Source organism: Rhodanobacter ginsengiterrae (assembly GCF_050026815.1).
Taxonomy (GTDB): Bacteria; Pseudomonadota; Gammaproteobacteria; order Xanthomonadales; family Rhodanobacteraceae; genus Rhodanobacter; species Rhodanobacter ginsengiterrae.
Window position 1 is genome coordinate 389458 of the sequence record NZ_JALBWO010000056.1, and the last position, 56155, is coordinate 445612.

Sequence of the window (56155 nt, forward strand, 5' to 3'; positions counted from 1 at the left end):
GCGCTACGCCGTTCCGGTTGGTGACGCACATTGGCGACGTGGGCCATACGTTGGTGGTCGGACCCACCGGCATGGGCAAGTCGGTGTTGCTGGCCGTGTTGGCGATGCAGTTCCGGCGCTATCGCGGCTCGCGCATCTTCGCGTTCGACATGGGCCGCTCGATGCGCGCCACCATTCTGGGTCTCGGTGGGGAGCACTACGACCTCGGCACGGATGGCACGATCGCGTTCCAGCCGCTCGCACGCATCGACCAAGAGAGCTATAGCACCTGGGCGAGCGAGTGGATCGAAGGCCGCCTGTCGCACGAAGGCGTGGCCATCGGTCCCGACGAGAAGGCGGCCATCTGGTCGGCGCTGGGGAGTCTCGCTGGCGCGCCGATGGAACAACGCACGATGACCGGCTTGTCGGTGCTGTTGCAATCGAACGCGCTGCGCCAGGCACTCGCACCCTATGTGCTCGGCGGCGCCCACGGCAAGTTGCTTGATGCCGATCACGACCGTTTGGGCCGCGCCGACGTGCAAGGCTTCGAGATGGAGGAGCTGATGCACAGCAAGGCCGCGGTGCTGGCCGTGCTGCATTACCTCTTTGCGCGCTTCGAGGAGCGGTTCGACGGTGCGCCGACGCTGCTGATCCTCGACGAGTCCTGGCTGTTCCTGGATGACCCGGTGTTCGCCGCGCGCATCCGCCAGTGGCTCAAGACGTTGCGCAAGAAGAACGTCAGCGTTGTCTTCGCCACGCAGTCGCTGGCCGACATCAAGGATTCGAGCATCGCGCCCGCGATCATCGAGAGCTGCGCGAGCCGCATCTTCCTGCCCAACCCACAGGCAACCGAGCCGCAGATCCGCACGATCTACGAAGGTTTCGGACTGAACAGCCGGCAGATCGAGATCGTCGCCACCGCCGAGCCCAAGCGCGACTACTACTACCAGTCGCGGCTTGGCAATCGCCTGTTCGACCTCGACCTCGGGCCTATCGCACTGGCCTTCGCCGGCGCCTCGATGCCCCAGGACCAGCACGCCATCGACCGCGTACTACTCGACGCCGGTGCGCCGGAGTTCACTGGCGCTTGGCTACGCCACGCCGGCCTCGATTGGGCTGCCGACCTCATTCCCTCGTTCCCCACGTCATCGGAGATTTGGCCATGAAGAAGACCTGGCTGGCCGCCGCTGCGGCCTTGTTGTTCACGTGTTCATCCGCGAGCTTCGCACAGTGGGCGGTGTTCGACGTCGCGAACTACTCGCAGAACCTGCTCACCGCCGCGCGTGAGCTGCAACAGATCGACAACCAGATCCAGCAGTTGCAGAACGAGGCAACGATGCTGCTCAACCAGGGCCGCAATCTCACCAGCCTCAACTACAACTCGCTGTCGCAGTTGCTCACCACGCTGGTGAGCACCAACCAGTTGATCACGCAGGCGCAGGGACTGACCTTCAACGTCGCGCAGTCGCAGACGACGTTCAACCGGCTGTATCCGTCATCCTACGGCGCCGGTACCGGCCATACCCAGATGGTGCAGGACGCGCAAGCGCGCTGGCAGGCCTCGGTGCAGGCGTTGCAGACCGCGACGCAGATGCAGTCGCAAGCCGCTCAGAACCTGCTGTCGGACCAAAACGTCTTGAGCGGGCTGGTCACGCAGAGTCAGGGTGCGGTCGGTGCCTTGCAGGCCAGCCAGGCCACCAACCAGTTGCTCGCGCTGATCGCACGCCAAGCGATCCAGGCCCAGCAGCTCACCGTGTCGCAGGATCGCGCAACCGCGCTGGACCAGGCACGCGCGGTGGCCGACGAAGCGCAGGCCGAGCAGGTGCGTTCGCGTTTCATCGGCAATGGCCCTCAATACACCCCGCAGCCCGTGAACTTCTACGGCAACTGAGGCCATGACGCGCGCACTCGTCCTGTCCGTCGTCGTGGTGCTAGCCGCCTGCGGCCGGTACACCCCAGTGTTGACGGTGGAGGCGTTGGCCCACGATCCGCAGCGATTGAGGCCGTTGCACCACCGATGCGCGGTGGCTCGCGCGCAGGTCGGCGAAGCGACTTGCCGGATCGTGGAGGCGGCGTATGCGCGGCGCTTCTTCCTCGGTCTCGGCGGCCCCGATGAATACCAAACGCTGGCCTCGCTGCCGCCGATTCCGGCGAGTTTCGACCAGCCCGACGACGGAACACAGCCATGAACGATCTCTCCGTCATCGACCATTTCTTGGCAGTCTTCTCGCAGTACATCGACTCGGGCTTCGGGTTGCTGCACGGCGAGGTGGCGTATCTCTCCGCCACGCTGATCGTCATCGACATGACGCTGGCGGGTCTGTTCTGGGCGATGGGCGGCGAGGAAGTGCTGGCCAAGCTCATCCGCAAGACGCTCTATATCGGCGCCTTCGCCTATATCATCGGCAACTTCAACACGCTGGCCGGCATCGTGTTCCGTTCGTTTGCGGGTCTCGGGCTGCTCGCCGCCGGCTCGACCGTCAGCATCAACAACTTCCTGCAGCCCGGACGTCTCGCCCAGATCGGCGTCCAGGCCGGCCAGCCGATCCTGCAACAGCTCGGCACGATGTCCCACGGGTTTACGGCTGTCTTCAGCAACCTCGACATGATCGTGGTGCTGCTGCTCGCGTGGATCGTCGTGGTCATCAGCTTCTTCATTCTGGCGGTGCAGCTTTTCGTGACGCTGATCGAGTTCAAGCTGACCACGCTGGCCGGCTTCGTGCTGGTGCCGTTCGCGCTCTGGAACAAGACCGCGTTCCTCGCCGAGAAGGTGCTCGGCAACGTGGTGTCCTCGGGCGTCAAGGTGTTGGTGCTGGCCGTGATCGTCGGCATCGGCTCGACGATCTTCGGACAGTTCCAGACGCCGACCGGCGCCGATCCGTCGTTGAACCACGTACTCGCCATCATGCTGGCTTCGCTCACGATGCTGGGCTTAGGTATCTTCGGGCCAGGTATTGCTACGGGACTGGTGTCCGGTGCACCGCAGCTCGGTGCCGGGGCGGCGGCCGGCACAGCACTCGGTGCTGCGGGCTTGGCCGTCGCCAGCGGCGCAGCCGTTGCGACGGGCGGTGCCGCCGTCGCTGCCGGCACACGCCTGGCCGCGCGCGGGGCAGTGGGCACTGTGCGCGCGGCCAGCGGCGGTGCCACGGCGTATCGCGCCGGCACGGCGGCGTCGGGCACGACCGGGGCGCGAGCCTTCGGCGCCGGCATGGCCAACGTCGCGCGCAGCGGCGCACAAGCCGCTGGGCAGCGCATGGCGGCTGGCGCTCGTGCCGTGCGGAATCGTGTCGCCTCGGCGGTCGGTGCTACGCCTGCTTCAAGTTCACCCGCTGGCGGAGCATCCGGTACACCGGCGGCTGCCGCCACATCACCCACATCTAACGACAGGGCGCCTGACTGGGCGCAGCGGCTGCAACGCCGTCAGCGCGCCGCGCACGGTGCCTCGACCGCCGCGCACGTGGTGCGCTCGGCCGACCACGGCGGCGGTGGCGCAGCCCCCGAGCTGCACGATTCCTCGAACGAGTAAGGGAGGCGAACGATGCGTTTCAAACAATCTGGCGTGCGCTACAGCGATACCCCCGCGCCTGCGACGCCTTACCAGGCCGCCGCGCAGGTCTGGGATGAACGGCTCGGCAGCGCCCGCGTGCAGGCGAAGAACTGGCGGCTGATGGCCTTCGGCTGCTTGGGGCTCGCCTTGCTGATGGCGGCTGGACTGATTTGGCAGTCCGGCCAGTCGCGCGTCACGCCCTACGTAGTCGAGGTCGATCATGCAGGACAGGTGCGTGCGGTCGGTGCGGCCGTGACACCGTACAAGCCGACCGACGCGCAGATCGCCTTTCACCTGGCGCACTTCATCACCGACGTGCGCTCGCTGTCGACCGACCCGGTGGTAGTGCGGAAGAACTGGCTCGAAGCCTACGGCTACACCACCGACCGCGGTGCGGCGACTTTGAACGACTACGCGCGTGCTCACGATCCGTTCGCCCACGTCGGCCAGGATTCCGTATCTGTGGACGTGACCAGCGTGGTGCGGGTCAGCGATGCCTCGTTCCAGGTGCGCTGGACCGAGCAGCACTACCACCAGGGCACGCCCACGGGCATCGAGTACTGGACCGCGATGCTCACCCTCGTCATGCAGAGGCCGCGCACCGAGCAGCAGGTGCGCCGTAACCCCCTCGGTATCTACATCAACGGGCTGTCCTGGAGCCGCGATCTGGACACGCCGGAAGGAGCGAAGAAGCCATGAAACACGCCATCACCACTTTTGCTTTCCTCGGCCTACTGGGCGGACTCGCCGGCTGCGCCACGCAGGGCAAACCGCCGCCGGCTATTTCACTGGATGAGTCCGTGAAGGCCGAGCCGTTACCCGAGCCGGCAAAGCCGGTCGCGGTGGTGGAAGTGCCCAAGCCCCTGCCGTTGCTGGACCAGATGAAACCGTTGCCGACAGCCGCCGATGCCAAGCCGGCACCCGAATCGACCGATGCGAAGGCGCGCGTTGAGCAGGCCAATGCCGAGGCGAGCGTGGTGCCCACGCGCGAGGGTTACATCAACGCGATCCAGGTTTGGCCGTTCTCCGATGGTGCGCTGTATCAGGTCTATGCGAGCCCTGGCCGAGTGACGGTCATCAGCTTGCAGCCGGGCGAGGAGCTGGTGACGGTCGCGGCCGGCGACACGGTGCAGTGGATCGTGGGCGATACGGCCAGCGGCAGCGGGACGGATCGGCGAGTGGCCGTCATGGTCAAACCGGTACGAGTGGGGATCACGACCAACCTCGTCATCACGACGAGCCGGCGCACCTATCTGCTCGAACTCACATCTACCGCGAAGGCGTGGATGGCGTCCGTGTCGTGGCAGTACCCGAAGGATCAGATGTTGGCGTTGCAGGCCCAGGCGCAGGCGGCCGATACGCAAGCGCCCGCCGCTTCGGGCTTGTCGCTCGACCAGTTGCACTTCCGCTACGCGATCACGGGCGACAGCCCACCGTGGAAGCCGGTACGTGCCTTCGATGATGGACAGCACGTGTATATCCAGTTTCCCGCCGGCATCGCGCAGGGAGAATTGCCGCCGCTATTCGTGGTGGGCCCGGACGGCAAGGGCGAGTTGGTGAACTACCGATTCCACGCGCCTTACGACATCGTGGATCGACTGTTCGGCGCGGCCGAGCTGCGGCTCGGTGGCAAAGATGGGAGTAGGGCGGCCGTAGTGCGCATCGAGCGCACTGACGGCATCGCCGCGGGAGCGGGTCATGGGCACGACTGAGCACGAAGCCCCGCCCGCGCCGAAGGTTGCTCTCGAGGGCATTGCGTTGCGCGCTTCGCCGCGTCCAGTAACGCGGCTCAATCGTCGCACACTGGCCGTTGCGGCGGCATTGCTCGCGGTGGCCGTCTCCGGCGCATCCATGTGGGCGCTCCAATCGAAGGGCCGGCGCGCTTCGGGCGACCAGACGGAGCTATACAACGTCGATCGGATCGCCAAGTCCGACGACCTGGACCAGTTGCCGGCCAACTACTCGAAGCTGCTGGCGAAGCCGGCGCCGGCGGCCAGCGTACCGCAGCTCGGACCTCCGCTGCCCGGCGACTGGGGTGCGGCATCCGTCGCGCCACTGCCGGCTGGCAACGCCAATCCGGGACCATCGGCCGAGAACATCGACCGGCAGCGCCAGGCCGAGGAAGTCGCCCGTTCGTCGGTGTTCTTCCGCACCAGCAACGTCGCGGAAAAAACGGACGCGGCGGCGACGACAGCGCCATTGCCGACCATGCCGAACACTTCGGCCGGACCGTTCAATCCAATGGGTGCCGGGCCGGCGTCCACGGCGGCGCAACCCAATGATCCGACGGCTATCCAAAACCGTCAGGGTCAGAAAGAAGCGTTCCTGACTAAAGGGGGCGATGCCGCCACCAGCAACTCAGGCACCTTGCAGGCGCCAGTCTCGCCGTACACGGTGATGGCGGGCACCATCATTCCAGCAGCGCTGGTGACGGGCATCAATTCCGACCTGCCGGGGCAGATCATTGCCGAGGTGACACAGCCGGTGTACGACACCGCGACCGGTCACTATCTGCTGATTCCGCAGGGCTCGCGCCTGATCGGCCGCTACGACAGCCAGGTGGCCTTCGGGCAGCGGCGCGTGCTGCTGGTCTGGCTGCGGCTGGTGTTGCCGGATACCTCGTCGATCGCGCTGGACAAACTGCCCGGCGTCGACCCGGCCGGCTACGCCGGTCTGGAAGATGGCGTGGACTGGCACTGGGGCCGCATCCTGTCAGGCGCAGCGCTGTCCACGTTGCTCGGCGTCAGCTCCGAGCTGGCCGTCTCGAATGAGGGCAACGTCAACGGCGACACGGTCGTCGCCTTGCGCAACAGTGCGCAGGACACGACCAACCAAGTCGGTCAGGAGATCACGCGCCGTAACCTGAGCATCCAGCCGACGCTGACGGTGCGGCCGGGGTTCCAGGTCAACGTAATGGTGAACAAGGATCTGGTGCTGCGGCCATACCAGCCGCTCTTTATTCAGCGAGGGCCGATGCCATGAGTGCATTCCCAAAGAAGCTGCGGCTGGGGCCGCTGCCCAAGACCGAGAGCGTGAAGCTGACGTTCGCGTGCCCGGTCACGCTCAAGACCGACCTCGACCGCTACGCGGCGGTGCACGCGCAGACCTACGGTGAAGCGGTCGATGCGACAACGCTGATCCCGCACATGCTGGAGGCGTTCATCGCGGGGGATCGGGGATTCAGGCGAGGCAGGGAAGACGACAACCGACCGTCTTCCCGCGCGACTGTGCCGAGGGGGTGATGATTTGGGTATGTTGTCATTATCGTATCCAGACTACGATTGATAACACCATATCAAATTGACTTGCTCTTGGAAAAGTTGTAAAAATCGTAGTATGGCTACGACTACTTCAAGTAAGCTAAATGCGCTCTACACCCGGCTGGCACCGGGAACGCCGCTGACTTCGAAGGACTTGGCGGCGCTGGGCATCTCCGCCGACCTGGCCGTCCACTACGTCCGGACAGGTTGGCTCACCCGCTTGGCTCGCGGGGTATACGTCCGCCCGAACGACACCTTGGGACTCCATCCCAGCCTGTTGCTGTTGCAGCGCAGGTTCGAGGGGTTGCACGTGGGCGGCAAGTCGGCGTTGGACTGGTACGGCGTGCGCCAGTACGTGTCGCAACAGCCGGTGCTGCACCTGTATGGATGGATGGCAGCGCGTCTGCCGGAATGGTTCACCGAACGCTTCCCGGCCGAGTACCACCGCAAGCGCCTGTTCGACGAGCAGCCGGACGCCTTGCTGTACGTCGGCCCGTTCGAGCAGCGCAGCGGGGGGCCACAGGTGTCGGTGCCGGAGCGTGCATTGCTGGAATTGTTGAGCGAAGTCGGCTTGCGCCAGTCCTTGCAGGAAGCCCGCGAACTCGTCGAAAGCGCCTACAACCTGCGCGCCGATGTGTTGCGCGAACTGCTGCAACGCTGCACGAGCGTCAAGACCGTGCGGTTGTGCTTGCAACTCAGCCGCGAGGCGTCGCTGCCTTGGGCAGCCAAGCTCGACTCGGCCACGTTGCCGACGGGTAGCGACCGGCCTTGGGTGTCCCGATCGGCCGATGGCCTGCTGGTGCTCAAGCCATGAACCAGACTTATCTCGATACCGCGCGCCTGCTGGTGCAGGTGGCGCCGCTGGTGTTCGTGGACGACACCTTCGCGCTGAAGGGCGGTACGGCAATCAATCTGTTTGTGCGCGACATGCCACGTTTGTCGGTCGATCTCGATCTGGTCTTCCCCGATCACACGCTGCCGCGCGACGAGGCGCTGGCGCGCATCAACGAGGCCGTCCGGCAGGCTGCCGAGCGGTTGAAGAAGCGAGGGTTCCAGACACACGCGCCGGCGGCAGTAGCGGGGGAGACCAAGTTGCTAGTGCGCCGCGATGCCATTCAGGTCAAAGTCGAAGTCAACTTCGTCATGCGCGGCACCGTGCAGCCAGTGCGCCACGCTTCGCTCACACCGACTGCGCGCGATGTGTTGATGGCCGATCTGGACATCCCCGTGGTATCGCTGGGGGACGTGTACGGCGGCAAGCTGGTGGCGGCACTGGATCGGCAGCATCCGCGCGACTTGTTCGACGTAATGCAGCTCTTTGCGCATGAGGGCATCACGCCTGGCATCCGGCGCGCTTTCGTGGTCTACCTGTCCAGCAGCAACCGACCGATCCATGAAGTGCTGTTCCCGCCGCTGCGGGACATCCGGCACGACTACGCGCATAACTTCCAAGGCATGACGACCGAGCCGGTGCCGCTCGACGCACTGCTTGCTGTGCGAGAACGGATGGTGCACGAAATCCAGCAGGGCTTGGATGACGACGAGCGGCGCTTCCTGCTGTCGCTGGTTGCCGGCACGCCGGAGTGGTCGCTGCTGGGCATCGCGCATCTCGAACATCTGCCGGGCATCCGCTGGAAGCTGCACAACTTGGCGCAGTTGCAGAAGGCCGATGCGAAGAAGTTTGCCGAGCAGGCGGATGTGCTGGCCGGCAAGCTTGCATAATACATTTACAACTGCGGCGGGGGAGCGAGCCATGCGCATTGAGTTCGTCGAGATCGGTAACTTTAGAAAACTACTATCGACACGAGTGGGTTTATCTTCCGAAAAGACCGTTTTCGTAGGAGCCAACAACAGCGGAAAGACGTCGGCCATCACGGTGCTACGCTATTTCCTCGTGGATCGAGAGCGATCCAGCTTTTGCTTCAACGATTTCACGCTCGCCCATTGGCCGGCGATCAACGCGATGGGCACCGCCTGGGAAGCGGCGCATGTAGCGAAGCAGCCGCTGCCCGAATCCGAATGGGACTCGGCACTGCCGTTCCTTGATGTCTGGCTTCAAGTCGCCGAGAACGAAGTTCACTACGTCCAGAAGATCGTGCCAACCCTCGATTGGGATGGCGGACGGCTAGGCGTGCGGATGCGCTTGGAGCCGAAGGATGCTGCGCAACTACAGCAGGAATATGTGACGGCACGGACACAGGCGTTGACGCTGCAGACGGCTGGCGCCGCCCTGGCTGAGGAGCAAGGCAAGCCTGCAGCCGATTTTCAGGTTGCAATCTGGCCACAGAATCTTGTCGAGTTCCTGCAGCGCAGGTTGACAGCGTTCTTCACGGTCAGGGCCTACGTACTCGATCCGGCTGCCTGTGTCGATCCGGAGTATGGACTAGCCAAGCCGCAGGCGCTCAATGGCAGCGAGCCGATCGACGGTGACCCGTTCCGTGGCCTCATTCGCATCGACGAAATCAGCGCCCAGCGAGGTTTTGGTATGGCGGGCGAGGACAACGGCGAGGAGACCTCCGCCACCGTCAGCGGATCGCGAAAGCTGTCAGTCCAGCTCCGCCAATACTATAGTCGCCATCTCGATCCTTACGAGAACCCAGATGCGCAAGATCTTCTTGCGCTCAAGGCGATCGAGGAAGCCCAGCAAGCCTTCAACCTGCGGCTTAACGATGGCTTCAAGAATCCGCTCAAGGAAATGCACAAGCTAGGCTATCCAGGTGTCACGGACCCAAAGCTGAGCATTTCGACACGATTGCGTCCCGTTGAAGGACTGAATCACGACGCTGCCGTGCAGTTTGTCGTACCGATCCATGACGGCGAGGAAGCCATCGACCTGTACTTGCCGGAGGATTCCAACGGGCTTGGCTACCAGAATCTCATCTCTATGGTCTTCCGCCTCATGGCCTTCCGCGATAGTTGGATGCGTGTTGGCAAGGCCAGGCACAAGGCTTCCGACGACACGATCATCCCGCCCTTGCATTTGGTACTGATCGAAGAGCCTGAAGTGCATCTTCACACCCAGGTCCAGCAGGTTTTCATCCGCCAGGCGCACAAGATTCTGCGTAATCATGGTGACCTCGGCACGAGCAATAATTTCGTGACGCAAATGGTGGTCAGCACTCATTCGAGCCACATCGCTCACGAGTGCGAGTTTGATTCTCTGCGCTATTTCCGCCGCCTCCCAGGCGGTCAAAAGGCGATTCCGACCTCGTGCGTCGTCAACCTGGAAAATGCGTTTGGTGCCGATCCGGACACCAAGCGATTCGTAACCCGCTACCTGCGCGTTACCCACTGCGACCTGTTCTTTGCCGATGCCGCAGTCTTGATCGAGGGGCCAGCCGAACGCATCCTCGTGCCCAATTTTGTGAACTGCCATCTGGAGTTCGAGAAGCTCTCGGAGAGCTACATCACCTGGCTTGAAATCGGTGGCAGTCATGCCCACAAGCTGCGCAGCCTGATCGAGAAGATCGGGCTCACCACGCTGGTCATCACCGACATCGACTCCTGCAACGCGGCAGGTGCCAGCGCACCTCCGGTGCGAGGTGCAGGCTGCACGACACGCAATGCAACTCTGCGGACGTGGTGGCCCGTCATCAATGACCTCGATCCACTGCTCGACAAGCCCGAGAACGAAAAGGTAAAAACCTACTCAGACGAGAATTTTTCGGTGCGCGTTGCCTACCAGTCGCCCATCCAGGCAACGTTCAAAGGCGCTACCGCCGAGGCGCTTTCCTACACCTTGGAAGACGCGATAGTGATGGCAAATCTCGACCTGTTTGAGGCATTGCCTGGAACTGGACTCATCGCCAAGTTTCGCGCCGCCATCACCAATAGCGCCGATCTGACGGCCCTGAGCGGGGCACTGAAGACCGCGCTCGAAGGCGGGGGCAAAGCTGAATTCGCACTCGATCTGCTTGAGATTGAAGACCCGCTTTCGCTGAATTCCCCGGCCTACATCCGCGATGGCTTGCTGTGGCTAGCAGATCAGCTTGAGCACAAGCAAGTCGAACTCGGGCTCGCTCAGATGGCGGGCGAAGGTCCGGTCGAAGCGGCCGCCGCAGCCGAGGAGATAGCGGCGTGAACAACGTTGTCGGAGCGCTGTCAAACGTTACGCTCGACGATCATGTAGAAGAAGAGCTGACTGGGTTCCTGAGCTTGGAGAAGCCCACGAGCTTCTTTCTGTTTGCCGGTGCAGGCTCGGGTAAGACGCGCTCACTTGTAAACGCTCTGAACTATTTGGCGAAGACCTACCGCGATACGCTTCGTATGCGCGGGCGGCAGGTTGCCGTAATCACCTACACTAATGCGGCATGTGACGAGATTGTGCGGCGCACGGAATACGATCCGCTATTCGTGGTGTGCACTATCCATAGTTTCGCCTGGTCGCAGATACAAGGGTTCAACGCGGATATTCGTGCTTGGTTGAAAGACAACCTGCAACGTGAGGTTGCCGACCTTCAAGCCGAAGAAGGGAAGGGCAGGCCCGGCACCAAGGCGTCGGTCGCCCGTCAAGCTCAAATCGATTCTAAGCAGCGTCGGTTGGAGCGGCTCGCCGATATCAAGACCTTTACCTACAATCCCAACGGCGACAATAGAGAACGTAACTCGCTGAACCACAGCGAAGTCATCAAGATATTTTCGACGTTCCTGCTCACGAAGCCGCTCATGCGGCGCATGTTCGTCGAGAAGTTCCCATTCCTGCTGATCGATGAGAGCCAAGACACCAGCCGGGCACTAATTGACGCCCTGTTCGTCTTGCAGAACGCGCATGCTGATCGCTTTTGCCTGGGCTTGATTGGCGACACGATGCAGCGCATCTACCCGGATGGCAAAGAGCGGATCGAAAGCGAGATACCGAAGAGCTGGGCGACTCCGGAAAAGAAGCTAAACCACCGCTGCCCCCGCCGCATTGTCCGGCTCATCAATCAGATTCGCGGTGGCGCTGACAATCACAAGCAGGAGCCGCGCGACGACCGGCCGGAAGGCTGGGCGAGACTCTTTGTGTTCTCAGTCGATGTGCCGGATAAGCCTGTCTTGGAGCAAAGAGTCCGGAACTACATGGCGGGGCTAACTGGAGATCAGAATTGGGCCAGCGCCAGCGAATGCAAAATCCTGACGCTAGAACATCATATGGCCGCCAAGCGGATGGGCTTCCTGAAAATGTTCGAAGCGCTGGCTTCCATTGATGACTACCGGACGAGCTTTCTCGAAGGCAGCTTTGCGCCGACCCGATTCTTTACCCATTACGTTCTGCCGCTCGTCACGGCGCAGCAGAAGGGCGATAAATTCGTTACGGCAAAGCTGGTACGGGAAAACTCCCCGCTACTCAGCAAGGAAACCTTGAAGGGCAATGACGAGCCGCTGGCACAACTTCGTGCCGCACAGGCTGCCATCGATAGCCTGATGGTTCTATGGGCTAACGGCGAGCCCACCTGCGCTGCGATCGCAGCGAACATCGCCGAAACCAACCTCTTCGTGATCCCCGACCGTCTCAAAGCCGCATTGGCCGCCAAGCACGCCGAGCCGGGAGGGGCACCAGACGACGAAAAGGCTGATCCTGTCAGTGATCAGATCGCGGCACTCGTCGCGTTCCTTGACTGTGCATTCTCGGAAATAGCGCCGTATGCCGCATACGTCGCGCACGAGGCTCCGTTCGATACCCATCAAGGGGTGAAGGGGTTGGAATTCGAGCGCGTCATGGTTCTCATGGATGATGGGGAGGCCCGAGGCTTCTTGTTCGGCTACGACAAGCTGCTAGGTGCAAAAGCGCCTACGGCCGCCGACATCAAGAATGCACAGGAGGGCAGAGAAACCTCCGTGGATCGTACGCGGCGCTTGTTCTATGTGACTTGCAGTCGCGCTCTATCTAGCTTGGCTCTCGTGGTCTATTCTCCAGACCCTGCTGCAGTTCGGGCACATGTCATCGCAGATGAGTGGTTCACGGCAGATGAGGTTCTATCCGAATTACCTTAGACGGGCGGGCTGTCTCCAATGCTTGAAGGAGTGCGTCAACGCTGATTCCGCATATGCTGGAGGCGTCTATGGGTGCGCCTGTGAATTCATCCAATGTGATGGGCCGAAGTTCGGCTACTTGTTCGGTATGATCGACCACGATTGATGATGGTGTCGCCAGAGTCGCCCCCCAGATCGCTCCATTTTCCGCGCCAGCAAAGGGCGTGTGTTTCTGACGGTAAAAGCGACGGTAAAGGCCTTATGTCGATCACAGCCAAATCCTTTAACCATGCGGGTTTGGGCGGCTTGTTGATGATCGAGTGGAGGAAAGCACAGCGCTCCTTTATTTGAGGAGAAGCGAGCGCTGATCTAAGGTGAGATCCGTTGGGGTCGCACCTTCATGAATACACTACAAGTTTGACTTGAGTTATATCGGATCGAGGCCAAGCTCCGCAGCTCAGCCGCGCAAGCGCGAGATCAAGCGTTTCACTCGTACCCGATCCTCCGGCAGCAGATGAAAGTAAGGTACCGTGAATAGCGTTCCGAACTCACGGCTGACACGACCATCCGGAACCTCAGAAGCCACACGTTCGAACGCCGGATTGAATCGGCGCACTTCCCAGCCGGTTTGCTCAAGGATAGTCTCGGCATTCACGCTGTCCGGACCTGACAACGCCAGCTCGCCGACACGAGCCACATCTGCGAGCGGATCGCGATCGAACGCGGGCCCATCGAACGTCAAGTAGAGGTCAAGTGTTGGGTGGAAATGCGGCAAGCCGCCACCGAGCATGCGGCTCGCTTCTACGAAACCGTCCATCTCAAGTTCGGCGATCGCTTCCTCGAGCTCTCCTTCGGTGTTTTCGCTGAAGGCGGATTGAAGCTTTTCGACATCGACGAAGTCATGCTGACCGTCGGAACAGTTCTCAGCGACCCAGACGCCGATCTTGCGTGCGAGCAATGAGATCTGGAGATCGAGTGCCATGAGGTTTTTCGGATCATCCGGATTCATAGTCGGCTCCTTGATAGTGAGGAGCAACGACGACTGATCGATCGTCGGCGATGGCGAGCCGCCCAGCCAGCCGTCGAGCCTGTCGGTGACTTTCTGGCTGATCGCGGCAAAATGCCTGATGTCCTCGCCGACGAGCTGCACGGTCTCACCGACCTTGGCGTCACTCGCGTGCATCGCGAACTTGTCGTCCACGACGCCCAGGTTGTGACCGATGATATGGCGCTTCTGGATGTTGAGCTTCAATGCGGCGAGCTCGGGCTCCGCGAGATCTTTGAACGGGTCGATTCCGAGCTCCCCGAACCGCTTTAGTGTCTTATCGACGTTCTGGAAATCGTTGCCGACTTTCGGGGCTGGACCGGTATCGACTTTCGCCTTTCCATGGAGATAGACTGTTTTCAGCGTCGCCTCGAACGCGGTGAGGACGTCTTCATGGGCATTGCCCAAGAGACGATAGGCGAGCTCCTCGTTTTCGGTGCCGACGCTTTCGGCGAGCGACACCTGACCGTCGACTAGTTCGACTTCGCGCAGGAAATGAAGTCTCAAATTCGGGGCGCCACAGTCCGGGCAGAAAAGACCTATCGCGAAGACGCCATAGTCGCGACCGCAATGGTCACAAACCAGTTCGCGCATGAGGTCCTGGCGAGTAAAGCGCGGTTTCGGTTGAGGAGTGCTCTGTTTGACGCTTGCGGTGATCCGGATCGGACCTCTGCTTGATCTTCCGCTGAAGACGTTCTTGAGCATTTCAGCGAGAGCATCCTGGACGTCTTGGGCCGCTTCGTGCTTGACCAATTCCACGGCGGCTTTGACGTCGTCGGGATGCCTGAAGGCGTCGTCGTCGGCAACGGTGCCGCTGTAAGGGCACACCGTCTGCTTCGTTCGCGGCTCCAGCTTCATCCTTGCACGCAGCGCATCCGTCAAAGGTATGTCGGCAACGACTTGGCCGAGCACAAAGTGGCGGGGATGTGCAGTTTCATTCGGTGAGAAGCGATAGGTGCGACCATCGGGAGTACGTGGCACAGGCAGGCTGAGTCGCATATGACTGCCGGTGCCGCCGGTTCGATAGCGGTTGAGTCGTGAAAATTTCATGGCGCTCTTTCCTCCGTCCCACACCCACTCCATAGATAGTAAGCGTACGCTCGCTCCGTATTGGACGATATCGTCACGACGCTGCGCCGACGCGCGCCGCGATCTTCCCGTCCTCAGCGGCGCATGATTTCTTGCATTCGCGTCCTTTGGGAATCTGAAGACCAGCGTTGATTCGTTCACTCGATATTACCTTGGCGGCTTCCTTCGCGCGCTGGATAGTGATTCCAATTGTCTGACGGATCGCGCGATCAAGATATGTGCGGCCGAGGTGGGTATCTGGGGGAGTCATGAAGCGTAGTGATCTGTACCAGAAGGTGTGGTCGGTGCCGATGACCCGGCTGGCGGCCGAGCTCGGGATATCAGATGTCGGCCTGGCAAAGGCCTGTCGCCGGCACGCCGTCCCGGTCCCTCCACGCGGCTACTGGGCCAAGCTCAAGGCAGGACAGCATCCGCCGAGGCTTCCCCTGCCGGCCCCGGAACTGGATGTGGCGGTGCAGCTCGCGACCCGCGATCTGGAAGAGGTTGCCCGGCAGCAGGTAGCAGAAGAACGTCGTAGTGCAGCACTGCAGGAGCAGGCTCCGTTCGCTCGGGACCTGCCACCGCTTACGTTTGCCGCGGACCTCGAGCAAACACATCCGTTGGTGAGGGTCACGCAGCGATATTGCGACCGCCTTCCCAGGTTGATCGAGAAGTGGAAGCAAGGGCGGTCCGGCGCATGGCGGTCCGACAATCCTGGCGACTGGCTTCCAGGGGAGCAGCACGGACGATACAGCCTGATTCGAAAGGGGTGCCTTGATATCACTGCGTCCCTGGAACCCATGGACTGGACCCTGCGGTTCCATGCCACAGTGCTGGGCGGGCTGGCTGCCGGAGCCATGAAGATCGTGCGACGTGAGGGCGAGGCTGCCGCACACGCTGGCCAATCCGCCACTGCTCCTGCTGTCGAGATGCACTTCAAGGGAGAGGTACTCGCCATCAGGTTTTCCGAGGGCTATAGGCGCATCCGGCTTTCCCCGAAGGAGTTTGCTGCACGGAAGAAGGAGACGTCCTGGGCGAGCGAATACGAAATGCGACCCTCGGGGAATTTCACCTTCAGTATCTCCGGTACGGAGTACCAGGCACGCAGGGAGTGGAAAGGATCCAGAGAAAAACTGCAGGGCCAGGTCGACGAGATCGTACGTACGGCTTTCCAGCTGGCATGCCTGCAGCCGCAACTGCGCCGGGACCGGAAGGCGAGGGAAATCGAAGCAGAGAAGGCAGCTGCATTAGAGGCACGCAAGCAATGCCAGAGGGAGGCCACGGCCGAGCAGTTGAAGCAGGCCTTCCTGATGATGGATGCGGATGCCCGCGTCAGCCGGTTGCAGGCTTTCCTGGCTCGATTGGAGAAGCGGGCGCCGGATCTTCGTGAGCCCTTGGGCGAGCGGGCGGCTGTTTGGGTGCGTGTCGTGCGCGAGGAATTGTCCCGCCGCAGTCCTGTAGATGAGATCTTGGAGCGCTGCCTGACGGTCCCGTCATGGAAGGCCTGGCCTCCTGCATGGTGGCCAGATGATGGACAGCAGGGCAAAGACGGGGGAGAGGACCTCGAAAGCTGAGCGCGGTGGTCCACAGATGAAGTCGAGAGGTGTAAATGGAATCCCATTCCGAAGCGGTGCGACCAGTGCAGATGCCATATCTTCGCAGACGAAAAAGCCGCCCTGGTGAGGAGCGGCGCTGAATGGTGCCCGAGGCCGGAATCGAACCGGCATGACCGCAAGGTCGAGGGATTTTCTTACCACTTCGGCTTTCGCCGCCAGCGCAAGCGCTGTTCGTGGTCTGGAGCACGCCTTCACCGTAGCTTTGCAAGCCGTAGGTGCCCGCCGTCTGCTCTCTACACCTTCCTCCAACTTTGGTTCGGAGGCTTGGCTCGGCATTGGCTCGAATGCTTGTGGCATCCAGGGCGTTCACCGAATTTGACGGATTTCACCTCGAGGGTTTCCCCTGGAGGGCTCAAATTGCTTTAAGTCCCTTGTGTCTACCAGTTTCACCACTCGGGCTGGTTTGACTCGTTGCTGAGCTGATGTTCGCCCGGGTAAGCCGGGATTGCTTCAACTTTACCGCTCGCATGACTCCTAGGTGACACCTAGAGCTTAGGCGGTTCATTTGGAACGCCTACTCGAAGACCGAAAAAGCGCGCTGCATCTAGCTTTGTGACCTACATATTCATTGGAAAAAGAATTGACAAGAGAGATTTTAAGTCGCAGGGGGTGATTGTTGCCGACAGTTGAAGGCGTTTAGCTTCAATGGGTTATCTGTTGGCTGGAGCTGCTGATTACTAGCAATTCTCGGCTTCCGTGTCCCGCCAGTGTCCCAAGGGCGCGACGTGGAGAGGTTGGCGGCATGGGGATGACGGCTGGAATTCATGGCGGACTTTTCCCACAGCTTTTCATCGCCACCGCTGCCAATATCCAGACACCGCCACCAACAAAGGACAACAACATCATGCTTCCTTTCGTTTCACTCGATCACTTCGAGACAACTACGGTAGATCAGATCCAGCCCGGCAAACTGTTCTACTTGATCTCGGAAAACTCGGTGCTCTCTGGACTGTATCTGCGAACCAACGGCTTTGATGGGTCGCGTTCGTGCGGTTATCTATGCCTCGACAATGGGGCGGATTTACTACGATTGAGAATTGCCCAGCACGCGAACAACCTCACTGCACTAGCGATACAAGCCCATGAGTTAGGCTTCAAGTCGGCTGGGCCGCGAGCGACCCTTGAGGGCGATTCGCAAGTCGGCGCACTGATTGTCAACCGGGACGGCTTTCAGCTCGGAGTGCGCGATTTGGAGGCTCGGAATTCCACGTATCTTTCGGTGAGTGCTTGGCAACCATATGAACACGATGGTTCCGGGACCGCGCATTTCTCGAATTGGACGCTGGTCGATCGCAAGGCCGACGGGAGCGAGGTCGTCTTGGTGAGTTGGCCGCCTGCCATTTGATGCGTCCAGGTCGTCGGTTCCACCTGACGTGCTGCGTCGGCTGTTGCCTGACGCTGGTCGGCTCGGGCCAGACTCGCGGGACGGGGAAAGATTCGCACGGCATGATAGCCAGCGACGTAGGCGCTCGGCGCGGCAACGTGTAGTCGCATCGCGGAAGCTCTACATCGAGGGAATCGGCAGTTAGACTAATCGTGGGCGGGACAATTTTGCCCCTCCCTCTCCAAAAGGAAAAAAATCATGGCACATCGTAAATAGAAATCCCGCCGGCGGAAGCGGGCAAAGGCTCCCACAAAGCGTTTTGAGATTATGCGATTCGCAGCGTGGCTAAGCGTGTTCGTGAATGTCTTGCAAGTCGTCTAGATTTTGGTCGACCTCTGTATGTGATCGAGTATCCGGCCCCTCGCAGCAATGCGGGGGGCTTTCTTTCGAACTCAGTCGTCGAAGTCGTTGCGCTGGGGCTTCGGTGCTGCCGTCACACGCGATGCTGCCGCGGGCGTCATGCCCAGATCAGCCAGCAAGGATTGCAGGCGTGCAAGTTTGACCGCGGGGAACTCTGCTGGCGCGGCGCGGAACTGCTGGAACAGGGATGCAGCGATCTCGACGGCCAGGCGGTCACGATCGGCGAGCACGCCCTCAGGACACGCCTTCACGATCAAATCCCACGCCTTGCGGAAGGTAATCGGCGCCTGCTTGGGGGCTGAACCGATCGGGCCGCGGGGTGTTGGGTCGGTACGGGTGCGCTGCGGATTCTTCGCGAAGGCGCCCGACAGCTGCAATACGTTGCTCGGTTTGCGATGGGCCACCATGGCGAATACCTCAAGTGTGGACGCGTGAATTTAGGGGCCTGCGCGGTCTTCGTGATCGCGCTCGGGAGCTTTGATTCCGCCCTCGGGGGGCCTCAAGCTGCAGCGCGTTGCGTCGGGCTGGAGTGGTTGCCCCGACGGCCGATCGCGCGACCGTCGGGGCTGGTTGCTGACTCACCGGCGAGGATCGCCACAAGGGCTACACCGGCGCCAACTGCTGGCGTTGTTTTCATCCCATGACTGCCCAGCTACACGGGGCGGGCCGGCTCAAAAACTTGGCGCACCGGCACCGCGCACTGCGCCTTGTCTTACGTGGTCGGGGTCAGATCCACCTTGAGCACCGCACCGGGCGAGAACACCGCCAAGCCCAGGCGACCCTCGCCAAGCAAGATCGTCTGGTTCGACGTGAAGCGTGCCTCGCGGCTGGCCTGCACCGTGACCTGTTCGCGATCAAGCAACGCCATCTGGCTCAGGTCGGCCACGATCGCAGTTCCTGCCGGCACCGATGCCGACTGGATCACGGGCGTATTCCAGAGCACCGGCGGTGCTGGGGCGACGGGCGAGCCCAGCAGATACGTTCCTTCGGTGGTGCTGCGCGTGCGGGTGATTTTGCCCCAGTCCGTCGGGTTCATGATGATGGCCGGCTGACCTGCCCAGCCTGCTGCAGCCAGCGCGGTCACGGCCTCGCCGATACGATCCTGCGCATCATCGGCAGTCGCAGCAAATACCGTCGCCTGCGGAATGATGCCCTTGATCTTGCCAGTGCCACCGACCCCGTTCAGTACCTGATTTTCGGCACGCATGAACACGCCGATGCGCAGCAGGTTGTCGATTTGCGCTTCCAGGCTCGGCGCATCCGCCAGCACCTGATTGGATACCGGGATCCAGTGCGCGATGGTGGCGATCGTTGCCACGGCATCCACGGTCGGGAAGCCGCCCTCGGCTTTCTCCGCGCCCTCGGTGGCCTGATAGTCCGCGGCGTTCGAGTAGGACGGATCCAGCTGCGTGAACTCATAGCTGCCGGTCGTGACGGGGATGGCGCGCAATGCTTCCATCAGGGTCAGCGGACGCACCGCGAAGCCCCACAGGTTGTTGCTGTCCCGATCGTTCTGGACCGTGTAGCCCTGATCGCCGACGCCACCGCGGCCGGTATTCACGACAGCTTTGCAAAGCATCTTCACCGAACTGTTTTTCAGCTCGATTCGACCGGTGCTGTTCTGGCCGCCCAGAAACGCCTTGAGGCCGTCGGACTCGACGAAAGAGCGGACCGGGTTCGGCGCTGCGTTGAAGTTGCCGCCACCGTGCAGGCCGCGGCCCTTCATCTCGGCGACTTCCTGCTCGATACCGGCAAGGCGCTCCCGCTGTTCGTCGCGCTCAGTCTTCAGTGCTTTGATTTCCAGACGATCGGCCGCGGCCTTCGCCTCGATCTTTTCCGCGTGCTCGCGCACGGCTTCGATGATTTCGTTTTCCATGGTTTTTTGCCTCGATAGGGTTAGGAAAGGCGCAGCGCACGCCGCACCTGTTCAGCAGTCACGCCGGGCGGCGCATCGTCTCGACGCTGTGCCGTACCGTCTCGGTACAACACCGGCCAGCCCACGGCCGCTAGTTGTTTCGCTCCGCGAGCGGATAGGCCCAGCGCTTCCCGCGCCAAGTGCTCGAACTCGCGGATGGTTTTGCAATCCTTCGCAGACTTGACCGACGACACGACGGCCGCCGGGTTGTCTGCGATGGGTACAAGGGAAATTTCGTAAAGGTCGATTGCGTGGATGTGCCGGACGTTGCCGACCACCGTCGCGCCGCCTGCAGGGATCACAAAGCCGATCGAAAGCGACAACCCGCCAACCTTCGCCAGCTCGTAGGCAATGGCACCGGTCGGCGTTGCAATGGCGATTTGCCCGGCGACTTCCAGCCCGCGGCCGGTGGCGGTGGCGGTGGTGATCGCGCCGATCGGTTCATCGTGTCGATACAACAGCGGCACACGGCCCCCGCGTTGCTTCCAGACTGCCAAGGTCTGCGCCCATGCGCCCGGCTCGACCACATCTGAGGATCGGTCAAGGTCGGTTGTGGAAGCGAAGCCGGTGAAGCTGCCGGCGGCTGCCGGATCAGCGGCGAGTTTCAGTTCAAGCATTTGCATGGCGATCGTCCCGATCAGCTGGGGCGTGCGGGGCGCACGCTGACGTTGCCAGCGTGACGATTCGGCGCGCGGTCGCCTATGTCGTGGAGTGCGCTTCTATGCGGTTCCGTGCGGTTCCGTGCAACGACTTCACGCGTCGGCGCGCTGGCGCTCGATGAACTCGGCCAGGTCGGCCAGTCGATAGGTCACGCGGCCGGCAACTTTGTAGAACGGCAGCGGGCAGGTGCCAGCGCGCAGATTGCGGAGCGTGCCGGCTGCCAGCCCCACCAGTCCGGCCGCGTCGGCTTCACTCACTCGGCCATCGCCAGTGACAGGGATGGACGATGCGCGCGCCGTGGCTTCCAGCGTCGCCAGACAGTCGGCGATGCGATCCGCTAAATCCGGGACGGGAATGCGCTGGTTATTTGCGGCTCTCATTCCCCTTGTACCCCTGCACCCGGAACTGGCGCACTGGCGCGCGTTCCATGCGCCGATACGCTGGTTTGCGCTGGTTCTACAACTGGCGCTAACTGGCGCACTGGCGCAACGCTAAATTTCTCCCGTCGATGGCGCGAGTCGTTTAGATATTCCTCGACCACGATCCGGCCGCTTCGCTGTAGGTCGGTAACGGCCGCCCAAAAGTCCTCGCGTCCTCGCGTACCGCGCAACGTCGCCGGAAGATCCGGCAGGTTTTCCAGTACGCGCTGCGTCGTCGCTGGACCGCTTCGCGCGGCCGGCACGTTGACGCCATCCGCCACTGCGGCAGTGATTGCCGCCAGCACCGCGTCCGCATCCGATCCGGTTGCACCGTCGACGTACTCGGCGCGGTCGGGGATCAGCACGCCGGAAGGTGTCCAAGCGAGCCGGATCGGTGCGGCCTTTGCGCCCAGGTTCAATTTTTCCTGCACCAGCTCTTTGCCGGTGCGCGTGTCGACCAGTGCGAGGCGTGAGCGTGCCGAGTTATGCCATGCGCTGCTGCCGCTGTAGCTGTTGCCTTGCGAGCCGAACCGCGCCGCGGCCTTGTCGATGTGAGCTAGCAGCATCACGCCGGCATTGTTGCCGCGGCCCAGTCCGGCCAGCTCACGGATAAACGTCCGCACTTGCCGCCGATCATTCTCGGGGCCGTCGTAGGCGTCGCTGGCGTTGTCGATGATCAGCAGGCCGGCGCTGCCCACCGCGGCGCGCAGTTCGCCAAGCGTCGCCGTCGGCACCAGTGAGCGCATGCCGAACGCAGCATGTTCTGTCATCAGCGCGGACAGCCCGGCGCTACCGTCCAGAATCGTCAGCCCGGCCAGCACCGCGGCGGGGTCCAACTGGTAGCCCTCGATAATTTTGCGCAGCCGATAACGCACGATCTCCGCGGCATCTTCCAGCGACACAAAGAGCACCGGGCGATGTTGTACCGGAAGCCCTGCCCATGACTGGCCGGCCGCGACGTGCGCGCCGATGGCCAGCGCAAGGATTGATTTGCCCGATCCGCCATGCGATCCGAACAGCGTCAGATGGCCGGCAGGGATCAGCGGGTTAACGATGAACTGCGGCGGTGCGACCGTTGCCCCCATGACGTCGGCAATCGGCACCGGGCGCAACGTCGGCCCGGCAGGTGCATCGACTGGTTGCGGCTGGCGGCCGAACAGTTCCGATGCGCGTCGCATAGCCGCGGGATTCTGCCAGCCTTCACGCGCAGCAGCGGCAAAGATAGCGGCCGGTCCCGTGGAATCATGGCCGATCGTCTCGAACGTATCGGGGTCGGTGTCGGCGTTGTGCTTCGGGCTGGTCTCACTCCACGAGACCCACAACTCGCGCCCAGCATCGCCAAGCGCCCGCAGCGCCGCGCCGGCCTTAATCCACTGGTCACGGTCGTCGGCGTCCAGCACGGTCAGCGCGTCGCGCAGGTCCTCCAGTAGCTCGGCGGTGACCTCGACCGGCTCACCTGCTGGCGCAGTGGATACCGGCGCAGCAGCCAGCGCCGCGGCAACAAGCCAGGCCGGTGCCGTTGCAATCGGGGACAGATCCGCCCACTGATAAGCGCAGCCGTCCACCACGGTCGGCGGTGCAACGACGTAGCCGCCAGCACCCCGCACGTCCAGCGCCTTGCCCACCTTGCCGGCGCTGTTACGGATCGGCTCCGAACTGGCGAAGTAGTAGTGAAGCCCAGAGGAGGCGGTGCGCGCCGTGAGTGTCTGCGGCAATGGGCCGTGCGCGGCGATCAGCGCGGCAAGTGATTTCGCGCCGGGCTTGCCGTTGGTGTCGACGTCCAGGACGATCACCGGCGCACCGGTGGCAATGCCAATCCCTGCGGCTGGGGTTTCTGCCCACCACGCGGCGACGGTTGCGGCGTCATTGGTCGCGGCGTTCTGCCAGCCCGGCAACATCGGCAGCTTGCTACCGGGTCGCAAGGGATGGACGCGCCACCCAGCCGCGGCCAGCTGCGCGGCGTACTCAAGATTATTCATCGGGGGTTTCCTCGGTGTCGTGCTGGCGCTCGATGGCTTCCAGCGCGGCGATTGATCGGCATAGGGCGGTGGACAGGCGACGCGCGCCGGATAACGTGGACAGGTCAGGCACGCATGAGCGCCAGCCCGACGTGATCGCGGCCATCGCCCGGCCATGCGAAGCGACGTCTGCGGCAATTGCGGCCTCAGTTCTCGGCGGCGGTGCTGCTTCGCCTTCAACGAGGGTCAGCACTTCAATTGCACGGACCAGAGAATCGGCGCGGTCCAGTAAGTCGAAAGCCTGCGCCACCGTCGGGCGTCTCGTCGTTAACGTCGCCGTCGCTTTCGTGAGTCCGGCAAGCGCGTACACAACGCGTTTCGCGGCGTGGTATGCCGGCGATTGCCGGGGCCACGTTTCGGGATCGGGCCGGCGGCTCACGGCTTCACCGTCCGGGCGATAGATGCGCGCGCCTCTGCCACCTTTTCCAATGAATCGAGCGGCGCGTTACAGCGCATGGGATACAGGCGCACCAGCGACGCCACCGCGCGGGCGAATGAACGCATGGATGCCGTCGGGTTTCGCACCCAGTCGAACGTGGATAGGGTCGGCTGCATCCGCTCTGCCTTCAGCTCGGCCAGCTCGGCGCGGACTTCCTCCAGCTCGGCGCGCAGGTCGTCGGCATCCGGCCGGCCGTCGGCATCGTGCTCCACGTCGTCGGCAAGGTCGCCGAGCACCTCCAGCACGGTCTGCCGGTTATCGCGCGTCGCTACACTCCAAGCCATGCTGCGGGCGATCAGTTGCGCGGTGGTCTGGCCGCGATAGCCGGGCGTGAGCCACAACCGCAGAAGGTTGAGCGAGTCCCTGTCGGCGGCGGTGCGCGTCAAGCCCATGATGATGTGGACGGCCATCCAGACGTCGGCGGCGTCCGGGGCGTCCGGGGCGTAGCAATCGACAAGGAGGGTCCAGCCTTGGACCTCGGCCCGGTGGTTCGCGTAGATACCGCCGTCTGAATCCATGTGCGGCGCGCACAGGTCCAGGGCTTCGGTGATCGCTTCCCAGTTACGAGTGATCATGGGCCGGTCTCCACGATCATCGCGTTACCCACGATCGCCCACGCGCGCCGGTGCATCCAGTCGCGCAGGGCAGGCGGTAGCGGCTGGCCGGAAGCGAGCCAAGCGTCACAATGACGCAATGCGCGCGCGTCGGCGCCCGGCTCGCCACGTTCGGCGGCCTCGATCAGGCCGGGAGTAACCACGGCATCCGGCGGGGTGAGGTCGGCGGCGTTCACGCTGCCACCTGCTGCTGGTCGACCCACGCGCTGAAGGCGTCGACGTCGATATACACGCGGCGGCCGATGCGCACCACAGCGGACTGCAGGCCGTTCGTGCTGGCGTTGAAGATCCACCAGCGCAGCTGCGCTTCGGTGAAGGGTGACTCTGCGGCGAACTGGGTCACCGACTTTAGGTTGCGATTCATTGCCATCTCCCGTTGTTAGCCATTGCTGGCTGGTGTGGAGATGGTCGGATTTTGGCCGGTAGCGGCTCTAGGGGAATAGTCGGCCCTATTTATCCCAACGCGCGCCGAAGTCGCACAGGAACGCTTTGAAGTGGCGTCGCGCTCTATCGCCGCACGCTACGTTGGCTGCCGTGATGGTGCTTTCATCGACGCCGTACTTTTCTGCCAGCTCGCCGGTCAACTGGAAAGTTGACACGTCTGGGCGCTGCAGGCGTTGTGCCTCAAATTCCAGTGCGATCGCTGCGTGGTCTACCTTCGTCGGACGCCCTTGCGTCGGCCGCGGGGTGCTAGGAAGCGCGCGAGCCAATCGGCGCAGCGCATTTGCAACTAGCTGCGCATCGAACGGTTCGCCGGCCTCGATCTTGTCAGCCTCGGAACGGATGGCGCTGCGCTCTGGTTCACGCGATGCGGGTGCGCCGTCCGGTCGCCGCCCGCGCCATTTCTGGTCGGCGCGTGCGCGCAACATGGCCACCACGTCCACGACGCTAAACGTTTCGCCGCGCTCGATACAGTCCGCGAACTCGCGCGCGGTCTTGCGCTGTATTAGAACTACCTCCCCGTGACTCAGGGGGCCGGGATTCTTCAAACGTCCGTGCTTCTCGATGTCCTCGCGCTTGCGTGTCATTCGTCGTCTCCCAAGAAATTACCGGCCATGCGTTCCAGCACGCCGCGCGTGTGGTCGCCGGTCATGTGGATATACCTGCGAGCCATCACCAGCGTTCGGTGGCCTAGCGCCTCGGCGACCTCGGCCAAGCTCGCACCGTTCATCGTGAGATAGCTTGCGGTCGTGTGGCGCAGGTCGTGGAAACGGAAGTCCACCAGCCCGGCCGCGTCGCGCACCTTCGCCCACGGCTTATCAAGGTTGGCGGGCGCGTCGTCGCTGCGGCCCTTGAAGACCCAGCCCTTTTGCGTCGGGTCGCGCTCCCACTGCTGCCGGATAGCGGCGACCGCGGGGCCGACGATAGGCACGCGCCGCGGCTGGCCGTTCTTCGTGTCGGCGAAAAGTAGCGTCATGCGCTCAAGGTCGACGTCTTCCCAGCGCAGCGGAAAGATATTTCCTCGACGCGCGCCGGTGGCCAGCGCCAGCATCACGGCGCAATAAATGTTCGGGTCGTCACTCGCGCGGCACTCGGTCAACAAGGATTTGCGCTCGTCGTCAGACAGGAAGCGCACCACGCCAGCGCCTTCGCTGCGCTTCGTGATCGCCAGCACGGGGTTTGAAGGCAGCCAGCCTAGTTCCTTCCATGCCCACTTGCAGACAGCGGACAGGGCGGCCAGATAGCGATTCACCGTTGCGCCGGACAGCACGCCACCACCGCGCGCCGACGGCTTGGCGGAGAGTTCCGCACGGTAGCCGGCGACCGTCTGCGGCGTGAGCTTGTCCAGCGTCACAAAGCCCGCTTGATCCTTCCACCACTGCAGCATGGCGGCGACCTTCGCGCCGTCTTTGCTGTTGGGCTTCACGGGGAGATATTCGGCGGTGAACTTGTCGATCAGTTCGCCAAGGGTGCGGCGACGATCGGCCGTGGTCGGCACATAGGAGCCGTGGCCTAGATCGCTCTCGGCTTTGGTCGCCCAGGCTACCGCGTCGGTCTTGCGCTTGAACGTGCGGCTGCGGGGACGTTCACCACGCACGCGCACGCGAGCCTGATAGCTCGTTGTCCCATCGTGTCCCACGCGTCGAACAATAGTGGCCATGATTGACCCTTGTTGGCTGTTGTGTCCCGTGAGTGTCCCACGGCAAGCCACGCTCAACAAGCGATGCAGGCTAAATCATTGATTTTATTGGTGCCCGGAGCGGGGATCGAACCCGCATCGCCTTGCGGCGGAGGGATTTTAAGTCCCTTGCGTCTACCAGTTTCGCCATCCGGGCCGGATGTCGGAGCGCACTGCAGCGAGGCTGCAGGCGGCGCGAATCGTAGCACGCAGCGTGCCTTTGCCGGTTACGTGGAAGGGCTCAGAACAGGCTCTTGAAGATGTGGATGCCGGCGCTGTACTCGCCGATGATCGTGCCGATGCTGACCAGGAAGAAGTTCAGCAGGGTGCGCGCGACGCGATTCTTCCACCAGCCACTCCAGTGCACGATGTCGTCGCGCAAGCTGTCGAAGTCGACCACCCGCGGGCGACGCACCCACGCCTCGGCCGTGGCACTGATGCCACCGGCCGGAATGCCGGGACGGAACGGCTTGATCGGTGCAGCAATGAAGGCGGCCAGGATGCTGACCGGATGTGCGCCGGCAATCAGCGCGCCGAGCGCAGCGAACCCGCCGGTGAACAATACCCAGTCACGCAACGCCTGGGTGCCCAGTGCGGTGTTCTGGTGGAAAGCCCAGGCAATCGCGGCGAACACCAGCAACACCAGTCCCGCGGCGACCCATTTCGGCCAGCGTGCCTTGGGCGGCAATAGCGCCAGTTCGGCGACCTTGCTCGCCGGATCGTCCTGCTGCTCGCGCAGCAAGGTGCACATGCCCTTCAGATGGCCGGCGCCGATCACCACCAGCACGCGGCGATGTTCTTCGCCAGGTGCTGCGCTTGTCGAACGTCGCGCTTCCTGGCGCAGGCGCGCGGCCATGAACGCATCGCGTTCGCCGATCAGGCTGTCGTAAAGCGGCTTGGAGCCATTGGCGAATTCACTGAATGCGCTTTCCAGCAGATCGCCCTGTTTCAACTTCTCGATCTCGCCCTGTTCGATGTCTTCGCGATCGAACACGCTGGCCAGCAGGCCGCCGAGCAGGCCGAAGCGCTGCCAGAAGCCCACGCTGCGCCAGGCGCGCTTCAGGGTGGTGCCGACTTCGCGATCAATCAGCCACAGCGGCAGGTTGCGTCGGTCGGCACCGTCCATCGCGGCCTTCATTTCCGCGCCGGGCTGGATGCCGGACTGGTCGGCCAGACGCTTCTGGAACGTCGACAGCACCAGGCTGGCCGCGACCATCCCGGCCTTGCCCTGGCGGATCACCTTGAACAGGTCGAGCTGCCTGAAGGCTTCCGGATCGCGCATGCTCTGCGCGCGGCTGTCGCACAGTTCCACCGCCACGGCGTCGAAGTGCTCGTGCTCCAGCAGCGCCTCGACCGCTTGCATGCTGCTGCGCGAGACGTGGGCGGTACCCAGCACCACGTACTCCACGCCATCGCGCTGCACCCGTTCGATCGGTTGCCCGTCGAGCGCGGCGGGCAAGGCGGTGATTTCGGTTTCGGGGACGCTCATGCGATCAGCAGGCCGGTTTCAAGGGGAAATCCATGCATGGGGACGACCGCGACGCGTAACAAGCAACGGCCGTGGTGTCGGCTGGCTCTCAGTCACGGTAGCGCTTGAGCAGGTCCGCATAGGCGTCGATGCGCCGGTCGCGCAGGAACGGCCAGATCCGGCGCACCTGCTCGCTGCGGGCCAGGTCGACCTCGGCCAGCAGCAGTTCGCGCTGATCGGTGCCGGCCTGGGCCAGATACTCGCCCTGCGGGCCGGCGACGAAGCTCGATCCCCAGAACTGGATGCCGGCACCCACTGCCGTCGGGTCGGCCTCGTAGCCGGTGCGATTGCACGACAGCAGGGGCAGGCCGTTGGCCACGGCGTGGCCGCGCTGGACGGTGATCCAGGCGTCGCGCTGGCGATCCTTCTCGGCCTGTTCGTCGTTCGGATCCCAGCCGATCGCGGTGGGGTAAAGCAGCAGTTCGGCGCCGGCCAGCGCCATCAGGCGCGCTGCTTCCGGATACCACTGGTCCCAGCACACCAGCACGCCGAGGCGGCCGACCGAGGTGTCGACCGGTTCGAAGCCAAGATCGCCCGGCGTGAAGTAGAACTTTTCGTAGAACGCCGGATCGTCGGGGATGTGCATCTTGCGATACTTGCCGGCGATCGCCGCCGACCGATCGAACACCACGGCGGTGTTGTGATACAGCCCGGTGGCGCGTTTCTCGAACAGCGAGGCGACCACCACCAGCTGCAGTTCCTCGGCGAGCTTGCCGATGCGTTCGGTGCCGGGGCCGGGGATCGTCTCGGCCTGGTCGAAAATATCGACCGACTCGTGCTGGCAGAAATACGGCCCGTTGTGCAGTTCCTGCAGCAATACCAGCTCGGCGCCGGCCCTGGCTGCCTCGCGCAGTCCAGCCTCGATCGCATCCAGGTTGGCGTCGCGGCTGCCGCGGTCGGTTTCCTGCAGCAGGGCGACCTTGAGGGTGTTGCGGGTCATCGGGTCAATCCTTGGCGTGGCGCCAGACGGAACAGACCGTACAGTTTAGCCGATGCCGCTCAGGCCAGCCCGGCAGGCAGCTGCATGGTGATGCAGTGCAGGCTGCCGTTCTGCCAGATCAGCGCGCGGCACGGCACCTGCACCACCTCGCGGCCGGGATGGGCCGAGCCGATGATGCGCGCGGCCTCGGCATCGGCCGGATCGCCATAGGCCGGCACCAGCACGGCGCCGTTGACGATCAGGTAATTCGCGTAGGACGCGGCGAGCCGACGGCCTTCGTCGATCACGGGCTGCGGCCATGGCAGCGGATACAGCTGATACGGGCGACCATCGGTGGTGCGCATGGCCGCCAGTTCGTCGGCCATGCGCTGCAGTTCGGCGTGGTGCGGGTCGCTGGCATCGTCGCAGGCCTGGAACACGATGCGGTCGCCCGGCGCGAAGCGGGCGAGCGTGTCGATGTGCGCGTCGGTGTCGTCGCCTTCGAGATAGCCGTAGTCCAGCCACAGCACACGGTCGGCGTGGAGGCCCTCGCGCAGGATCGCGCTCATTTCCTCACGCGACTGCTCCGGGTGTCGCTGCACCAGGCAGCGCCAGGTGGTGAGAATGCTGCCGGCGCCATCGCTTTCGATGCCGCCACCTTCGAGTGCCCAGTCGATGCGCTTGTGCGCGGCGTGACCAAATACGCCAGCCTCGACCAGGCCGGTGACCAGCGCATCGTCCTGCTCGGCGCCGAACTTGCCGCCCCAGCCGGTGAAACGGAAATCGGTGAGCTGGAAACCCCGGGCGCCACCCTTCAGCGTGATCGGGCCGGAGTCGCGCAGCCAGGTGTCGTCATAGGGCAGGGCGATGAAGCGAATCTGTCGGAGATCGACGCCCGCCATGTGCAACGACGATTCGACATGCTTCTGCAGCGCCGCGTCGGCGACCACGATGATCAGCTTCTGGAAGCGGGTGACCGCGCCGGCCAGCGCCACATAGGTGGTTTCCACCGCGGCCAGTCGCTCGGCCCAGTCGGTACCGGCGTGCGGCCAGGCGATCAGCACGGCGGATTGCGGTTCCCATTCGGCAGGCAGGCGCAAGGTGTGGTCGGTCATGCGGGGATCTCGTGGTCGGGCGGTGGACGCCAGGCTATGGGCGTGCGACCGCAAAGTGTACGACGCGCCGGCGCGGCGCAAACAAAAACGCGGCCCGCATCGCTGCGGGCCGCGCCTGATGAAACCCGATCAGTTGATCGCCGAAGGGTCGGTATTGTTGCCCGCTGGCGTGTTCAGCACTGCGTGGATCACGTGGTTGTGCTCGAAGTAGACGATGAAGTTCGAATACTCCCAGCGATTGATCTGCGGGTGCTTGCTGGTGTCGCCGCCGCGTGGCGACAACTTGCGCTGCGGTGCACCCCAGGTCTTTTCGACCTGGCTCATGCTCAGGCCGCGGCGAGGCAGGTTCATGCCCTTTTCCTGCTGCACGCGATGCACCAGCAGGCTGTCGCCGTGCCGGTGCTGTGCGGCGGCAGCCGTCTGCGGCGCGGCGAAGGCGGCAGCCGCCGCCAAGACGACGATCGGCAAAATATTGGTGAACTTGACCATTGGCTCCCCCTCTCCCTGCAAGGCTGTATGCGGCGTCGTTGTAGCAGAAGTACCCATGCTACGCCATGCCGGGCGATGGCGATTGCGATGGGTTCGGCATTCGGCCAGGCCCGACAACTGGTCGAGAATAGCCTGATCACCGCTATCATGGGCGGCTGCGGGCAACGACCCGCCCGTTTCAGCCCGGGTTTTTCATGATTTCCTTCCGACATTTCGCCCTGCGCCGCGGCAGCCGTCTGCTGTTGTCCGACATCGACCTGGTGATCCAGAGTGGTTGGCGCCTCGGCGTGATCGGGCGCAATGGCTGCGGCAAGTCCAGCCTGTTCGCCACCTTGCAGGGCAAGCTGGAGGGCGATGCCGGCGAACTGGAGATGTCCGGCAAGCTGCGCCTGGCCTCGGTGGCGCAGGAAACCCCGGCGCTGCCGGATGCGGCGATCGACTATGTGCTGGGTGGCGACGAGGAACTGGCGGAGGCGATGAACGCGGAAGCCGAGGCCGGCGAGCGCGGCGACATGGAAGCGATGGCCAAGGCGCATCAGCGCATCGAGGAGCTCAACGGCTACGACGGTCGCGCCCGTGCCGGGCGCCTGCTGCACGGACTGGGTTTCCCGCCGGAAACCCACGAGCGGGCGGTACAGGAATTCTCCGGCGGCTGGCGCGGACGGCTGAATCTGGCGCGCGCCCTGATGTGCCCGTCCGACCTGTTGCTGCTCGACGAGCCGACCAACCATCTCGACCTGGACGCCGTGCTGTGGCTGGAGGAATGGCTGCGCCGTTACCAGGGCACCTTGCTGATCATCTCGCACGATCGCGAATTCCTCGATGGCGTGATCACCCACACGCTGCACCTCAACGACGGCAAGGCGACTCTGTACACCGGCAACTACAGCGCGTTCGAACGCCTGCGCGCCGAGCAGTTGCGCCAGCAGCAGATCTCGCACGAGCGCGCGCAGGCCGAGCGCGCGCACCTGCAGTCCTTCGTCGATCGCTTCAAGGCCAAGGCCAGCAAGGCCAAGCAGGCGCAGTCGCGCATGAAACGGTTGGAGAAGATGGCTGGCACCGAAGCCGTGCGGGCCGAGCGGCCTTTCAGCTTCACCTTCCCGGTGCCGGGTCGTTTGCCCGATTCGATGCTGCAACTGGAAGACATCACCGCAGGCTATGCGGCCGATCCGTCCAGTCGCGAGGGCAACGAGGAAGTGGCCAATATCGTGCTGGCCGATGTGCGTTTCAGCATCGAGGCGGGCGAGCGGATCGGCCTGCTCGGGCCCAACGGCGCCGGCAAGTCCACCCTGGTGAAGACCCTGGTCGGCGAGCTGGAACCGTTCGGCGGCGAGCGCAAGGTGCACAAGGACCTCAACATCGGCTACTTCGCCCAGCACACGGTGGAAAGCCTGCGCGCCGGTGCCAGCGCGCTGGATCACCTGATGGACAAGGCGCCGGGCGTGGCGACGCAAGTCATGCGCGACTTCCTGGGCAACTGGAATTTCGCCGGTGAACGCGCATTCGAATCGGTCGACGGCTTCTCCGGTGGCGAACGGGCGCGCCTGGCGCTGGCCCTGATCGCGTGGGACAAGCCGAACCTGCTGCTGCTGGACGAACCGACCAACCATCTCGACCTGGACATGCGCGAGGCGCTGGCTGACGCGCTGGCCGATTTCGACGGTGCACTGGTGCTGGTCTCGCATGACCGCCACCTGCTGGGCATGGTCTGCGACAGTTTTGTGCGGGTTGCCGACGGCGTGGTCGAGCCGTTCGATGGCGATCTCGACGACTACGCACGCTGGCTGAAGAATCGCGGGTCAGCCAGCAAGAAGGCAGCCAAGGCCGGCGCGGCAGCGGCAGTGGCCAAGCCGGTGGTGGTCAAGCTGGTCGAGGTTTCGCCCGAGGAGCGCCGGCGTCAGGCCGCCGCCCAGCGCGAAGACGGCAAGACCGCGCGGCAGCGGGTGAAGAAGATCGAGACGCGCACCGCCACGATCGATGCCGAGCTGACCGCGCTGGAGGCACAACTCGCTGATCCGGCCACCTACAACGGCTCGACGCAGGAGCTGATGCGGCTGGGCCAGCGCCAGGCCGAGTTGCGTAGCGAGAAGGACACGCTGGAAAGCGAATGGCTGGCGCTGATGGAACAGCTGGAGGCGTAAGCGCATGTCGACCCCGGTTCCCTCGCTGCAGTTGTGGTTGCCCGCGCTGGCGCACTTCGAGCCGGGGCATCCGTTGCGCGAATGGCTGGTCAGGGCTGATCGCCTTGCCGCCGGCCGCAGCGGCTATCTCGGCGGCCTGGCCGATCACTTTCCCGAGGTCGCCACGACCCTGCCGGCCGCGGCAATCACCCGCCAGTTCCTGGCCGGCGACGCCGACGGGCACGGCTGGCTGTCCGCCGATCCGGCCTGGGTGCAGCCGGACATGAATGGCGTGCGCCTGCTTGCCTGCGGCCGGATGGAACTGGACATGGCTGCGGCGCAATCGCTGGCCGAACCGTTGCGACCGGTGTTCGAGGACGCCGGCATGCAGTTGCAGCTCACCACGCCGGATCACTGGCACCTGCGCCTGCCAGCAGATATGCCGTTGCCCGACTTCGCCACGCCGGCGCAGGCGCTGGGCGAAGACCTGGCCCGGCATCTGCCGCAAGGTCAGCACGGCCGTCGCTGGCGCGTCCTGCTCAACGAAATCCAGGTGCTGCTGCATCAGCATCCGCTCAACGCGCAACGGCAGGCGCGCGGCTTGTCGCCGGTCAACAGCCTGTGGCTGTGGGGCGGCGGTGCCTTGCCGGGCAGGGGTCGCAGTGAGCTGAGCGGCGTGCTCAGCGACGACGTCTTGCTGCGCGCGCTGGCGGCGCACGCCGGTATCGCCCAGCAGGCACGCAGCGCCGAAGCCCTTGCCGGTGCCGGCAAGGGTTGGCTGGTTGACCTGCAGGACCTGCCGGCGCAGGACATCGCCTCGCGCTGGTGGCCAAACCTGCAGCCCCTGCTCGACCGGCAGCCGACGCTGCTGCAGTTCGCCAGCGGCGAACGTTTTCAGCGCAAGCCATGGCATCGCTGGCGCCTGTGGCGAGGGGCAGGGCGTTGAGCGCCTTGCAATTGCGCCGCCGCGAAGGCCACGGCGCACCGGTGGGCTGGCCGTCGTCGGTCCACCCGGTGCTGCAGCAGATCTACGCCGCGCGCGGCGTGCTGGAACCGGGTCAGGCCGAGCACCGACTGGCCAGAATGCTGTCGCCGCAACTGCTGGGCGGCATGCCGCAGGCGGTCGAGCTGCTGGCCGAAGCGATCCGCGACGACTGGTCGATCCTGATCGCCGGTGATTACGACTGCGACGGCGCCACCGGCACCGCGGTGGCCGTGCGTGGACTGCGTCTGCTGGGCGCGCGACGGGTGAGCTATGCGATCCCCAACCGCTTCACCCACGGCTACGGACTGAGTGCGGCTTTCGTGGCCACGCTGCAACCCACGCCGCAACTGATCGTCACCGTGGACAACGGCGTGGCCAGCCTCGCTGGCGTGGCTGCAGCGAAGACGCGCGGCATCCGCGTCATCGTCACCGACCACCATCTGCCCGGCGAGCAATTGCCCGACTGCGATGCGATGGTGAACCCGAATCTGACCGGCGATCCGTTCCCGAGCAAGATGCTGGCTGGCGTTGGCGTGATGTTCTACCTGCTGCTCAGCCTGCGCGCGCGGTTGCGCGAGCAGGGCGCGTTTCCCGGTGCCGAGCCGGATCTGTCGAGCCTGCTCGACCTTGTCGCGCTGGGCACGGTCGCCGACCTGGTGCCGCTGGATTTCAACAACCGCGTGCTGGTGGAAGCCGGCCTGCAGCGCATGCGCAGCGGCCGTGCCTGTGCCGGCATCACCGCGCTGGTCGAGGCCGGCAAGCGCAGTCTGGCGACGCTGTGCGCCAGCGACCTCGGCTTCGCCGTGGGGCCACGCCTGAACGCGGCCGGGCGGCTGGAAGACATGCGCCTGGGTGTGGAATGCCTGCTCACCGACGACGTGGCGCAGGCGCGTCATTACGCCGGGCAGCTCGATGCGATCAATCGCGAGCGGCGCGACCTGCAGGCGTCGATGGTGGCCGAGGCCGAGCAGATGGTGGCCGGGCTGGGCGCTGTCGAGGCGATCGGCGTGGCCCTGTTCGAACCCTCCTGGCATGCCGGCGTGGTCGGGCTGGTTGCGTCGAAACTGAAGGAGCGGCTGCATCGCCCGGTGATCGCCTTCGCCCCGGCCAGCGAGGATGACCTCGACAACCTGCGTGGCTCGGCGCGTTCTATCCCCGGCTTCCACATTCGCGATGCGCTGGCGGCGGTCGATGCGCGCCAGCCCGGTCTGATCGAACGCTTCGGCGGCCACGCGATGGCGGCCGGACTGAGCCTGAAAGCGGACGACTATCCGCGCTTTGCCGCCGCCTTCGACGCGGTGGCGCGCGAGCTGATTGCGCCGGAGCGGCTGCAGGCGGTGCTGTATACCGACGGCGAATTGCCACCGGGCAGCGCTACCCTGGATCTTGCGCGGCAACTGCGCCGGGCCGGGCCGTGGGGCCAGGCATTTCCCGAACCGCTGTTCGACAACCTGTTCGAGTGCGCCAGCTGGAAGGTGATGGGCGAGTCCCATCTGCGCCTGCAACTGCGCGATCCGCGCGACGGTGCCGTGCACGACGCGGTGATGTTCAACGCCTACCACGGCCAGCCACCGCCGCCGCGACTGCACGCCGCCTACGAACTGGTCATCAACGACTGGCAGGGCCGCGAGAGCCCGCGCCTGCTGCTGCGGCATATCGAAGCGGCCTGAACTGCTCTTGCACGTTGTTCACGTGTCCGGGGCCATGCTGCATGAAACGCCAAATGGAGAATCGCCGTGATTGCACAGATCGAAGGCTTGCCACCCGGCACCCTGGGCTTTCGCGCCCACGGCCAGGTCACCGCGGAAGACTACGAAAACATCATCGTGCCCGATGTCGAGGCGGCGTTTGCGTTGAACCGCAAGTTGCGTCTGCTGTACGTCACCGCCGACGACTTCACCGGCTTCGACGCGGGCGCGATGTGGAACGACGCCAAGCTGGGCGCGCGGCATTTCAGCGGTTGGGACCGGATCGCCCTGGTCACGGATGTGCCATGGCTGCGCGGTACCGTCACCGCTTTCAGTTTCGCGGTTCCGGCCGAGGTTGGCCTTTTTTCTGGCGCCGACATCGAGGAAGCCATGCGCTGGATCACGGCGGACTGAGGATTTCGACCGTGCCGTTGCGGCCGTCCAGGCGAACCCGCTGGCCGCTGTCGAGCAGGCGCATCACGTGGCGCACGCTCATCACCGCCGGCAGTCCCAGTTCCCGGGCGGTCACCGCACCGTGGGAAAGCGGTCCGCCGCTTTCGGTGATCACGCCGCTGGCCTGGTAGAACAGCGGCGTCCACGCCGGGTTGGTGGTGCGGGCGACCAGGATCGCGTCCTTCGGGAAGTGTGGAAAATCTTCCGGCGAGCGCACCACGAACACCACGCCTTCGACGACACCCGGGCTGCCACCCAGACCGTTGAGTACGTCGGTTCCGTCGATGCTGACAGGTTCGGCCTCCCCGAAAATCCAGTCGGGCGTGCGGGCGCAGGCGGCCAGATAGCCGGCCTTGTGCTGGGCGGCGGCCGGCGTGATCGGGGCCAGCTCGCCGCGGTGCAGGGCGGCGTCGAGCACCGCCAGCGGCACGAAATAGACGTCCATCGGATCGGTCAGCACGCTACGCTCGACCAATTGTTCGCCGATCGCCTTCAGTCCGCGACGGAACGGCAGGTGCAGGCGGGTGGTCTGATAGTGCTCCAGGTCGTCCAGCGCGGTGTAGGCACGGGCCAGCCGGATCACTTCATGTACCAGGTAGCGCAGTTCCTCCGGCGCGTGGTTGAGCACGCTGTGTTCCATCGCCGCCTGCGCAGCCTTCTGGCGCAGTTCGGCGGCGGCGCGATCCTCGTCGGGCCGGTCGATCAGCATCTTCAGCTGATCCAGCACGATTTGCGGCGCCTCGACCCAGGTCGGATGGTAGGCGTCGAAATCCAGTTCGCGGTGGCCGTGGCGGGCAAGGAAACGCTGGAACTCGGCGTGGAAAGCGGGATGCTGCGGCAGCGCCTCCAGCAAGTCGATGCTGGCTTCGTTGTGCAGTCGCCCGAGCAGGTCTGCGTCCATTCGCGCCAGCCGCGACAGCGACCACAGTTCGGCGTTGACCTGGCTGGTCTTGGTGTCGGTCACCGCCAGCAACTGGTCGAATACCTGCTGTGCCTGCCCGGCCGGCAAGGCCAGTTGCAGCATCTGCTGCAGACCCACGTACAGCGTGCGCTGGGTCAGCGAGATGGCGATGTTCGGCAGGAAGTAGCTGGCGCCCAGCGCGTTGATGCGCAGCACGTAATCCCACAGTTCGTTGAGCGGGCGGCCGTCCAATGGTTCGCGCATCAGGGTGCCGATGCCGATCAGGTAGGTATCCAGGTCGCGCATCCAGCGCACCGGCAGCTCCTGCACCCAGGCGAATTGTGCCGCGATCTGCGGCAACGCCGCGCGGATGCTTTCCACGTCCTTCAGCATGTTTGCCGGTGTGCGGCCGCTGTACAGCTGCACGGCGTTCTGGTTGCCGTAGATGTAGTAGTCGCGCATTGCGAACCACTTGTCGCCGAACGGCGGCAGGCCCATCAGCCTGAAGCTGTGATTGAGCGAGGCGTGGAAGCCGGCTTCGCACAGGTCCCAGGTCAACGGGGTGACCGGGTTGGGGAAGCGCTCGGCCGATTCATCGCGCGTCCAGCGCGCCGGAATGCACGTCACCGCGCGCGACTGCAGCAAGTAGAGCTGGCCGTCCTGCCAGGCCCATTCGATATCCTGCGGGAAACCGAAGTGCTGTTCGGCGGCCAACGCCAGCTTCGCCACCGCACGACGCTGTTCCGCATCGAGGGCGGGGGCGTTGGCCTGCGCCGCGGGCAATGCGACATGGCGCGTGCCGTTGGCGTCATCCGTCACCAACGCCTGCGGCTTTTCCGCGATCACCGCCGCCACTTCACCGAGGTCGCCGCGTTGCAGGCGGTACTCGTCCACCGGCGCCTCGCCGCCCACCACGGTTTCGCCAAGGCCGAACGCCGCATTGATCAGTACCTGGTCCAGCGCACCGCGCACCGGGTCGATCGAGAATGCCACGCCGGCGGCTTCGTGCTCGTTCACCTGCACCATCTTCTGCACCACCACGGCCATTGCCGCATCCAGGTGATCCAGCCCCAGTCGTTCGCGATACGGAAGCACGTGGGCGTTCCACAGCGAGGCATGGCAGCGACGGATCGCGACAAGTACGGCGTCCACCCCGCGGATGCCGAGCAAGGTGTCGTGCTGGCCGGCGAACGCGGCGCCGGGCAGATCCTCCAGCGTGCCGGAGGAGCGTACGGCTACAGGCGTGTCGGCCAATCCGAGGGCCTGCATCTTCTCGATCAGTTCATCGCGCAACGATGAGGGCAGCGATTGCGCCAGCAGCAGGCTCTGGATGCGTTCGCTGCGGGCAGCGTGATCGAGCGTGGCATCGTCCAGCACGGCGCGGATCGCCTCGTGCAGCGGCGCCACGAACTGCCGATAGACCTCGCTGCCCACCACGATGCCGGGCGGTACCGGCAGGTGCCGTGCGGCGCGCGCGAGGTTCGCACCCTTGCCACCGCTGATGGCGTGCTCAGTGGCTTGCGGATCGGTGAATGCGAACAGCTGGCTCATGGGCGACCTTCCTTGCGATAGCGTTGAATGAGGGTGAGCGCGACGGCGGCGAGGGCGATCCCGCACAGCACGTCGATGCCGTAGTGATAGCGCAGGTACAGCGTGGCCACGACCAGCGCCACGATGATCGGCGTCAGCAGCAGCGCGCTGCGCCGGTAACCGCCTAGCGCGAAGAAACCCAGCACGTACACGCCGATGCCGCTGTGCAGGCTGGGGAACACGTCCATGCCGGTGATGCCGGCCTTGACCACGCCGGCCAGCAGGGCGGTCATCGCCCCGCCGTGCACCGGGTAGGGGAAGATCTCCGGAAACGCCATGTACGGCCCGCCGGCCGGCACCAGCAGGTAACCGGCGAAGCCGATCAGGTACATCGTTGTCAGCCCGAGGAAAAAGGCCTTCGCCTCATGGCGGCGTCGATGCAGGCTGAACGCGAAGGCCGGCAGCAGCACCACGAAATAGAACAGGAAGTAGCCACCACTGAGCAGTTCCGACAGCCACGGTCGTTCCCAGCCGAGCAGGTGTTCGGGAAGACTCAGGCCACCCCACAGCTGCCGGTCCAGCGCCAGCAGGGCGGCATCGGCGGTATGGGCGATGAAGACCTCGCGGATCGCCTTGAACAAGGGAAAGATCAGCCAGCAGGCAACGAATTGCAGCGTGCCTTTCCAACTGGCCCAGCGACTTTCAGGCCAAGCGCATGTGGCTGCCAGCAACAGCAGCCAGGCCACGGCGCCCAGCAGGCTGGCCAGCCGCAGCTCGGCGTCGCCCATCCGCCAGGCACCGACACCGCCCAGCACCAGGATCAACAACAGCTCGGCCGCGAAGGCATGGCCGATCCATCGGTGCATTCGGGTCATCGTCATCGTGCATTCCGGTGCATGACGCGTGGCCAGCGCCACCAGCCGCATGCCGCTGCGAGCCACAGTGCGAGCAGCGGCAACGGCCACAGCGCGGTGGCCAGCAGCAGGCACGGCAGCCACACCAACGCTGCCGCCAACCCGCCGACGATGCGGAAGAAACTCACCGTGTTGCGTGCATCCGCCTTGCTGCCGGCAAATCGCCCGGCCAGCAGGACCGGCGCCGCGAGCAGGAGGAAGGCGCCGACCAGCAGCCAGTCCCACGGCCATCGGTGAACCTGTGGCACCGACGGCAATGGATGCAACCGCTGCGGGTGCTGCTGGGCGTCGATGAAGGCCAGCGCGTAGGACTCGCCCGCAGCCGCCCGCATCGCCGCATGGGCCTCGGCGGCGGCAAACGATGCGGGGTCGGCGCAGTTCACCGATACCGCATCCAGCGCGGCGGCGATCTCTGCGTGGATGCGCTGCTCCCAGGCGCGGTCGGTTTCATCGCTCTCGCGCGCAGGCAGTTTGACCGGAGCGCCGAGCAGGACCTCGGCGCGCGAGCGGAACCGGTCCGGCGCCTGGTAATGCAGGCCCAGCGGCAGCACTTCCAGCGACACGCCTTCGCTGATCAGCGTGCGCGCGATGCGCGCCGCGCCACGCTGATAAGGCAGTGGCTGCCAGCCCCATTCGCTGCTGCCTTCGGGAAAGATCGCCAGGTCGCCGCCGGCCCGCAGTTGCGCGCAGCCGGCGTCGACGGGATGCGAAAAGATGGCGCGCCGGACGCCGTGGCGTGCACGGTCCTTGTCGCGTACCACGGCGATGCCATCGAACATCCAGCGCAGCAATGGGTGCTGCAGCAACTGGATCGAGACCAGTCCCTGCACGCCGGGAAACGCCCGCAACACGAGGTAACCATCGACAGCACCATTGCGATGGCTGCTGACGATCAGCCTGCCACCGCGACGCGGCATCGGCCGCTGGTGGTTACCGACGATCCGGATGGGCTGGAAATAGAAGCCCCGCAGCAGCCAGGCCAGCAGCCGCACCGACCATCGCAGCCGCCGACCACCGGGCGGGAACGGCAGGGGAGGGTTGGCCGAGCGGGCTGACATCCCTGTTTCGTCATGGCTCATTCGCGGCAATGTAGCGGCAAGCACAAGCCCGCGTCACCTTGCGCCGGATGCACTTGCATGCGATCGGCGAATCTGTTCAAGTTCACCCATGCATTCCATTTCCGCCAGTCTCCCGATCCTCACCGCGCCTGCCGCGCGGGGCTTCGTGCTGGTCGGCAACAACAACAATCGCGCGAACAATAACGCCAACCGTTGGCGGGCCCGCGCGTAGCTTCAAGTCTCCACGAAAAATACGCGAAGAAGGCCCGCCACGTGCGGGCCTTCTTTGTTTTGAATCTTTGGTTTGTGCGCGGCTCCATCCGCGCAGAGCACAGCCGGCCATCCATGGCCGACTTTTCATCAAGAGCGGCATCAGAACCAGCGACCGAGGAATCCCCATCATGTGTTCGATATTCGGAATGTTCGACCTGCAGCCGGGCGATGACCTGGCCGCACTGCGCCGGCAGGCGCTGGAACTGTCGCAGCGCCAGCGCCATCGCGGGCCGGACTGGAGCGGGGTCTTCGTCGACGCCGGGGTGATCCTGGTGCACGAGCGCCTGGCCATCGTCGACCCGGCCAGCGGCGCACAACCGCTGCGTTCGCGCGACGGCGCGCTGGCGCTGGCGGTGAATGGCGAGATCTACAACCACCGCGAACTGCGCGCCGCCAGCGACTACGACTTCACCACCGGCTCGGATTGCGAGGTGATCAACGCCTTGTATCGCGAGCATGGCAGCGATTTCCTCGGCCGGCTAAACGGCATCTTCGCTTTTGCGTTGTGGGACGGCGCAGCGCAGCGCTACCTGATCGCCCGCGATCCGATCGGTGTCTGCCCGCTGTACTGGGGCCACGATGTGCAAGGCCGGCTGTGCGTGGCGTCGGAAATGAAGGCGCTGGTCGGCGTGTGTGCCGACGTGGCGCCATTCCCGCCCGGTCACCTTTACGACAGCATCAGTGGCGAGCTGCAGCTCTACTACAGCAGGCCATGGCGTGATTACGCGGCGAACCGCGGCCAGGATGTTCCGGCACCGGTCCTGCGCAAGGCCTTCGAACAGGCGGTGCATCGCCAGCTGATGACCGATGTGCCTTACGGTGTGCTGCTTTCCGGCGGCCTGGATTCCTCGCTGGTCGCCGCCTGCGCCGCCCAGTTCGCGCGCGAGCGGGTCGAGGACGACGATCGCAGCGAGGCGTGGTGGCCGCGCCTGCATTCGTTCGCGATCGGGCTGGACGGCTCGCCCGACCTGGCTGCGTCCCAGGTCGCCGCCGAGGCGCTGGGCACCGTGCACCACGGCTTCGTCTACACCTTCTGGGAGGGCCTGGACGCACTGCCCGAAGTCATCCGTCATATCGAGACCTACGACGTCACCACCATCCGCGCCGCCACGCCGATGTACCTGCTGGCGCGGCGGATCAAGGCGATGGGCGTGAAGATGGTGCTGTCGGGCGAGGGTTCGGACGAGATCTTCGGCGGCTACCTGTACTTCCACAAGGCGCCCTCGGCCGAGGCCTTCCACGAGGAAACCGTGCGCAAGCTCGACGCGCTGCACAGCTACGATTGCCTGCGCGCGAACAAGGCGATGATGGCGTGGGGCGTGGAGGCGCGCGTGCCGTTCCTCGACCTGGAGTTCATCGACGTGGCGATGGGCCTGGATGCGAAGCACAAGATGGCGGGGCAGGGACGCATCGAGAAGGCAGTGCTGCGCGAGGCATTCGAGGGTGCCCTGCCTGACGCGATCCTGTGGCGGCAGAAGGAGCAGTTCAGCGATGGCGTCGGCTATGGCTGGATCGACGGGCTGAAGGCGCACGCCGAGCAGGCGGTCAGCGACCGCGAGTTTGCTGCGGCCGCGGCGCGCTACCCGTTCAATACGCCAGCCACCAAGGAGGCATATTTCTACCGGCGCATCTTCGAACAGCACTTCCCCGGTGAGGCGTGTGCGGCGACGGTGCCCGGCGGCAAGTCGATCGCCTGCTCGTCACCGGCCGCGCTGGCCTGGGACCCGGCGTTCGCCCATGCCGCCGATCCGTCGGGTCGCGCGGTGCGGGACGTGCACCAGCAGGCACTGGCCTGACCGCGCGGTGATCCGCTCCGAACCGCTGCGCGTCCGTTCAGCTCAGTGTCGATCGGGGCGAAGCAACAGACAGCTATGGCGCGTGCGGAAATTGAAATAGAAGTCCATGTAGTTCAAGGCCGTGCTGCCCAGGATGTAGTGCCACGGCAGGCTGGCTTCCTTGAAAACGTCAAAGGTGACGGTGAATGGCTGCCCCGCAATGTCGACATCGGCGGTCGCCCGACTGACGCGCGCGGCATGTTGATGCGCGCTCATGTCACGGAGGTTCGTGCGTGAGCCCGGATTGCTGTGCAGTTCGTCGAGTGCGTACTGGTCGGCGGCCAGATAGGAGCTGCTGCCACTGTCGAGCAGGGTGGTGCGCCAGTGACCATCGATCGACACGGCGGCCACCACCCGCAGCCCGTTGCCCCATGGATCGCTGGCGATGAGCATGGGTTCCCTGCAGGCCGGGTCGCGATCGGCGCTTTCACCGACGGTGATGGCTGTTTCACTCAGGCGGAACTCGCCGAGCCGAAGCAGGAGGTCGATGCCGATGAGCCGATGGCTGCCGGGAGTTATGGTCACTGGCACGTTCAGCAAGGTCAGCTCGCCGATGTCGAGTCTGGCCAGGGTTCCGTAGCGGATCGGGATGTCGCGCGACAGAAATCCGCTTGCCTTGCCGGTCCGGCCCAGCATGGCGACGCCGAGCTCGCGTGCCGTGTCTTCGTCCAGCGTGAGAGCCGAACTGCCGGTGTCGATCAGCAGCCAGGTTTTCCTGCCGCGGCTTTCGGCCTCGACACTCGGCAACTTGCCCTGTCCGAGGCTGCGATGCACCGGAATGCTGAAGCTGTGCGAAGGCATGACCACCTGCAATTCCGGATCTTCCGCGTGGCTGGCAACGTAGCTTTTCATTTGATCGAGCTGGGCCTGCGGCAGCTTGCCCGCGAAGCGTCGCAGCATGTCCAGCTCGTCCGCGTTGGCCTGGCTTGCTCCCCGGGACAACCGCAGGTTGCCATTGGCCAATTTCGCGCAGAAGAAGGCGACTTCAGGTTGGCTGTCGATCAGGCTGCGCTCGCACAGGCGCGCGTCCTCGCTGGACTTGTCCAGATTGAAATGGATGCGTTCCAGCGCCATCGCGGCAAGCACGCGATGGGCCGGATCGTTCGACGTCTGGTACATGCGTGCCAGCGCAGGTACGTCGGCCTCAGCCAGCGCGTGTTCCACCTTGAGCATCGCCGCGACGTCGGAAGCCGTCACCGAAGGAGGGCTTCCGCGACGGGCCGGATGGGCGTTCAGCGGCCAGCAGATGCCGGCAAGGCTGCCAGCGAAGGCCGCCAAAAACATCCATGTTTTCATTGCGCAGGTTCCTTCATGTCACCGGATTGGCGCAGATTGTAGACCTCCCTGCGTACAGCCGCGGATGCTCTGCTAATATTGGGGGCTGTTTTCCCGCGATTTCCTACCATGATCGAAACCAATCCGATCCTCGCGCAGATTGCGGACCTCCGGGCCCGTGTCGAGTCGCTTCGGGGGTATCTTTGACTACGCTACAAAAAGCGAACGTCTGGAAGAAGTAACTCGCGAGCTGGAAAGTCCCACGGTGTGGGACGACCCGGCACGCGCGCAGGAGCTGGGCCGCGAACGCGCCCGACTCGACACCATCGTCAACGGCATCGACCGCATGACTGCCAGCCTCACCGATGCCGGCGAGTTGCTGGAGATGGCCATGGCCGACAGCGACGACGACACCGCGCAATCGGTGATCGACGATCTGGCCAAGGTGGAAGCCGAGGTTGGCAAACTTGAATTCCAGCGCATGTTCTCCGGCAAGATGGACGCGACCAACGCGTTCGTCGACATCCAGGCCGGCGCCGGCGGTACCGAGGCGCAGGACTGGGCCGAAATGCTGCTGCGCATGTACCTGCGCTGGTGTGAAAGCCGCGGCTGGAAGACCGAGCTGATGGAAGTCTCCGGCGGCGACGTGGCCGGCATCAAGTCCGCCACGTTCCGCGTCGAGGGCGACTACGCCTACGGTTGGCTGAAGACCGAGATCGGCGTGCACCGGCTGGTGCGCAAGTCACCGTTCGATTCGGACAACCGTCGGCACACCAGCTTCACCTCGGTGTTCGTGTCGCCGGAAGTCGATGACGACATCGAGATCGATATCAACCCGGCCGACCTGCGCACGGACGTCTATCGTTCGTCGGGTGCCGGTGGCCAGCACGTCAACAAGACCGAGTCGGCGGTGCGCATCACGCATATCCCGACCAATACCGTGGTGGCCTGCCAGACCGGCCGCAGCCAGCACCAGAACCGCGACACGGCGATGAAGATGCTGGCCGCCAAGCTGTACGAACTGGAGGTGCAGAAGCGCAATGTCGAAAAGGACGCGCTGGAAGCGACCAAGTCCGACATCGGCTGGGGTAGCCAGATCCGCAACTACGTGCTGGACCAGAGCCGCATCAAGGATCTGCGCACCGGCATCGAACGCACCGATACCCAGAAAGTGCTCGACGGCGACATCGACGACTTCATCGAAGCCAGCCTGAAATCCGGTCTCGAGGCCGGTTCCAAGCGCATCGACGCGTGACGCCTGATTCCTTCCGCTCCGCTCACTGACGAGGTGGCCCGCATGAACAGCAAGAAGACCTGCGCAATCCTGATCGCCTCTGCCGCGCTGATTGCGTTCGGCGCACTGGCGCAGTCGCAGCAAGGCGGCGCCGGCCAGAGCATCAAGCAGGATGCCAAGACCATCGGCCACGGCGTCGCCGACGGCGCCCGCGATGTCGGCCACGCGACCAAACACGTCGCCGGGAAGGTCGGTCACGGTGCGAAGGAAGCCGGCACCGGCATCGGCCATGGCGCGAAGAAGGCCGGTGTCGCCATCGGCCATGGTGCGCGCGAAGGCTGGGACGCGACGAAGCATGCGGTCAAGCACGTGTTCGGCAAGGACGATTGACGCGCGACGCCATCGCGGAGACATGCCGGTACGCATCAGTTTGGCAACCAGACGATAGACAAAGAGGCGCCCGCCAACCGGCGTGAGCGCAGGCAGCAATGGAATCCCCATGAGTGAAACGACCGATACCCTTCCCATCGACGAGAACCGGCTGATTGCCGAGCGTCGAGAGAAATTGACGGCGCTGCGCGGGCAGGGCATCGCGTTTCCCAACGACTTCAAGGTCGACAGTTTCGCCGGTGACCTGCAGGCCGAGTTTGCCGACCGGGACGTCCAGACGGTCGAAGCCATCGAGGCTGCCGCGCGTCGAGTGAAGATGGCCGGTCGCATCGTGCTGAAACGCGTGCAGGGCAAGGTCAGCTTCGTGCAACTGCAGGATTTCAGCGGGCGCATCCAGCTGTTCATTCACCAGGGCACGCTGGGCGAGACCTACGAAGCCTTCAAGGGCTGGGACATGGGCGACATCGTGGGCGCCGAAGGCGTGCTGATGCGCACCAAGACCGGCGAGCTGTCGGTTCGCGTCGATGCGCTGCGCCTGCTGACCAAGAGCCTGCGTCCGCTGCCGGACAAGCACCACGGCATGGCCGACGTGGAGCAGCGCTATCGCCAGCGCTACGTCGACCTGATCGTCACCGAGGAGGCGCGCCGCACTTTCATGCTGCGCTCGAAGATCATCGGATACATGCGCCAATGGCTGGAAGCACCATCGCGCCGCTTCATGGAAGTGGAGACGCCGATGATGCACATCATCCCCGGTGGCGCCACGGCCAAGCCGTTCGTCACCCATCACAACGCGCTGGATCTGGACCTGTACCTGCGCGTGGCGCCGGAGCTGTATCTGAAGCGGCTGGTGGTCGGCGGCTTCGACCGTGTCTACGAGATCAACCGCAACTTCCGCAACGAGGGCGTGTCGACCCGGCACAACCCCGAGTTCACCATGCTGGAGCTGTACCAGGCTTACGCGACGTATCACGAAATCATGGACCTCACCGAGGCGGTGATCCGCGATACCGCGCAGGCCGTGCTGGGCACCACGCAGCTGACCTGGGATGGCGCTGAAATCGATGTCGGCCCGGCGTTCCGCCGCTGGCGCATGGAAGACGCGGTGCTGGAACACAATCCCGAGATCAAGCGCGAGGAACTGCGCGACCGCAAGGCGATGGCCGTGTACGCCAAGCGCGTCGGCGCACAGGTCAAGCCCGGCTACGGCTGGGGCAAGCTGCTGCTGGAAATCTTCGAGCACACCGTCGAGCACACCCTGATCCAGCCGACCTTCATCACCGACCATCCGGTCGAGGTGTCGCCGCTGGCGCGCGAGAGCGATACCGACAAGGGCATCACCGATCGCTTCGAGCTGTTCGTCAACGGCAAGGAACTGGCGAACGGCTTTTCCGAACTGAACGATCCGGAAGACCAGGCCGCACGCTTCCAGGCCCAGGTCGACGCCAAGGACGCCGGCGACGACGAGGCCATGCATTTCGATGCCGACTACATCCGCGCACTGGAAGTGGGCCTGCCGCCCACCGGTGGCCTCGGCATCGGCATCGACCGCCTGGTGATGCTGCTGACCGGCTCGTCCTCGATCCGCGACGTGCTGCTGTTCCCCTACATGCGGCCCGAAGCCTGAGCATGGCCGCGCCCGCGCTGCAGGACCTGGCCGCACCCGACGGCGTCTGCTACGGCTGCGGCAGCGCTCATCCGCATGGCTTGCACATCAAGAGTCACTGGCATGAGGATGGCGTGCATGTGGTTTCGACCCACCGGCCTGATGCCGACTTTCATGGCTGGCCGGGGCTGGTCTACGGCGGCCTGATCGCGATGCTGGTGGACTGCCATTCCAACTGGACGGCGATGGCGTACCACTACCGGGCGGAAGCGCGTGCGCCGGACAGCAAGCCGCGCATCGACTGCGTCACCGGCAGCCTGGGCATCAAGTTCCTCAAGCCCACCCCGATGGGCGTGCCGCTGACGCTGAAGGCACGTGTCGATGGCGAAGTCGGCCGCAAGACCCGCGTGCTGTGCGAGGTGCATGCAGGCGACGTGCTCACCGCGCTGGGCGACTCGATCTTCGTGCGTGTCGATACCGTCCAATTGGCCGAGTCCGCGCACTACGGGTGAGCTAAACTTGCGGATTCCCTCGTTTCCGGAGCCTGCATCATGTGGTTTGCCATCATCGCTACCGACGTTGCCGATTCGCTGGAGAAGCGCAAAGGCGCCCGGCCTGCGCATATCGCACGACTGCAGGCCCTGCTGGAAGCTGGCAGGCTGTTCGTCGCCGGCGCTTTCCCGGCGATCGAGGCGGAAGATCCGGGCCCGGCCGGCTTCACCGGCAGCATGATCGTGGCCGAATTCCAGTCGCTGGCCGAGGCGCGGACGTGGGCCGACGCCGATCCGTACGTGGCCGCCGGCGTCTACGCCGAGGTGCAGATCAAGCCGTTCCGCAAGGCCTTGCCGGCGTGAGCGAGGCGATGCTCGAGCAGATCCGCCAGCGCCTGACCCAGGCATTGGCGCCGACCGCACTGGAAGTCATCGACGAAGGCCACCTGCATGCCGGTCATGCGGGCGAGGGCAGGGGCCACTTCCATGTGCGCATCGCCAGCGCAGCGTTTGCCGGGCAGTTGCCGCTCCGCCGCCATCGGATGGTTTATGCGGCGCTAGACGGGCTGATGGACAACGGCATTCATGCGCTTTCGATCAATGCCACGGAAAACTGAACACTGTCATATGGTTGCATGAGGTTATTCATTCATTACCTCACGCAACAATGCATTGCGGCACTGTCCCGCCTTTGGCACAGTGCCTTGTCGCCCGGCTGTACGGGCCTTATCGCTGACCCGTTGAAAACCGCATGCGCCTGAGCACCATCAAACTCGCCGGCTTCAAGTCCTTCGTGGACCCGACCACCCTGCACCTGCCCAGCAACATGATCGGCGTGGTGGGCCCCAACGGCTGCGGCAAATCCAACATCATCGACGCGATCCGCTGGGTGATGGGCGAGAGTGCGGCCAGTCGCTTGCGCGGTGACTCGCTGACCGACGTGATCTTCTCCGGTTCCAACACGCGCAAGCCGGTGGGGCAGGCGACCGTCGAGCTGATCTTCGACAACGCCGATGGCTCGGTGCAGGGCGAGTACGGCCAGTACGCGGAGATATCGGTCAAGCGCCAGGTCACTCGCGACGGCCAGTCCGCCTATTACCTCAACGGTGCGCGTTGCCGCCGACGCGACATCACCGACCTGTTTCTCGGCACCGGCCTGGGGCCGCGCAGCTACTCGATCATCGAGCAGGGCATGATCAGCCAGATCATCGAGGCGCATCCGGAAGAACTGCGCACGCATCTGGAGGAAGCCGCCGGCATCTCCAAATACAAGGAGCGGCGCAAGGAAACCGAAAGCCGGATCAAGGCCACCCGCGAAAACCTCGACCGCGTACGCGATGTGCGCGACGAGGTCGACAAGCAGCTCGAACACCTCAATCGCCAGGCGCGTGCCGCCGAGCGCTGGAAACTGCTGAAAGAAGAACAGACCCGCAAGGACGCCGAACTGCGCGCGCTGGAATACCGCGGCCTGAAAAGTCAGCACGAAGGCGAAGGGCAGGGCCTGTCCGCCGCCGAGATCGAGATCGAGAAGCAGCTGGCCGGCCAGCGCCAGATCGAGGCGCAGCTGGAAAGCGTGCGCGAACGTCATGCCGATGCCAGCGAGCACCTGAGCGCGGTACAGGCCGACGTCTACAAGGTCGGCGCCGAGATCGCCCGCGTCGAGCAGCAGGTCCGCTACAACAAGGAAACCGCCGAGCGCCTGCAGCGCGCGCATGGCGATGCCGCGCGCGAACATGCAGAACTGGCCGCGCATATCGCTACCGACGGCGAGCAGATCGCGGCGCTGCGCCTGGCGCTGGCCGAAGGCGAACCGAAACTCGAAGCACTGCAGCAGTTGCAGGACGATACCGGCGAAGCCCAGCGCAGCACCGAGGCCAAGCTGGCCGACTGGCAGCAACGCTGGGATGGCCACACCCGCAACGCTGGTGAATCGAACCGCGCGGCCGAGGTGGAACGGACCAAGCTCAACTATCTCGATCGCCAGGCGATCGACTTGGCGCGCCGGCGCGAGGTGCTGGAAACGGAGCAGAAAGCCACCGACGTGGCCGCGCTGGATGCCGCCGGCGAACAGCTCACCGAAGAACACGAAACCCAGCGCGAACGCGTCGAGACGCTGGGCAGCCTGCTGGACCAGCACAAGGCCAGTCACGAGAAAGTGCTGGAAGACGAACGCCAGGTGCAGTCGGCGCTGAACGAGGCGCGCCAGCAGTTGCAGTCGGCGCGCGGTCGGCATGCGTCGCTGGAGGCGCTGCAGCACGCGGCGCTTGGCCAGGAAGAGAGCGCTGCCAGCAGTTGGCTGGAGCGGCTTGGCCTGGACCGCTCGCGTCGCCTTGGCGAATCGCTGCAGGTCGAGGCCGGTTGGGAAACCGCGGTGGAGACCGCGCTCAGCGGCTTCCTGGACAGCGTGCTGGTGGACGGCGCGCATGCGCTCGCCGCCGAATTCCACGCACTCGACAATGCCGATGTGGCCTTGCTGGATGGCGGCGAGGGCGGTGCGAATACCGCTGGCACGCTGGCGGCGCACGTGCGCGGACCGGCGGCAGCCATGGCGATTCTTGGCCACGTATTGACGGCAACCTCGCTGGACGAGGCGCATCAGCGCGTCGCCTCACTGGCCGCGCTGGCGCCCTACCAGTCGGTGATCACGCCGGCCGGCGAATGGCTGGGCCCGGGCTGGGCGCGTGTGCGCCGCGCGCAGGGCAGCCAGGTGGGCGTGCTGGCGCGCGAGCGCGAGCTGCGCACGCTGGCCGGGCAGATCGCCATGCTGGAAGCGCAACTGGAGGAAGCCAGCGAACAGCTGGAGACGTTGCGCACCAGCAAGTTCGAAACCGAGCGCTCCCGAGACGACGCCCAGCGCGAGCTGTACAACGCCCATCGTCGGCAGTCCGAGCTGGCCGGCCAGTTGCAGAGCCATCGCGGCAAGCTGGAAACCGCCCGTGCCCGGGCCGAGAAGGTCAACGGCGAGCTGGCCGACCTGGCGCGGCAGATCGACGAGTTGCAAAGCCAGACCCGCGAGGCGCGTGCGCGGCTGGATGAGTCGGTCGGCCTGATGGGCGACCTGGAAGACCAGCGCCGCGAGCTGGAGAACGAGCGGCGCGCGCTGCTCGAAGCTCGCGAAGAGGCACGCATGAATGCACGCGAGGCGGCCGAGCAGGCGCATTCGCTGGCGTTGGCGCTGGAGTCGAAGCGTTCCTCGCTGAGTTCGCTGGAGCAGGCGCTGGGCCGCATGGATGCCCAACTGCGCCAGATCGAGGCACGGCGCAACGAGATCACCGAACAACTTGCCGCCGGCTCCGATCCCATCGCCGAACTCGAGGCGGAGCGACAGGCCTATCTGGATCAGCGCCTGCTGGTCGACAAGCAGTTGGTCGAGGCGCGCCGCGCGCTGGAAGACTGCGATATCGAATTTCGCAAGCTGGAGCAACAGCGGCACCTGGCCGAACAGGGCCTGGCCAACCTGCGCGAAGGCCTGTCGCAGAAGCGGCTGGCCGCGCAGGCCTTGCAACTGCGCGCCGATCAACTGGCCGAGGCGATCGCCGCCTCCGGACTGGAACTGGAAACCCTGCTTGCCGAACTTGCGCCGGATATCGACGCGGAGCAGTGGCGTGTCCAACTCAGCGAGATTGGCCAGAAGATCGCCAGGCTGGAGCCGGTGAATCTCGCCGCGATCCAGGAACACGCCGAACAGAGCGAGCGCAAGACCTATCTGGACAACCAGCTGGCCGACCTGGTCAGCGCGCTGGAAACGCTGGAAGGCGCGATCAAGAAGATCGATCGCGAGACCCGCCAGCGTTTCAAGGAGACCTTCGACAAGGTCAACGCTGGCGTGCAGGAGTTGTTCCCGCGCCTGTTCGGCGGTGGCCATGCCTATCTGGAGCTGACCGGCGACGACCTGCTGAACACCGGCGTGACGATCATGGCGCGCCCGCCCGGCAAGCGGCCGTCCAATATCTCGCTGCTGTCCGGCGGCGAGAAGGCATTGACGGCAGTGGCGCTGGTGTTCGCGATCTTCGGCCTGAATCCCGCGCCGTTCTGCCTGCTGGACGAGGTCGATGCGCCACTGGATGAAGCCAATGTCGGCCGCTTCTCCAGCCTGGTGCGCGAGATGAGCGAACAGGTGCAATTCATTTTCATCAGCCACAACAAGGCCACCATGGAAGCGGCAACCCAGCTCTGCGGCGTTACCATGCGCGAGCCTGGCGTGTCGCGACTGGTGCAGGTGGATCTGGCCGAAGCGGCTAAACTGGCAGGCGCTGCCTGAGGAACCTCATGATGACGTTGCAACCCGTGCTCGCCTTTGCCTGGAATCCGGCCGTCGGCATTCCGATGTTGATCGTCGGCCTCATCGCGTTGGCACTGCTGTGGCTGTTCGGCCAGCCGAAGAAGGAGCAGGGCAAGCGACGCATCGTGCCCGGTCCGCATGCCGGCGAACGACGTGAGCCGACCCTTGGCGAGCCCGATACCCAGCCGATCGACGATTTCTTTGCCGGCGAAGCCCGGCCGCAGCAAGGTGAGCTGGAAGTCGGCCTGCGCGAGGAACTGGAGCGCCTGGGTGCCACCCTTTCCGGCGAACGCGGCAGGGAGTCCACGGCGGCAGCTTCGCCAAAATCGTCAAGGACCCGGCAGCAGCCCAAGCTGGCCGATCACGTGGCTTCGATCATCGATGCCTTGCGTGCGCCCAGTACCGTGCAAACGGCGACGACGGATGCGACCGTTCCGGCCGAGGGACCGGTCGTGGCGGATTCAGCCGCAGCCGCTGCGCCGGGTGGCGTGCCGCAACGCTCGGACCTGGGGCGACGTCCGCCGCAATTGCCGGTGGAGCGGATCGTCACCTTGTTCGTGGTGGCCCGCGAAGGCGAGCGTTTCCACGGGCCGGATCTGGTGGTGGCCGCGGAAAAGGCGGGCCTGGAATTCGGTGACATGGGCATCTATCACCGGCTGGTCGACGGCAAGCGCGAGCTGGGACCGATCTTCAGCGTGGCCAACATGCTCAAGCCGGGCAACTTCAACCTCGCCCGACTCGAGGACCTGAACACCCCGGGGGTGAGCTTCTTCATGACCTTGCCGGCGCCGCTGCCGGCGCTGGATGCGTGGGACACCATGCTGCCCACCGCGCAGCGGCTGGCCGAATTGCTGGATGGTCACGTGCTCGACGAAGAACGCAACGCGCTGGGCCGTCAGGGCATCGCGCACATCCGCGACCAGCTCCGCGGATGGGACCGCGACCACGAAGGCAAGGAAATCATCTTCGGGCGCTGAGGCTTTTCAACCGGTCGTGTTGCGCCTTGGCAGCTTCCAGTCCGGGCGGATGAAGTGGCAGGTATACCCCTGCGGATACCGCTCCAGATAGTCCTGGTGCTCCGGCTCGGCTTCCCAGAAGTCGCCTGCCGGCGCCACCTCCGTCACTACCTTGCCCGGCCACAGGCCGGAGGCATTGACGTCGGCGATGGTGTCCTCGGCCACCAGCCGCTGCTGCTCGGAGGTGTAGAAGATCGCCGAGCGGTACGATTCGCCCCGATCGTTGCCCTGGCGATTGAGTGTCGAGGGGTCATGAATCTGGAAGAAAAATTCCAGCAGCGTGCGATAGCTGGTCCGCGAAGGATCGAACACGATCTCGATCGCCTCGGCGTGGCTTCCATGATTTCGGTACGTCGCGTTCGGCACGTCGCCGCCGCTGTAGCCGACCCGCGTGGAAAGCACGCCTTCCTGCCGGCGAATCAGCTCCTGCATGCCCCAGAAGCAACCTCCGGCCAGTACGCCACGTTCGGTGGTCATCGCACGTCCTCCACCTGGTCAAGCCAGGCGCCATAACCTTGCGCAGCCATGTCGTCGCGATGAACGAAGCGCAGCGAGGCGGAATTGATGCAATAGCGCAGGCCACCGCGATCCTTCGGGCCATCCGAAAAGACGTGTCCAAGATGACTGTCGCCATGCGCCGAACGCACCTCGGTGCGGATCATGCCATGGGTACTGTCGCGCAGCTCATTCACGTGCGCCGGTTCGATCGGCTTGGTGAAACTCGGCCAGCCGCAGCCCGATTCGAACTTGTCCGACGACGCAAACAGCGGTTCGCCCGAGACCACATCGACATAGATGCCTGGCTCCTTGTTGTGCAGGTATTCACCGGTGCCAGGGCGCTCGGTGCCGCTTTCCTGGGTGACCCGGTGCTGTTCGGGAGTCAGCCGCGAAAGCGCTTCGGGGGTTCGGGTGTAGCTGGACATGTCCGGATTCCTCCAAGGGGCGGTTCGCCACAAGATGGCTCTTGTCGCGTCCTTATCAAGTGGCGATGAGAGCCGCGCAGGCATTTCGGCGGATGGCGGGCGGTTCACTCCGCAAGACGTCCCGCCATGCCATCGAGGCTCTGCCTGACGGTATCGATACCCTCCCAGGGGTCGGAGCGCAGGCGTGCCAGGCGCTTGGGAGCCGACCGGATAGTGAAGTCGTGTCCGCTGCGCAGCTTGCCCAGTTCGTTCCAGCGCAAGGGCATGGCCACCGGAGCGCCCGGTCGGGCCCGCAGCGAGTACGAGGCCACGCTGGTGGCACCGCGGCTGTTGCGCAGATAGTCGACATAGATCTTTCCGCCGCGCCCGGCCTTGCTGGCGATGGCGACGAATTCCAGCGGATGCGCCTGGGCCAGGCTCTCGGCAAACGCGTGGGCGAAATCCCTGGCCTGCGGCCAGCAGCAAGCGGGATTCAAGGGCACCACGACATGCAGGCCCTTGCCGCCGGTGGTGCGCAGGAAGGACGCCAGTCCGAGCCGGGACAGCAGCTTGCGCAGCAGGCGCGCCGCGGCGACCATTCTTGGCCACGCCACATCCGGGCCGGGGTCGAGATCGAACACCAGGCGATCGGCTCGGTCAGGCTGCGCAATGGTCGCGCCCCACGGATGGAACTCGATCGCCCCGAACTGCACCAGCTCGATCACCGAATCGGCATCCAGCGGGTAGATGTAGGTTGCCTGCGCGCCGGATTCCTCTTTCAGCCTCTTGCTGCCCACGTGTTTCAGGCCATGGATCATGTGTTTCTGGAAGAAGCACGCCTTGGCCGTGCCCTCGGGACAACGGATCACCGACATGGGCCGGTTGGCAATTCCCGGCAGCAGCCACTTCATCACGCTGCGGTAATAGTCCGCGACGTCCTGCTTGGTGAAACCGTCCTCGGCGAATGCCACCCGATCAGGATGGGTGATGCGGATGGACGCCGCGCCGCCGGCAGCTCTTGCCGGCTCGCTGGCGGGTGCGCGATCGGAATCGGCGAGGTCGCGAACGGACTTGTCGGTACGCATGGTTTTCAGACTCGGTTGGCGCAACAGACGGTGATTGCCGATCCCGCGGTAATACACCTCGACCACGGTTTTTGGCACTACCCAGCGCGCGTCGCGCAGCAGCGGGTCGACCTCGGCCAGCGTGACCATCGGCCGGCGGCTGCTCTTGCCGGCGAGGCTGCTGGCGAGCTCGCGCAATTGATCGTCGCTGAAGCCGGTGCCGACGCGACCGGCGTAGATCCAGCCCGATTTCCGCGCGGGATCGGGCCTGGCCAGCAACAGCGAGCCCAGGCCCTGACGACTGCTTTTCGGCAGCGTGTATCCGACCACGGCGAACTCGTCGCTTTCCAGCCGCTTGATCTTCAGCCAGTCGCCACTGCGGCCAGCGCGATACGGCGAATCGATGCGCTTGGAGATGATGCCTTCCCATTGCTGTTCCAGCGCCATCGCGAAGGCGGCCTCGCCGTTGCCGATGGCATGCGTGCTCAGCGCCAGATGCCCGGGTACGTGTTCCAGCACGGTCTGCAGAAGTTGCTTGCGTTCGATCAGCGGCACCCGGGAAAGATCGCTGCCCTCCAGATGGACCAGATCGAACAGCATGTAGACGAGCGGGTGCATGGCTTCGCCGGAGAGCGTCTTTTGCAAGCTGTTGAAGTCGCTGCGTCCCTGGCTGTCCATGGCCACCAGTTCGCCGTCGAGGCGCGCCGACCACAATCCCAGCGCCTGCAGTGACTGCACGACATCGGGAAGGCGCTCGTTCCACGACAGCGCGTTGCGCGACCACAGTTGCACCTCGCCGTCGGCGATGACGCCGAGGATGCGGTAGCCGTCCCACTTCACTTCATGCAGCCAATCGTCACCAGCCGGCGGGTGTTCACGCAGTTGCGCCAGCTCGGGCTTGAAGCACTGTGCATCAATTTTCGCCTTGCGCGCACCCTCCAGCGCGGCGGCCCGGCGCGCCAGTTGCGCACGCGGCACCTGGGGCGGACCGGGCAACGATCTGTGCCGGTTGGTGGCTTTGCTTGCCGCCGCCTTTGTCGTCGTTGATTTCGCTGCCTTGCGCGTACTGCGCTTCATGCTGGCGTCCAGCAGGTCGTCGGCTTCCACATCGCCGGCATACGCATCCTTGGCCTTGATCAGGAACCAGGCCGGCTGGCGTTCCTTGCGCCCGCTGCGCACCAGGTGCCAGCCGCCCTTGAGGCGCTTGCCAAACAGCTCGAAACGCAGGTGGCCCTTGTGCAACTGGGCCTCGGCGTCGCCTGCGGTGGTCCACACCCCGCTGTCGAACTGGTCGACATGTCCCTTGCCGTAGCCGTGCTCGATGTCGCCCTCGAAGGCGGCGTAGGAAAGCGGGTGGTCTTCGACCTCCACCGCCAGGCGCTTCGCTGCCGGATCGTAGCTCGGTCCCTTGGGCACGGCCCAGCTCTTCAAGGTGTCACCCACCTGCAGCCGAAAGTCGAAGTGCCTGCTGCTGGCGTGATGCAGCTGTACCACGAAGATCGCGCGACCGCTCGCGGGTATGGCGCCTTCCCCTGCCGGCTCGGAGGTTTTCGAGAAGTCGCGTTTGCGACGGTATTCGTTGAGGGAGCTCATGGTCCTCGCCTGCTCGGCTGCACGTGGAACACCGCGCACGCTATCGGCCATGTCGTGCTTGCTCAGTGAAGTTGACGGCCCCTCCACGAAGGGCAGGGA

General features: G+C 64.5%; 51 protein-coding genes and 1 tRNA gene (1 of these 52 cut by a window edge). 28 read left to right on the top strand and 24 right to left on the bottom strand.

Annotation, left to right across the window (positions count from 1 at the left end):
- The 12 genes from trbE to ACQGNJ_RS14725 form a co-directional block, all read left to right on the top strand.
- A protein-coding gene (gene trbE, locus ACQGNJ_RS14670) for a conjugal transfer protein TrbE (RefSeq protein WP_426689978.1) crosses the window boundary here: on the top strand, positions 1 to 1145 show its end. Its footprint begins 1282 nt before the window's first position; 1145 of the gene's 2427 nt are visible here — the last part of the coding sequence; the start codon falls outside the window, past its left edge; its stop codon occupies positions 1143 to 1145.
- Complete coding sequence (gene trbJ / locus ACQGNJ_RS14675) at positions 1142 to 1870, top strand: P-type conjugative transfer protein TrbJ (RefSeq protein WP_426689979.1); 729 nt, start codon at positions 1142 to 1144, stop codon at positions 1868 to 1870. Before trbE ends, trbJ begins: the two co-directional genes overlap by 4 nt.
- A 4-nt stretch (positions 1871 to 1874) precedes the next feature.
- Positions 1875 to 2168, top strand: coding sequence for a hypothetical protein (locus tag ACQGNJ_RS14680; RefSeq protein ID WP_426689980.1), 294 nt, complete (start codon positions 1875 to 1877; stop codon positions 2166 to 2168).
- Complete coding sequence (gene trbL, locus ACQGNJ_RS14685) at positions 2165 to 3505, top strand: P-type conjugative transfer protein TrbL (protein ID WP_426689981.1); 1341 nt, start codon at positions 2165 to 2167, stop codon at positions 3503 to 3505. Before ACQGNJ_RS14680 ends, trbL begins: the two co-directional genes overlap by 4 nt.
- Before the next feature lie 12 nt (positions 3506 to 3517).
- Complete coding sequence (gene trbF, locus ACQGNJ_RS14690) at positions 3518 to 4225, top strand: conjugal transfer protein TrbF (protein WP_426689982.1); 708 nt, start codon at positions 3518 to 3520, stop codon at positions 4223 to 4225.
- The gene (trbG, locus tag ACQGNJ_RS14695; RefSeq protein ID WP_426689983.1) at positions 4222 to 5238 is read left to right on the top strand and encodes a P-type conjugative transfer protein TrbG; all 1017 of its coding nucleotides are present in this window, start codon (positions 4222 to 4224) and stop codon (positions 5236 to 5238) included. The genes trbF and trbG overlap by 4 nt, the downstream gene beginning before the upstream one ends.
- Positions 5225 to 6508, top strand: a complete 1284-nt coding sequence (locus ACQGNJ_RS14700) for a TraB/TrbI/VirB10 family type IV secretion system protein (protein WP_426689984.1) — start codon at positions 5225 to 5227, stop codon at positions 6506 to 6508. The genes trbG and ACQGNJ_RS14700 overlap by 14 nt, the downstream gene beginning before the upstream one ends.
- Complete coding sequence (locus ACQGNJ_RS14705; RefSeq protein ID WP_426689985.1) at positions 6505 to 6768, top strand: DUF2274 domain-containing protein; 264 nt, start codon at positions 6505 to 6507, stop codon at positions 6766 to 6768. The genes ACQGNJ_RS14700 and ACQGNJ_RS14705 overlap by 4 nt, the downstream gene beginning before the upstream one ends.
- Before the next feature lie 94 nt (positions 6769 to 6862).
- A complete protein-coding gene (locus tag ACQGNJ_RS14710; RefSeq protein WP_426689986.1) occupies positions 6863 to 7600 on the top strand; it encodes a type IV toxin-antitoxin system AbiEi family antitoxin domain-containing protein in 738 nt (245 codons plus the stop codon).
- Entirely contained in the window at positions 7555 to 8508 is a 954-nt protein-coding gene (locus tag ACQGNJ_RS14715) for a nucleotidyl transferase AbiEii/AbiGii toxin family protein (protein ID WP_426689987.1), read from the top strand. Before ACQGNJ_RS14710 ends, ACQGNJ_RS14715 begins: the two co-directional genes overlap by 46 nt.
- Before the next feature lie 31 nt (positions 8509 to 8539).
- Positions 8540 to 10867 (top strand): AAA family ATPase, encoded by a 2328-nt coding sequence (locus ACQGNJ_RS14720; protein ID WP_426689988.1) that lies wholly within the window; start codon positions 8540 to 8542, stop codon positions 10865 to 10867.
- Positions 10864 to 12759, top strand: a complete 1896-nt coding sequence (locus ACQGNJ_RS14725; protein ID WP_426689989.1) for a UvrD-helicase domain-containing protein — start codon at positions 10864 to 10866, stop codon at positions 12757 to 12759. Before ACQGNJ_RS14720 ends, ACQGNJ_RS14725 begins: the two co-directional genes overlap by 4 nt.
- A gap of 436 nt (positions 12760 to 13195) precedes the next feature.
- Here the strand turns inward: ACQGNJ_RS14725 and ACQGNJ_RS14730 are convergent, their stop codons facing one another.
- A complete protein-coding gene (locus tag ACQGNJ_RS14730; RefSeq protein ID WP_426689990.1) occupies positions 13196 to 14833 on the bottom strand; it encodes a hypothetical protein in 1638 nt (545 codons plus the stop codon).
- 287 nt (positions 14834 to 15120) lie between these two features.
- Between ACQGNJ_RS14730 and ACQGNJ_RS14735 the strand changes: the two genes are divergently transcribed.
- Entirely contained in the window at positions 15121 to 16425 is a 1305-nt protein-coding gene (locus ACQGNJ_RS14735; protein WP_426689991.1) for a hypothetical protein, read from the top strand.
- 784 nt (positions 16426 to 17209) lie between these two features.
- Positions 17210 to 17812, top strand: coding sequence for a hypothetical protein (locus ACQGNJ_RS14740; RefSeq protein WP_426689992.1), 603 nt, complete (start codon positions 17210 to 17212; stop codon positions 17810 to 17812).
- Positions 17813 to 18243: 431 nt separating this feature from the next.
- Here the strand turns inward: ACQGNJ_RS14740 and ACQGNJ_RS14745 are convergent, their stop codons facing one another.
- From ACQGNJ_RS14745 to ACQGNJ_RS14820, 16 genes are all read right to left on the bottom strand, one after another.
- Positions 18244 to 18618 carry a hypothetical protein gene (locus tag ACQGNJ_RS14745; protein WP_426689993.1) on the bottom strand — a complete coding sequence of 125 codons (375 nt, stop codon included), beginning with the start codon at positions 18616 to 18618 and terminating at the stop codon, positions 18244 to 18246.
- A gap of 305 nt (positions 18619 to 18923) precedes the next feature.
- Positions 18924 to 20087, bottom strand: coding sequence for a phage major capsid protein (locus ACQGNJ_RS14750; RefSeq protein ID WP_426689994.1), 1164 nt, complete (start codon positions 20085 to 20087; stop codon positions 18924 to 18926).
- 20 nt (positions 20088 to 20107) lie between these two features.
- Positions 20108 to 20749, bottom strand: coding sequence for an HK97 family phage prohead protease (locus tag ACQGNJ_RS14755; protein ID WP_426689995.1), 642 nt, complete (start codon positions 20747 to 20749; stop codon positions 20108 to 20110).
- Positions 20750 to 20878: 129 nt separating this feature from the next.
- Positions 20879 to 21043, bottom strand: coding sequence for a hypothetical protein (locus ACQGNJ_RS14760; protein WP_426689996.1), 165 nt, complete (start codon positions 21041 to 21043; stop codon positions 20879 to 20881).
- Positions 21044 to 21162: 119 nt separating this feature from the next.
- Complete coding sequence (locus ACQGNJ_RS14765; protein WP_426689997.1) at positions 21163 to 23184, bottom strand: bifunctional DNA primase/polymerase; 2022 nt, start codon at positions 23182 to 23184, stop codon at positions 21163 to 21165.
- Positions 23177 to 23533, bottom strand: coding sequence for a hypothetical protein (locus tag ACQGNJ_RS14770; RefSeq protein WP_426689998.1), 357 nt, complete (start codon positions 23531 to 23533; stop codon positions 23177 to 23179). Before ACQGNJ_RS14770 ends, ACQGNJ_RS14765 begins: the two co-directional genes overlap by 8 nt.
- A gap of 65 nt (positions 23534 to 23598) precedes the next feature.
- Positions 23599 to 24237 carry a hypothetical protein gene (locus ACQGNJ_RS14775; RefSeq protein ID WP_426689999.1) on the bottom strand — a complete coding sequence of 213 codons (639 nt, stop codon included), beginning with the start codon at positions 24235 to 24237 and terminating at the stop codon, positions 23599 to 23601.
- The gene (locus tag ACQGNJ_RS14780; RefSeq protein ID WP_426690000.1) at positions 24234 to 24452 is read right to left on the bottom strand and encodes a hypothetical protein; all 219 of its coding nucleotides are present in this window, start codon (positions 24450 to 24452) and stop codon (positions 24234 to 24236) included. The genes ACQGNJ_RS14775 and ACQGNJ_RS14780 overlap by 4 nt, the downstream gene beginning before the upstream one ends.
- The gene (locus ACQGNJ_RS14785; protein ID WP_015447522.1) at positions 24449 to 24640 is read right to left on the bottom strand and encodes a hypothetical protein; all 192 of its coding nucleotides are present in this window, start codon (positions 24638 to 24640) and stop codon (positions 24449 to 24451) included. The genes ACQGNJ_RS14780 and ACQGNJ_RS14785 overlap by 4 nt, the downstream gene beginning before the upstream one ends.
- 85 nt (positions 24641 to 24725) lie before the next feature.
- The gene (locus ACQGNJ_RS14790) at positions 24726 to 25304 is read right to left on the bottom strand and encodes a hypothetical protein (RefSeq protein ID WP_426690001.1); all 579 of its coding nucleotides are present in this window, start codon (positions 25302 to 25304) and stop codon (positions 24726 to 24728) included.
- On the bottom strand, positions 25301 to 26377 hold the full coding sequence (locus ACQGNJ_RS14795) for a tyrosine-type recombinase/integrase (RefSeq protein WP_426690002.1): 1077 nt from the start codon (positions 26375 to 26377) through the stop codon (positions 25301 to 25303). The genes ACQGNJ_RS14790 and ACQGNJ_RS14795 overlap by 4 nt, the downstream gene beginning before the upstream one ends.
- A gap of 88 nt (positions 26378 to 26465) precedes the next feature.
- Positions 26466 to 26552: transfer RNA gene (locus ACQGNJ_RS14800), tRNA-Leu, on the bottom strand.
- Positions 26553 to 26636: 84 nt separating this feature from the next.
- Positions 26637 to 27884, bottom strand: a complete 1248-nt coding sequence (locus ACQGNJ_RS14805; protein WP_426690003.1) for a TraB/GumN family protein — start codon at positions 27882 to 27884, stop codon at positions 26637 to 26639.
- An 88-nt stretch (positions 27885 to 27972) separates the two neighbouring features.
- Positions 27973 to 28863, bottom strand: a complete 891-nt coding sequence (locus ACQGNJ_RS14810) for a carbon-nitrogen hydrolase (protein ID WP_426690004.1) — start codon at positions 28861 to 28863, stop codon at positions 27973 to 27975.
- 59 nt (positions 28864 to 28922) lie between these two features.
- A complete protein-coding gene (locus tag ACQGNJ_RS14815; protein ID WP_426690005.1) occupies positions 28923 to 29957 on the bottom strand; it encodes an agmatine deiminase family protein in 1035 nt (344 codons plus the stop codon).
- A 129-nt stretch (positions 29958 to 30086) separates the two neighbouring features.
- Positions 30087 to 30446 carry a hypothetical protein gene (locus ACQGNJ_RS14820; protein WP_426690006.1) on the bottom strand — a complete coding sequence of 120 codons (360 nt, stop codon included), beginning with the start codon at positions 30444 to 30446 and terminating at the stop codon, positions 30087 to 30089.
- Between the two features lie 194 nt (positions 30447 to 30640).
- On the opposite strand from ACQGNJ_RS14820, the gene ACQGNJ_RS14825 reads away from it, so the two are divergent.
- From ACQGNJ_RS14825 to ACQGNJ_RS14840, 4 genes are all read left to right on the top strand, one after another.
- On the top strand, positions 30641 to 32587 hold the full coding sequence (locus tag ACQGNJ_RS14825) for an ABC-F family ATP-binding cassette domain-containing protein (protein WP_426690007.1): 1947 nt from the start codon (positions 30641 to 30643) through the stop codon (positions 32585 to 32587).
- A gap of 4 nt (positions 32588 to 32591) precedes the next feature.
- Positions 32592 to 33512, top strand: coding sequence for a phosphoglycerate mutase (locus ACQGNJ_RS14830; protein ID WP_426690008.1), 921 nt, complete (start codon positions 32592 to 32594; stop codon positions 33510 to 33512).
- Positions 33473 to 35221, top strand: a complete 1749-nt coding sequence (recJ, locus tag ACQGNJ_RS14835) for a single-stranded-DNA-specific exonuclease RecJ (RefSeq protein ID WP_426690009.1) — start codon at positions 33473 to 33475, stop codon at positions 35219 to 35221. Before ACQGNJ_RS14830 ends, recJ begins: the two co-directional genes overlap by 40 nt.
- A 66-nt stretch (positions 35222 to 35287) precedes the next feature.
- Positions 35288 to 35653, top strand: coding sequence for a SpoIIAA family protein (locus tag ACQGNJ_RS14840; protein ID WP_426690010.1), 366 nt, complete (start codon positions 35288 to 35290; stop codon positions 35651 to 35653).
- On the opposite strand, the gene ACQGNJ_RS14845 is transcribed toward ACQGNJ_RS14840, so the two are convergent.
- The 3 genes from ACQGNJ_RS14845 to ACQGNJ_RS14855 are packed head-to-tail and all read right to left on the bottom strand — an operon-like array spanning position 35640 to position 40095.
- On the bottom strand, positions 35640 to 38144 hold the full coding sequence (locus ACQGNJ_RS14845) for a PEP/pyruvate-binding domain-containing protein (protein ID WP_426690011.1): 2505 nt from the start codon (positions 38142 to 38144) through the stop codon (positions 35640 to 35642). The genes ACQGNJ_RS14840 and ACQGNJ_RS14845 overlap by 14 nt on opposite strands.
- A complete protein-coding gene (locus tag ACQGNJ_RS14850; RefSeq protein ID WP_426690012.1) occupies positions 38141 to 39004 on the bottom strand; it encodes a phosphatase PAP2 family protein in 864 nt (287 codons plus the stop codon). Before ACQGNJ_RS14850 ends, ACQGNJ_RS14845 begins: the two co-directional genes overlap by 4 nt.
- Positions 39001 to 40095: a lysophospholipid acyltransferase family protein gene (locus tag ACQGNJ_RS14855; RefSeq protein WP_426690013.1), complete on the bottom strand. Its 1095-nt coding sequence runs from the start codon at positions 40093 to 40095 to the stop codon at positions 39001 to 39003. Before ACQGNJ_RS14855 ends, ACQGNJ_RS14850 begins: the two co-directional genes overlap by 4 nt.
- A gap of 109 nt (positions 40096 to 40204) precedes the next feature.
- On the opposite strand from ACQGNJ_RS14855, the gene ACQGNJ_RS14860 reads away from it, so the two are divergent.
- Together ACQGNJ_RS14860 and asnB are read left to right on the top strand one after the other, a co-directional pair.
- On the top strand, positions 40205 to 40327 hold the full coding sequence (locus tag ACQGNJ_RS14860; RefSeq protein ID WP_426690014.1) for a hypothetical protein: 123 nt from the start codon (positions 40205 to 40207) through the stop codon (positions 40325 to 40327).
- Positions 40328 to 40496: 169 nt separating this feature from the next.
- Positions 40497 to 42164 (top strand): asparagine synthase B, encoded by a 1668-nt coding sequence (asnB, locus tag ACQGNJ_RS14865; protein ID WP_426690015.1) that lies wholly within the window; start codon positions 40497 to 40499, stop codon positions 42162 to 42164.
- A gap of 42 nt (positions 42165 to 42206) precedes the next feature.
- Here the strand turns inward: asnB and ACQGNJ_RS14870 are convergent, their stop codons facing one another.
- Entirely contained in the window at positions 42207 to 43400 is a 1194-nt protein-coding gene (locus ACQGNJ_RS14870; protein ID WP_426690016.1) for an aspartyl protease family protein, read from the bottom strand.
- 207 nt (positions 43401 to 43607) lie between these two features.
- Here ACQGNJ_RS14870 and prfB point away from each other — a divergent pair.
- From prfB to zipA, 8 genes are all read left to right on the top strand, one after another.
- A protein-coding gene (prfB, locus tag ACQGNJ_RS14875; protein ID WP_426690017.1) for a peptide chain release factor 2 occupies positions 43608 to 44733 on the top strand; the annotation gives its coding sequence in 2 pieces (ribosomal slippage) (positions 43608 to 43682 and positions 43684 to 44733; 1125 coding nt in all).
- A 42-nt stretch (positions 44734 to 44775) separates the two neighbouring features.
- Positions 44776 to 45102, top strand: a complete 327-nt coding sequence (locus tag ACQGNJ_RS14880) for a hypothetical protein (protein WP_426690018.1) — start codon at positions 44776 to 44778, stop codon at positions 45100 to 45102.
- A 109-nt stretch (positions 45103 to 45211) separates the two neighbouring features.
- Complete coding sequence (gene lysS, locus ACQGNJ_RS14885) at positions 45212 to 46729, top strand: lysine--tRNA ligase (RefSeq protein WP_426690019.1); 1518 nt, start codon at positions 45212 to 45214, stop codon at positions 46727 to 46729.
- Between the two features lie 2 nt (positions 46730 to 46731).
- Entirely contained in the window at positions 46732 to 47220 is a 489-nt protein-coding gene (locus ACQGNJ_RS14890) for a PaaI family thioesterase (RefSeq protein ID WP_426690020.1), read from the top strand.
- A gap of 39 nt (positions 47221 to 47259) precedes the next feature.
- Positions 47260 to 47562: a YciI family protein gene (locus tag ACQGNJ_RS14895; protein WP_426690021.1), complete on the top strand. Its 303-nt coding sequence runs from the start codon at positions 47260 to 47262 to the stop codon at positions 47560 to 47562.
- 8 nt (positions 47563 to 47570) lie between these two features.
- Positions 47571 to 47816: a BolA family protein gene (locus tag ACQGNJ_RS14900; protein WP_426690022.1), complete on the top strand. Its 246-nt coding sequence runs from the start codon at positions 47571 to 47573 to the stop codon at positions 47814 to 47816.
- Between the two features lie 134 nt (positions 47817 to 47950).
- On the top strand, positions 47951 to 51460 hold the full coding sequence (gene smc / locus ACQGNJ_RS14905; RefSeq protein ID WP_426690023.1) for a chromosome segregation protein SMC: 3510 nt from the start codon (positions 47951 to 47953) through the stop codon (positions 51458 to 51460).
- An 11-nt stretch (positions 51461 to 51471) separates the two neighbouring features.
- Positions 51472 to 52458: a cell division protein ZipA gene (zipA, locus tag ACQGNJ_RS14910; RefSeq protein WP_426690024.1), complete on the top strand. Its 987-nt coding sequence runs from the start codon at positions 51472 to 51474 to the stop codon at positions 52456 to 52458.
- Positions 52459 to 52464: 6 nt separating this feature from the next.
- Here zipA and msrA read toward each other — a convergent pair whose 3' ends face one another.
- From msrA to ligD, 3 genes are all read right to left on the bottom strand, one after another.
- On the bottom strand, positions 52465 to 52974 hold the full coding sequence (msrA, locus tag ACQGNJ_RS14915) for a peptide-methionine (S)-S-oxide reductase MsrA (protein ID WP_426690025.1): 510 nt from the start codon (positions 52972 to 52974) through the stop codon (positions 52465 to 52467).
- Positions 52971 to 53420, bottom strand: coding sequence for a peptide-methionine (R)-S-oxide reductase MsrB (gene msrB / locus ACQGNJ_RS14920; protein WP_426690026.1), 450 nt, complete (start codon positions 53418 to 53420; stop codon positions 52971 to 52973). The genes msrA and msrB overlap by 4 nt, the downstream gene beginning before the upstream one ends.
- A gap of 104 nt (positions 53421 to 53524) precedes the next feature.
- Entirely contained in the window at positions 53525 to 56056 is a 2532-nt protein-coding gene (gene ligD / locus ACQGNJ_RS14925; RefSeq protein ID WP_426690027.1) for a DNA ligase D, read from the bottom strand.
- Positions 56057 to 56155 lie beyond the last annotated feature (99 nt).

Bases quoted from the DNA above. Each gene is read 5' to 3' on its own strand.
- lysS (WP_426690019.1), top strand. From the start codon at position 45,212: ATGAGTGAAACGACCGATACCCTTCCCATCGACGAGAACCGGCTGATT.
- ACQGNJ_RS14850 (WP_426690012.1), bottom strand. From the start codon at position 39,004: ATGACGATGACCCGAATGCACCGATGGATCGGCCATGCCTTCGCGGCC.
- ACQGNJ_RS14785 (WP_015447522.1), bottom strand. From the start codon at position 24,640: ATGAATCGCAACCTAAAGTCGGTGACCCAGTTCGCCGCAGAGTCACCC.
- ACQGNJ_RS14745 (WP_426689993.1), bottom strand. From the start codon at position 18,618: ATGGTGGCCCATCGCAAACCGAGCAACGTATTGCAGCTGTCGGGCGCC.
- ACQGNJ_RS14825 (WP_426690007.1), top strand. From the start codon at position 30,641: ATGATTTCCTTCCGACATTTCGCCCTGCGCCGCGGCAGCCGTCTGCTG.
- ACQGNJ_RS14730 (WP_426689990.1), bottom strand. From the start codon at position 14,833: ATGAAATTTTCACGACTCAACCGCTATCGAACCGGCGGCACCGGCAGT.
- ACQGNJ_RS14880 (WP_426690018.1), top strand. From the start codon at position 44,776: ATGAACAGCAAGAAGACCTGCGCAATCCTGATCGCCTCTGCCGCGCTG.
- ACQGNJ_RS14810 (WP_426690004.1), bottom strand. From the start codon at position 28,863: ATGACCCGCAACACCCTCAAGGTCGCCCTGCTGCAGGAAACCGACCGC.
- ACQGNJ_RS14830 (WP_426690008.1), top strand. From the start codon at position 32,592: ATGTCGACCCCGGTTCCCTCGCTGCAGTTGTGGTTGCCCGCGCTGGCG.
- ACQGNJ_RS14895 (WP_426690021.1), top strand. From the start codon at position 47,260: ATGTGGTTTGCCATCATCGCTACCGACGTTGCCGATTCGCTGGAGAAG.
- trbG (WP_426689983.1), top strand. From the start codon at position 4,222: ATGAAACACGCCATCACCACTTTTGCTTTCCTCGGCCTACTGGGCGGA.
- recJ (WP_426690009.1), top strand. From the start codon at position 33,473: ATGGCATCGCTGGCGCCTGTGGCGAGGGGCAGGGCGTTGAGCGCCTTG.
- ACQGNJ_RS14805 (WP_426690003.1), bottom strand. From the start codon at position 27,884: ATGAGCGTCCCCGAAACCGAAATCACCGCCTTGCCCGCCGCGCTCGAC.
- ACQGNJ_RS14755 (WP_426689995.1), bottom strand. From the start codon at position 20,749: ATGCAAATGCTTGAACTGAAACTCGCCGCTGATCCGGCAGCCGCCGGC.
- ACQGNJ_RS14720 (WP_426689988.1), top strand. From the start codon at position 8,540: ATGCGCATTGAGTTCGTCGAGATCGGTAACTTTAGAAAACTACTATCG.
- ACQGNJ_RS14855 (WP_426690013.1), bottom strand. From the start codon at position 40,095: ATGTCAGCCCGCTCGGCCAACCCTCCCCTGCCGTTCCCGCCCGGTGGT.
- trbF (WP_426689982.1), top strand. From the start codon at position 3,518: ATGCGTTTCAAACAATCTGGCGTGCGCTACAGCGATACCCCCGCGCCT.
- zipA (WP_426690024.1), top strand. From the start codon at position 51,472: ATGACGTTGCAACCCGTGCTCGCCTTTGCCTGGAATCCGGCCGTCGGC.
- ACQGNJ_RS14860 (WP_426690014.1), top strand. From the start codon at position 40,205: ATGCATTCCATTTCCGCCAGTCTCCCGATCCTCACCGCGCCTGCCGCG.
- ACQGNJ_RS14735 (WP_426689991.1), top strand. From the start codon at position 15,121: ATGAAGCGTAGTGATCTGTACCAGAAGGTGTGGTCGGTGCCGATGACC.
- ACQGNJ_RS14680 (WP_426689980.1), top strand. From the start codon at position 1,875: ATGACGCGCGCACTCGTCCTGTCCGTCGTCGTGGTGCTAGCCGCCTGC.
- ligD (WP_426690027.1), bottom strand. From the start codon at position 56,056: ATGAGCTCCCTCAACGAATACCGTCGCAAACGCGACTTCTCGAAAACC.
- ACQGNJ_RS14790 (WP_426690001.1), bottom strand. From the start codon at position 25,304: ATGACACGCAAGCGCGAGGACATCGAGAAGCACGGACGTTTGAAGAAT.
- msrA (WP_426690025.1), bottom strand. From the start codon at position 52,974: ATGACCACCGAACGTGGCGTACTGGCCGGAGGTTGCTTCTGGGGCATG.
- ACQGNJ_RS14900 (WP_426690022.1), top strand. From the start codon at position 47,571: ATGCTCGAGCAGATCCGCCAGCGCCTGACCCAGGCATTGGCGCCGACC.
- trbJ (WP_426689979.1), top strand. From the start codon at position 1,142: ATGAAGAAGACCTGGCTGGCCGCCGCTGCGGCCTTGTTGTTCACGTGT.
- ACQGNJ_RS14820 (WP_426690006.1), bottom strand. From the start codon at position 30,446: ATGGTCAAGTTCACCAATATTTTGCCGATCGTCGTCTTGGCGGCGGCT.
- ACQGNJ_RS14775 (WP_426689999.1), bottom strand. From the start codon at position 24,237: ATGATCACTCGTAACTGGGAAGCGATCACCGAAGCCCTGGACCTGTGC.
- ACQGNJ_RS14845 (WP_426690011.1), bottom strand. From the start codon at position 38,144: ATGAGCCAGCTGTTCGCATTCACCGATCCGCAAGCCACTGAGCACGCC.
- ACQGNJ_RS14710 (WP_426689986.1), top strand. From the start codon at position 6,863: ATGGCTACGACTACTTCAAGTAAGCTAAATGCGCTCTACACCCGGCTG.
- trbL (WP_426689981.1), top strand. From the start codon at position 2,165: ATGAACGATCTCTCCGTCATCGACCATTTCTTGGCAGTCTTCTCGCAG.
- ACQGNJ_RS14795 (WP_426690002.1), bottom strand. From the start codon at position 26,377: ATGGCCACTATTGTTCGACGCGTGGGACACGATGGGACAACGAGCTAT.
- ACQGNJ_RS14740 (WP_426689992.1), top strand. From the start codon at position 17,210: ATGGGGATGACGGCTGGAATTCATGGCGGACTTTTCCCACAGCTTTTC.
- smc (WP_426690023.1), top strand. From the start codon at position 47,951: ATGCGCCTGAGCACCATCAAACTCGCCGGCTTCAAGTCCTTCGTGGAC.
- asnB (WP_426690015.1), top strand. From the start codon at position 40,497: ATGTGTTCGATATTCGGAATGTTCGACCTGCAGCCGGGCGATGACCTG.
- ACQGNJ_RS14890 (WP_426690020.1), top strand. From the start codon at position 46,732: ATGGCCGCGCCCGCGCTGCAGGACCTGGCCGCACCCGACGGCGTCTGC.
- msrB (WP_426690026.1), bottom strand. From the start codon at position 53,420: ATGTCCAGCTACACCCGAACCCCCGAAGCGCTTTCGCGGCTGACTCCC.
- ACQGNJ_RS14815 (WP_426690005.1), bottom strand. From the start codon at position 29,957: ATGACCGACCACACCTTGCGCCTGCCTGCCGAATGGGAACCGCAATCC.
- ACQGNJ_RS14700 (WP_426689984.1), top strand. From the start codon at position 5,225: ATGGGCACGACTGAGCACGAAGCCCCGCCCGCGCCGAAGGTTGCTCTC.
- ACQGNJ_RS14765 (WP_426689997.1), bottom strand. From the start codon at position 23,184: ATGAATAATCTTGAGTACGCCGCGCAGCTGGCCGCGGCTGGGTGGCGC.
- ACQGNJ_RS14750 (WP_426689994.1), bottom strand. From the start codon at position 20,087: ATGGAAAACGAAATCATCGAAGCCGTGCGCGAGCACGCGGAAAAGATC.
- ACQGNJ_RS14705 (WP_426689985.1), top strand. From the start codon at position 6,505: ATGAGTGCATTCCCAAAGAAGCTGCGGCTGGGGCCGCTGCCCAAGACC.